Genomic DNA, 54,834 nt, shown 5'->3' with positions numbered 1-54,834 from the left:
CCCACCAACCCCCCCCCCCGCCAACCGCCGGCAGCGCCAGAGGGGTATAAGAGACAGGGACGGCAGCGGCTGGCCGAGCGCCTCGGTCATGACATCCAAGCGGGCGACGGCGGCGTCGTAGGCCTCGTCGACCCTCTGGTCGGTGACGTTCCAGTTCACGGCGTTGGCAATCAGGGTGATGGTGCCCTCGTGGTGGTCGACGGCCGCCACGTCGGTGGCCAGTAACATCAGCATGTCCGGCAGCCCCAGATCGTCGACGGCCAGCTCTGGCAGACGTTCCATGCGGCGCACCATGTCGTAGGCGAAGAACCCGACCAGGCCACCCGACAGCGGCGGCAGGCCCGGGACTGCCGCTGTGGCCAGCAGCTCCAGGGTGGACCGCAGCGCGTCCAGCGGGTCACCTCCGGTGGGCGTGTCTTGCGGCACCACCCCCAGCCACACCGCCTGCCCGTCGCGCACGGTCAGCGCTGAGGGCGCCCCCGCCCCGATGAACGACCAACGCGACCACGACCTGCCGTTTTCCGCAGACTCCAGCAGGAAGGTGCCGGGGCGATTGGCGGCGAGCTTGCGATACGCCGACAGGGGTGTCTCGCTGTCGGCCAGGACCTTCCGGGTCACCGGAACGACCCGGTGTCCGGCCGCGAGCTGGCGAAACTCCTTCCGAGAGGTCGTATGGGCGAGGTCGGGGTGCACCGAACCATCCTCGCAGATGGGTTCGGTGCCGCGGCAACCGGGCCTAGCCCGACGACGAAGCGCACCGCGAAGCGGAGTGCAAGGAGCCGGGCGATCCGGGCCTCACCCAGCGTAGCGTGACGGTCATGAAAACTGGTGACACAGTACCCGACTTCGAACTTCCCGATCAGACCGGGACACCACGCAAACTCAGCGCGCTGCTGGCCGACGGACCCATCGTCCTGTATCTTCCACCCTGCGGCAATGACGCCCTGCTGCACCAAGGAGGCCTGCCACTTCCGCGACCTCGCCGCCGTCGGGGCCAACCGGGTCGGCATTAGCACGGATGCCGTACAGAAGCAGGACCAGTTCGCCGACGCCGACAAAGAAAAGTTCGACTACCCGCTGCTGTCCAACACCGACGGCGCAATCGCCACACAATCCGACGTCAAGCGCGGCCTGCTCGGCAAGCTGCTGCCCGTCAAGCGTACCACCTTCGTTATCGACACCGATCGCAAGATCCTCAACGTGATCTCCAGCGAATTCAGCATGGACGCGCACGCCGACCAGGCGCTGGAAACGCTGCGGGCTCGTTCGTCGGCCTAGACCGCCGGCAGGTCAGGTCTCGGGTGCAGCAGCACGTCGCCGTCGAAGCAGCTGTGGGCGCCGGTGTGACAGGCACCGCCGACTTGATCGACAGTCAGCAGCACGGCATCACCGTCGCAATCCAGGCGCACCGAGTACACGTGCTGGGTGTGCCCGGACGTCGCGCCCTTGATCCACTGCTCGCCGCGGGAACGCGAAAAGTAGGTGGCCTCACGGGTTTCCAACGTACGGGCCAGCGCATCATCGTCCATCCAGGCGACCATCAGCACGTCGCCGCTGCCTCGCTCCTGCACGATCGCGGTGAACAAGCCGTCGTCGTTGCGCTTGAGGCGGGTGGCGATGGTGGGGTCGAGCCGCGTCATCGCACCGTGATTCCTTCGGCAGCCATCGCGGCCTTCACCTGCTTGATGGTCAGCTCGCGGAAGTGAAACACGCTGGCCGCCAACACCGCGTCGGCGCCGGCAGCAACGGCGGGCGCGAAGTGATCCACCGCCCCGGCGCCGCCGCTGGCGATCACCGGAACGGTGACGGCGGCGCGGACCGCGCGCAGCATGTCCAGATCGAAACCCGCCTTGGTGCCGTCGGCGTCCATAGAGTTGAGCAGGATCTCCCCCACGCCCAGCTCGACGCCGCGGGCCGCCCATTCGACGGCGTCGATGCCGGTACCGCGGCGGCCCCCGTGCGTGGTCACCTCCCAGCCCGACGGTGTCGGCGCCGACCCGGGCGACACGGTACGGGCATCGACAGACAACACGATGCACTGAGAGCCGAATTGCCTTGAAAGTTCGGCCAATAACTCGGGACGGGCGATCGCGGCGGTGTTGACCGACACCTTGTCTGCTCCCGCCCGCAGCAGCACGTCGACATCGGCGACGGTGCACACCCCGCCGCCGACCGTCAGCGGAATGAACACCTGCTCGGCGGTGTGGCGCACCACGTCCAGCATCGTCGCGCGGCCAGACGAGGACGCCGTCACATCCAGAAAGGTCAGTTCGTCGGCGCCTTCGGCGTTGTACGCCGCGGCTAGCTCGACGGGATCACCCGCATCGCGCAGGTTTTCGAAGTTGACCCCCTTGACGACGCGCCTGTCGTCGACGTCCAGGCACGGGACCACCCGCACGGCAAGGTCTGTGTCGGTGTGCATGTCAGTAATCCTCCGGCCGGCCAGCGTCGCGGACGATGTCGAGAATCTGGCCGTAGGCGCCCGGGGCCGCGGCCAGCACCGAGCACGACTCAGGCGTCCACGGCTGTCCGGCCAGGTCGGTGACGGTGCCGCCCGCAGCCCGCACCTGTGCGACCCCGGCCGCGTGATCCCACACGTGTCCGCCGAAAGCGACTGCACCGGAGAGTATTCCGTCGGCCACGTAGACGAGGTCGATGCCTGTGGACCCGTGCATGCGCAACCGCGAACATACCGTGCTCAGCTTTTCCAGCAACGCAATCCGATACCGCCCAGGGAACCGGCCCCGCGATTCGGGATTGAACGTCCCAACGCCGATCAGGGTGTCGGCCAGATCCGTGTGCGTCAGCGCCGGCTGAGCGACGCCGTTCCTGATCAGCGGGCCATCGGCGACGGCGGTGTAGTAATCCTCGGTGAACGGCATACAGGTCAGGCCGGCCATCGGTTCACCGTCGTGCAGCAGGGCCAGCAGGATCGCCGCCATGGGTGACCCCGCGGCGTAGTTGAAGGTGCCGTCGATCGGGTCCAGCACCCACACCCACGGCGAATCGACCGGTGCGCCGCCGAATTCCTCGCCGTGCACCCCGATTCCGGTGGCCGCCTGCAGCGCGGCCACCACCTGCCGCTCGATCTCGAAATCGACCTGGGTGGCGAAATCGTTGCCCTTCTTGCGGACTGCCGAATCGGTGCGATGGCCGGCCACCAACGGCTCTGCGGCCGCGTTGAGGATCATCGACGCTTCGGCCAACAGTCCGTTGAGATCCATCGGTCAGTCCCGTACCGCGTCCAGTGCCTGCGGCAGTGTGAACCGCCCCGCATACAGCGCCTTGCCCACGATCGCGCCCTCGACCCCACGCTCGGTGAGCGTGGCGATCGCGCGCAGATCGTCGAGGCTGGACACACCGCCCGAGGCGATCACAGGCGCGTCGGTGCGCTCGGCGACGCGGGACAGCAGCTCGAGATTGGGTCCGCCCAGGGTGCCGTCCTTGGTGACGTCGGTAATGACGAACCGCGAACAGGCTTCACTGTCAAGGCATTCCAGCACGTCCCACAAATCGCCGCCGTCGGTTTCCCAGCCCCGACCGCGCAGTCGGTACGCACCGTCTGGATGGGTTTTGTCGATCTGCACGTCCAAGCCCACCGCGACCTTCTCGCCGTGCTCGGCGATCGCCCGCGCGCACCATTGCGGATCCTCCAGCGCCGCGGTGCCCAGGTTGACCCGGGCACAGCCGGTGGCCAGCGCGGCGGTCAGCGAATCCTCGTCGCGGATCCCGCCGGACAACTCCACCTGCACGTCCAGCTTGCCCACCACCTCGGCGAGCAGTTCGCGGTTGGAGCCACGGCCGAACGCAGCGTCCAGGTCCACCAGGTGGATCCACTCGGCGCCGTCGCGTTGCCAGGTCAACGCCGCGTCCAGCGCGGACCCGTACTCGGTTTCGCTGCCGGCCTTGCCCTGCACCAGGCGCACGGCACGGCTTTCGACGACGTCGACGGCGGGTAGCAAAATCAGCGGCATCTACAGTCCTTCAACCCAGTTGCTCAATACGGCCGCCCCCGCATCCCCGCTCTTCTCCGGGTGAAATTGCGTGGCGGAAAGCGGCCCGTCCTCGACGGCAGCCAAAAACGGCACATTGTGCGTGGCCCACGTCAGCACGGCCTGCTGCTCTCCCTCCCAAAGTTGCGCCGCGTGGGAGTGCACGAAGTAGAACCGGGCCGACGGGTCCAGGCCCTTGAAAAGCCGGCTTCTGGAACAGGATTGGACGACATTCCAGCCCATGTGCGGAATCACCGGGGCGTCCAGCCGGGTTACGGCGCCGGGCCACTGGGCGCAGCCCGTCGTCTCGACCCCGAACTCGACGCCGCGCGCGAACAGGATCTGCATGCCGACACAGACCCCGAGCACCGCACGGCCGGCGCCCACCCGCTCGGCGATGATCCGCTCCCCAGCGATCTTGCGCAGTCCGGTCATGCACGCTTCGAACGCGCCGACGCCGGGCACCACCAGCCCGTCCGCTGCGGTTGCCGACCGGGGGTCGGCGGTGACTTCCACGGTGGCCCCGACCCGCTCCAGCGCACGCTGCGCCGAGCGGAGGTTGCCCGAACCATAGTCCAGGACGACGACGGATTTAGCTGTCATAAAACACCTTTAGTGGACGGCACACCCGAAACGCGGGGGTCGGGTTCGACCGCCTGGCGCAGCGCGCGTGCCACGGCCTTGTATTCGGCTTCGGTGATGTGGTGCGGGTCTCGCCCGTACAACACCCGCACGTGCAGGTCGATGCGGGCGTTGTACGCTAGCGATTCGAACACGTGCCGGTTGATCACCGTGTGGTAGGGAACCGAGTTTCCGGCGATCGTCGTGTGCTGCAGGTGATCCGGTTCACCCGTGTGCACAAAGTACGGTCGGCCCGAGACGTCGACGGAGGCGTGGACCAGCGTCTCGTCCATAGGGATGAACGCGTCCCCGAACCGGCGTATGCCCCTCTTGTCGCCCAGGGCCTGACCGAGCGCCTGGCCCAGCGCGATCGCGGTGTCCTCGATGGTGTGGTGCCCTTCGATCTCGACATCGCCCTTGGTACGCACGGTCAGGTCGAAGCTGGCGTGGCTGCCCAGCGCGGTGAGCATGTGGTCGTAGAACGGCACCCCGGTATCGACGTCGACCTGCCCGGTGCCGTCGAGGTCTAGCTCGATGATGATGTCGGATTCCTTGGTGCGGCGCTCAATTCGCGCGCGGTGCGCCGCGCTGTTGGTCTGGGAGGTGGTCACTGCACTCCTACTGCGTGTTCGGCGAGCTCTGTCGTGGTGATCTGGGCGCTCGCCTTCAAAAACGCGTCATTCTCGTCTGCCAGCCCGATGGTGGTGCGCAGGTAACCCGGGATCCCGACGTCGCGGATCAGCACACCGTCGTCGAGGTAACGTTGCCACGCCGCCGGCGCATCGGCGAACCGGCCGAACAGCACGAAGTTCGCGTCGCTGGGGATGACCCGAAAACCCATGTCGGCCAAGGCAGTCACGACCCGCTCCCGTTCGGCGATCAGCGTGGCCACGCTGCCTAGGGTGTCGTCGGCGTGCCGCAGCGCGGCGCGGGCCGCGGCCTGCGTCACCGAGGACAGGTGATACGGCAACCGCACCAACAGCATCGCGTCGATCAGCGCTGGGGTGGCTGCCAGGTAGCCGAGCCGGCCGCCGGCGAAGGCGAACGCCTTGCTCATGGTGCGGCTGACCACCAGCCGGGTCGGATACTCCTCGATCAGGGCGACCGCGCTGGGCTGCGACGAGAATTCACCGTAGGCCTCGTCGACAATCAGGATACCCGGTGTCACCTCGAGCAGCCGGCGCAGTTCCGGCAGCGGAATGCTTTGCCCGGAAGGGTTATTCGGGCCGGAGACGAAGACAACGTCCGGCTGTCGTTCGGAGATCGCGGCGACGGCGGCATCGACGTCGAGGCTGAAGTCGTCGGCGCGGGCGGCCTGCAGCCATTCGGTGCGGGTGCTGTCGGCGATCAGCGGGTGCATCGAGTAGGACGGGACGAACCCGAGGGCGCTGCGGCCCGGCCCGCCGAACGCCTGCAGCAGCTGCTGCAGGATCTCGTTGGAACCGTTGGCCGCCCAGAGGTTGTCGACGCTGAGTGGAGTACCGGTCCGCGCTGTCAGATAACTCGCCAGATCGGTGCGCAGCGCCACCGCGTCGCGGTCGGGGTACCGGTGCAGACTAACAGCGGCTTCCTGCACCGACCGGACCACATCATCGACCAGCGCCTGGCTGGGCGGGTGCGGGTTCTCGTTGGTGTTCAGCCGCACCGGGACCGCCAATTTCGGTGCGCCGTAAGGAGATTTGCCGCGCAAGTCATCGCGCAGCGGCAGGTCGTCGAGGGTGACCCGCCGATCGTCGGCCGTCATCGTTCGAACCTCCGCCGTACCGCCTCGCCATGCGCCGGCAGGTCCTCGGCCTTGGCGAGGGTCACCACGTGACTGGAGACATCTTTGAGGGCCGCCTCGGTGTAATCCACGACGTGAATGCCGCACAGGAAGGTCTGCACCGACAGCCCGCTGGAGTGCCGGGCACTACCGGCGGTCGGCAACACGTGGTTGGACCCGGCGCAGTAGTCGCCGAGGCTGACCGGCGACCACGGTCCGACGAAAATAGCTCCGGCCGAACGTATTCGGCGGGCCACCTGCGGCGCGTCGGCGGTCTGGATCTCGAGGTGTTCGGCGGCGTAGGCGTTGACCACCTTGACCCCGGCGTCCAGATCGTCGACCAGAATAATTGCCGACTGCGGTCCGCCCAGCGCCGTCGTCACCCGCTCGCGGTGCACGGTGGTCTGCAATTGGGCCGCCACTTCGGTGTCGGTCGCCGCGGCCAGTTGCTCGCTGGCGGTCACCAGCACGCTGCCGGCCATTTCGTCGTGCTCGGCCTGGCTGATCAAGTCGGCAGCCATGTGTGCGGGGTCGGCGGTGTGGTCTGCCAGGATCGCGATCTCGGTCGGTCCGGCTTCGGCGTCGATGCCCACCAGCGATCGGCACAGGCGCTTGGCAGCCGTGACGTAGACGTTGCCCGGGCCCGTGATCATGTCGACCGGCGCGAGTGGGGTGCCGTCGGTGTCCACCCCGCCGTGGGCCAGCAGCGCCACCGCCTGAGCCCCGCCGACCGCCCACACCTCGTTGACACCCAGCAGCCGGGCCGCGGCCAGGATCGTCGGGTGCGGCAAGCCGCCGAACTGGGCCTGCGGCGGGCTGGTCACCACCAGCGAGTCGACGCCCGCGACCTGTGCCGGCACCACGTTCATCACCACGCTCGACGGGTACACGGCATTGCCGCCGGGCACATACAGGCCGACCCGCTCGACGGGAACCCAACGTTCGGTGACCGTCGCGCCGGGCCCCAGCACGGTGGTGACATCGGTACGGCGCTGATCCGCGTGCACCGCGCGGGTCCGTTCGATCATCACCTGCAGCGCGTCGCGGATGTCGGCCGGCAAGCTGTCCTGTGCGGCCTGCAACGCCGCCGCGGGCACCCGGACCGACGCCGGGCGCACCCCGTCGAACGACTCCCCGAACTCCAGCGCTGCCTCGGTGCCCCGCTCGGCCACGGCCGCCACGATCGGGCGCACCTTCGGCAACACCGTCTCCACGTCAGCACCGCCGCGCGGCAGGGCGCTCCGCAGCCGCGCAGCGGTCAGCTCCGCACCCCGCAGGTCGATGCGGGTCAGCACAGCGGGCGGTGAGGCAGTCGTCACAGCGTCCATTGTCCCAGAGGAGCTCAAATCAATAACCAGCCGGTACGGTGCCGGTAGTCCGGTACAGTGCCGGTAATCCGGTACAGTGCCGGTAATCCGGTACAGTGCCGGTAGTCAGGCCTCCAACGTTCCGCGAAGGAGCAGGCATGTCCACGAAGGATCACCCGAACAACGCGCCGGGCATCCCCATGGTGTACCCGACGTGGTTTGAGAACTTCCAGGTCAAATACCTCAACCCGGCGCTGAAACCGATCGCCCGTTTCCTGCCCGGGACGGCGACCATCGAACACCGCGGACGTACCTCGGGCAAACCGTACGAAACCATCGTGACCGTCTACCGCAGCGGCGATGTGCTCTGCATCGCACTGGGCCACGGCAAGACCGACTGGGTCAAGAACGTGCTTGCCGCGGGCCAGGCCGACCTGCACTTTGCCCGCACGACCGTGCACATCACCAATCCCCGGATTCTGCCCGCTGGCTCCGACGGCACGGGCCTCCCCTGGCTGGTGCGACTGCAGCTGCGACGGATGGCGGTGCTGGTCAGCGATATCGCGTGACGGGCGGCTCGGGACTTCGGGAAGCCTCGGGACGCCGCTACATGTCCAGGCCGACGTCGAGCACACGCACCGAGTGCGTCAGCGCTCCGACGGCCAGATAATCCACCCCGGTCCTCGCGTAGTCCGCCGCCGTCGCCAGGCTCAGCCCGCCCGAGGACTCCAGCAGGACGGTGGGCGCACACAAGTCGCGACGTTGCACCGCGATCTGCGTCTGCCACACCGGGAAGTTGTCCAGCAGGATCAGCTCCGGCTTTTCCGGCAGCACCTCGTCGAGCTGCTCGAGGGAGTCCACCTCGACCTCACACGGCAGCTCGGGCGCGGCCGCTTGCACCGCCCGCAGCGCGGCGACCACCGAGCCCGCGGCGGCGACATGGTTGTCCTTGATCAACGCGGCGTCGCCGAGGCCGAGGCGGTGGTTGGTCCCGCCGCCGACCCGCACAGCGTACTTCTGCAGCGCGCGCAGACCGGGCAGGGTTTTGCGGGTGTCGCGCACCTGCGCCTTGGTGCCGCTGACGGCGTCCACCCAGGCCGCGGTCGCGGTCGCGATGCCCGACAGGTGGCACACCAGGTTCAGCATCGTTCGCTCCGCGGTCAGCAGGTTGCGGGTCGGCGCCCGCACGGTCAGCACCGCCTGCCCCGGCTGCACCCGGGCACCATCGTCCACACGGTCGAGCACCTCGTAGGCCCCCGTGCCCAGCACCTCGTCGAGCACCAGCAGCCCGACGTCCAGTCCGGCGATCACGCCCGGCTCCCGCGGCACCATCGATGCCGTCGCCGTACCGTCGGAAACCGTTGCGAGCGTGGTGATGTCGGGACCGTATCGCAGATCTTCGTCGAGACCGCGCCGAACGAGGTCGTAGGCCGCGGCCAGCTCGCCGTCCGACAGCGCCATCCGGGACATCAGGAAACCACCGCCAGCGCTTCCGCGCACACCGTGTCGGCCAGCCGGACCACAATGCTGCGGTCCTGACCGGCCACAGCCTCCGGGAACTCGGCCCGGTGGTGACACCCCCGGCTTTCGGTGCGGGCCAATGCCGCGGCAGTCACCGCTTGCGCGGTCAACGTCAACGCCACATCCTCGAAATCGCGGCGGCCCTGGACGACGCACATCCGGGCCCGCGACAGCGTGTCGGACAATCGCTCCAGTCCCACCGCGTCGCGCACCACCGAGGCGTCCCGGGTCATCGCGGTCTGCAGGTCGCGGCGCTTGAGCGCGGTGTGGACCAGCGGCTCCGGCACGGTGACTGGCATCGGCCCGGCGGCCTCGGCATGCGCGGCCGCCGCCTTGCCGGCCCGACCGCCCACGACCAAACCCTCCAGCAAGCTGTTGGAGGCCAACCGATTAGCTCCGTGCATGCCGGTGCGGGCCACCTCGCCCGCCACGAACAGGCCGGGCAGTTCGGTTTGACCGTGCACGTCGGTGATCACGCCGCCGCAGCTGTAGTGCGCGCCCGGCACGACCGGAATGGGCTGGGTGACGGGGTCGACGCCGTCGGCCCGGCAGGAGGCGGTGACGCTGGGGAATCGCGCCGCGAAGTCCTTGATACTGCGCGCGTCGAGATAGACGCAGTCGTCGCCGGTGGCCCGCAGCCGCGCGTCGATGGCACCCGCGACGACGTCGCGCGGCGCCAGGTCGCCCATCGGGTGAACGCCGTCGGTGACCGAATTGCCTTGCCGGTCAACCAGTATCGCGCCCTCGCCACGAATAGCCTCGGTGATCAACGGCCGGCGCCCGCCTTGCCCGCCGAACAACATAGTGGGGTGGAACTGGATAAACTCGAGATCGCCAACCCCGACGCCGGCCCACAACGCCAGCGCGATGCCGTCACCGGTGGATCCGCCGGGATTCGTGGTCGCACGGTAAAGATGCCCGAGCCCGCCGGAGGCAAGAATCACCGACGGCGCACTGATCACCCCGACGCCGTCCGGATTGCCCACGGCCACCCCGGTCACCGCGGTGCCGTCGTGCAGCACCTGCAGCGCCACGTGGCTGTTACGAATGTGGAGCCGGCGGGCCGCGTGGTCGAGAGCCCGCTGGACCTCGGCGCCGGTGGCATCGCCACCGGCATGCACGATGCGCCGTCGCGAATGCCCGCCTTCGCGGTTCAGCGCCCACCGGCCCGGTGTCGATTCGTCGAATCGCGCACCGTCGCCGACCAATTCGCGGACCGCCCGGTAGCCGTCGGCGACGATCGAATACACCGCGTCGGCATCACACATGCCGGCACCCGCGGCCAGCGTGTCCGCGACGTGCGCGTCGACGGAATCGTCGTTGTCCGGCAACACGACCGCGATGCCGCCCTGCGCGTAGTGCGTGGCGGTGACGGCGTGGGTCTGGTCGGCCTTGTTCAGCACGACCACGCTGCGGCCGACCCGATACGCAGCCAGCGCGGCGGCCAATCCCCCGACGCCCGTGCCGATCACGACCACGTCCGCGGCGTCTGTCCAGGCGGGACGGGTCATCATTCGCCGCCGCCTGGCTGGCCGATCGCGATCATACGTTGCACACTGCGTCGGCCGGCCGTCGCGACGTCCGGGTCGACGTGCACCTCGTCCGCGCCTTCGACCAGGCAGCGCAGCAACGCCGCGGGCGTGATCATCTTCATGTATTTGCAGGAGGCCCGATCGTTGACCGCGTGAAAGTCGACTTCCGGTGCGGCGCGGCGCAGTTGGTGCAACATGCCGACCTCGGTGGCCACCAGGACCTTGCGCGCCCGCGTCTCGTAGGCGGCGTCGAGCATGCCTCCCGTGGATAGGATCTTGACCCGATCCTGCGGGAAGGCACCCTCGCCCGCGAGGTACAACGCCGAAGTCGCGCAACCGCATTCGGGGTGTACGTACAGCTCGGCGTCGGGGTTGGCGCGGGCCTGCTCGGCAAGCTCGTCGCCGTTGATCCCGGCGTGCACGTGGCATTCCCCGGCCCACACGTGCACGTTCGTGCGGCCCGTCACCCGCCGCACGTGGGCGCCGAGGAACTGGTCCGGGCAGAACAGCACCTCACGATCGGGATCGTTCGACTCGACGACGTCGACGGCGTTGGACGAGGTGCAGCAGATGTCGGTGAGCGCCTTGACAGCCGCCGTGGTGTTGACGTAGGACACGACGACGGCACCCGGGTGCTCGTCCTTCCAGGCGCGAAGTTCGTCGGGCGTGATCGAGTCCGCCAGCGAGCACCCGGCCCGCTGATCGGGAATCAGCACGCTCTTGTCCGGGCTCAGGATCTTGGCCGTCTCGGCCATGAAGTGCACGCCACAAAACACGATGGTGTCCTCGGGCACCTCCGCCGCGATCCGCGACAGCGCCAGCGAGTCACCGACGTGATCCGCGACGTCCTGGATAGCCGGCAGCTGGTAGTTGTGCGCGAGCACGGTGGCGCCGCGCAGCCTCGCCAAGCGGCGAATCTCATCGGCCCACTGCGCATCCGCCTCAACACCGGCGTAACCGGTGTCGGTGTTGGTGACGTTGGCGATCATGCCTTCGGCGAGCGTGTCCGTGCGACTCAGAATCGTCACGGCGGCTCCTTTCGACTCTGTCTGTGCCCGAGTAGTTTTCGACTTATAATCGAAAACATGGCCCATAGTAGCACCGAGCACGAAGTGCTCGGTGCCGTGTTCCAGGTTCGCCTGGGTACCGAGCCGGTTACTGGAACCTCCCCGGCCGGGAAACCGCAGCTTAACGTGCTGTTATGGCAACGTGCTCGCGACCCGCAACGGGGCGCGTGGTCACTACCCGGCGGGGAGCTGCGAACCGACGAGGACATGACCACCTCGGTGCGCCGCCAGCTCGCCGAAAAAGTGGATTTACGGGAGCTGGCGCATCTGGAGCAGCTGGCCGTGTTCTCCGACCCACATCGCGTGCCGGGCGCGCGAGTGATCGCATCAACCTTCCTGGGGTTGGTACCCTCCCCCGCCACCCCGGAGCTCCCATCGGACACCCGCTGGCATCCGGTGAACACGCTGCCGCCGATGGCCTTTGACCACGGCCCGATGGTGGAGCACGCGCGCACCCGGCTGGTCGCGAAAATGTCTTACACCAACATCGGATTCGCTTTGGCGCCAAAAGAATTCGCTCTCTCGACGTTGCGGGATATCTACGGCGCCGCGTTGGGTTACCAGGTCGACGCGACGAATCTGCAGCGTGTGCTGGCGCGACGCGGCGTCATCACGAAGTCCGGCACCGTCGCAGCATCGGGCCGCAGCGGCGGCCGGCCGGCGGCGTTGTACCACTTCACCGACTCCCGCCTGCGGGTCACCGACGAGTTCGCCGCGCTTCGGCCGCCCGGCCAGCCCTGATCGGCGGCGTCTCTGGTAATCGACCGGACCTGACTCAGAGCTTCGGCCATTAACGTTTTGGTTACCGGTAGTTCGTACGCGAAAATGCCGGGTGGCCTAGAAGGGACCCTGAATGGTTGAACCCGGCAATTTGGCAGGCGCCGATGGTGCGGAGTGGATCGGTCGGCCGCTTCACGAGGAATTGCAGCACAAAGTGCGACCGCTGCTGCCCTCGGACGACCCCGTTCTACTTGTCACCTTCCGGCTTCCAGCACGCCGAACCCGCCGACCGTTGAAGGACCACCTGATCCGGACGACGTGGCCGACGGCGTTCAACCCTATCACCTACGCCGGCATGCTCAGGCTGGGCGTGATCGCGGCCCAAGGTGCTCACCGGCCGCAGGATCCGCTGCCGGCCGCTATAAGGCTGGCGCCGCCGGCTCCGAGCGCGACGGCTGATCGGCGGACTCCGAGGTGCCCAGATCGTCGCGCGGACTGGCCGCCGCGAGCACCGCATAGACCAGCGTCGCGATACCGGCGGGCCACAACAGCGTGGTAGCCATCTGCAGCACCCCGGATCCGAAGAACACTGGCGGCGCCTGCACGAGGTACACCACCGACGGGCTTCCCACCAACGGCAACCGGTCGATGTCCAGCGCGCCGTACCGGGCCAGCACCAACACAGCCCCAACCCCCGTGGCCAGGGCGGCGGCCAGCACCATGCCGATCACCAGCCCGAGGACCATGCCCGGGCCGCGCAGCCGGCGCCACTGCCAGGCCAGCACCGGGGCCACCACGGCCAGCACGCTGAGCAGACCCAGCATCAGACACGGCACGTCGAAGAAGTGCTCCGATTCGGTGCCCAGGTAGTCGTGCACCCGTTCGCCCGCGCGCGTCATCGCCACTACCAGATGGATCGGCGGGGCCATCCACGTCCACAGCGCGCCGATCACAATCCCGGTGGCGGCGAACCCGAGCGTCGCAAGAGCGATTGCGCGCCTGCCCGCCAGGGCGGCAACACCGTCGGCCTCTGGAGTGGCGGCCAGCCGTTCGGGGGCGGTCACCGCTGCGTCTCCAAGTCTGTCGAGTCCACCTCGCCGTGCCGCGAGCATCGCGCCCGCCAGCCGTCGGGGCGGACCTGAACGATCATCCGGCGCCCGCACTGGGCGCAGTACCGCGGTGGTTCCAGGCCCAGTTGCGCCGCCGTGGGCACGACCGTGCCCCCCAACTCTCCGGTGTAGACGTTGTACACGCCGGCGCTGACCGGAGCGCCCAGATCGCGAACCACGCTTCCAGTGTCTTACAGCGTGGCGTTCAGCGCCTTGATCGGCATCTGCAGATCCTCGAGCAGCTCCAGGTCGGATTCGGCGGGACGGCCGAGGGTGGTCAGATAGTTCCCGACGATCACGGCGTTGATGCCGCCCAGGATGCCCTGCTTGGCGCCGAGATCACCCAGCGTGACCTCGCGGCCGCCCGCGAAGCGCAGCATGGTGCGGGGCAACGCCAGCCGGAACGCGGCCACCGACTTCAGCGCCTCGCTGACCGGCATCACCTCGAGGTCGCCGAAGGGCGTCCCGGGCCGCGGGTTGAGGAAGTTGAGCGGCACCTCGTCGGGGCCCAGCTCGGCGAGGTCGGCGGCGAACTCCGCGCGCTGTTCCAGGGTTTCCCCCATGCCCAGGATCCCGCCGCAGCAGACCTCCATGCCGGCGTCGCGCACCATCGTCAGTGTCTGCCAGCGCTCTTCCCAGGTGTGGGTGGTGACAACGTTGGTGAAGAACGAGCGGGCGGTCTCCAGATTGTGGTTGTAGCGGTGCACGCCCATCGCGGCCAGCTCATCGACCTGCTCGGCGGTCAGCATACCCAACGAGCACGCGACGTTGATCTCCACCTCGTTGCGGATCGCCTCGATACCCGCGGCGACCTGCGCCATCAGCCGCTTGTCCGGGACACGGACGGCGGCCACGATGCAAAATTCGGTGGCACCCGACTTCGCGGTTTGTTTCGCGGCCTCGACGAGGCTGGGAATGTCGAGCCAGGCGCTGCGCACGGGCGAGGCGAACAGCCCCGACTGTGAGCAGAAGTGGCAGTCCTCGGGGCAGCCGCCGGTCTTGAGGCTGATGATGCCTTCCACCTCGACCTCGGGGCCGCACCAGCGCATCCGCACCTCGTGGGCCAGCGCCAACAACTCCTCGAGTCGCTTGTCAGGTAGTTGCAGCACCTGCAGAACCTGGTCGGGGGTCAGGCCTTCGCCACTGTCCAGCACCTGCCGCCGGGCGACGGCCAGAATGTCCCGAATGTCTTCGCCTTGGCCGGCCTCGGCCGTGGGTCGAGCTGCCGCTTGAGTCACCAAGTACTCCCCTTGCATCTGTCGCGTCCGCGCGTGCGGTCACATCCGCCACGGCGTCGTGGCAGCCTGAACAAAAAGGTGTTCAAAAGAAGGGTAACGGCCGAAGTACGCGGAGCTTGTCTGGGTATACCGGCAGCATGCCCGTTTCGCACGTCGAGTACCTGGCGCGCCACATGTTGCTGCTGGCGGCGCCCGCGTTCCTGCCGGCCGTTGTCGTCGTCGCCGTCATCCTCTCGTTGCGCTGCGCGACCGGCGCGCCGGGCAACCGACGACTCCCGGGAATCGGACGAGATTTCGGCCGAAAAGCGTGATTAACCGCCTTGCGATCCGGGCATTACCTCTTGAACCAGTGAACTTACCTGCCAGTAATAACTGATCTCCCGGGACGTCCCGACGCAGAGGGAGGACATGACGATGATGTCGGAAGTGTCTAGGACGCTACCGCTTCTGGCCGAACCGGCGGCTCGCGGTGCTGGACTAAACCAGGTGATCGGACTGTCGGTCGCCGCCATGGTGATCACGCCGACATGCTGTGGATCGGTTACGCCCATCGAAGTCATCGGATCACCTGGTTGACCCGCATCACCGATAAGCTCGGGGAGATATTCCACCGGCCGAACTGGGTGGCGCGGCCGGTGCTGATCTTCACCACCTCGATCATCTGCGCCCTGTTCGGATTCATCTGGGACGTCAGCTGGCACATCGGCAATGGCCGCGACCCGGGACCGCTGGCCAACCCGGCGCACTACTTCATCATCATCGGCTTGTTCGACGTGTTCTTGGCCGGTGTGGTCTCGATGGTGATCCCGTTCGAAAAGCCCGGCCCGGCGGTGCGCATCACCGGCAACTGACACGCGGTGTGCTGATGGCCGCGTGCGGGCTGTACGCGATGATCGGATTCCCTGTCGTCGATCGACCGGCCGTTCGTCCCGGAGATCACCATCCTGCAGCGCGAGCGCGACTAGAACGCCCCGGCCTGGTTGTTCACCGCTGGGAGCATCGTGGTGCTGATCCTGTCGCTGCTGGTGATCGGCGGGCTGATCTGGGGTGCGGGCCGCATCAACAATGCGTTGTCCGAGCCGGAACCGGTCGGCGCAAGCAACCGCGTGAGGCACATGGCATATGCGGGCAGTGCGCGGCACGCTGATCGCGGTGTGGGTGACGATGTTGACGTCCGCGTTGGTGTGCTGCGGCGGCAAAGCCGACCAGGGCACCGCCCCGGGCGCGTTGGACGTCGACGTGACCAACTCCCACGGACAGGTCACCCCGACGAACGCGACGTTGCAGGCCAAAGTCAAGCAACCGATCAGGTGGAGCGCGGGCAGCAGGCCGTCATCGCCCTGGTCGACCCGTTCGCACACGGCTGGAATCTGCTGAGGCTGGCAGATCTACAGGTGGCGTACGTGCCTGTCCCAGCATCCGCCGGTGCTGGCCGCGATCAAGGTGATCAGCGTGGTGACCGGGCACATCGTCGCGGTCATCGCGGCCCACGACAGGGCGCTGCGGTTGTTGCCGACCGGTCATCAACTCACCGGTCAGCTGACCATGATGCTGGTGATGGTCGGCTACACCTTCACCGGGTTGTACCTGCTGTTCGGCGGCTAGAGCAGATGCTCGACGCGCTTATTGCCGTCCCAGCGGCGCAGGCCGGCGAAACTGCCCTGCAGTTGCGCCGGCCTGCCGGCGATGCGCAGCGCCCGTGCCAGCTGAGCGCCACCCACGCGGCGCACCAGCGTGACGTGGCCGGTCCACTGCCCCGGCAGGCTGTTGGGCATCGGGGCGGGCAGCAGATACGGACCGCACCGCCGGTGCACCTCGGCGTGCAGTGCCAACAGCTCGGTGCTGGGTACCACCAGCCGGGCAAACACGGCACTGGAGCGGCCGAACAGTAGCGGCGCCCCGATCAGCGCGCCGAGCGGCATTCGAGCGCTCAGCGGGCACAGCAGCTCGTCGACGTCGGCGGCGATGCTCTCGGCGACAGCCAGCGTGACGTGCGGGCGACTGGCCGGGGCCTGGCTGGGAATCCCGGCGCTGGCAAGCTCCTCCCCGATCCGCCGGACCGCGGCCTCGGTGTCGCGGTCGAAGACCAGCTCGATCGAGTGCACCATCAGCCGGCCAGCGCGGTCACCCAGTCGCGGTCGAACGCCGCGGTGCTCATTGCCGCGAACTCGTCGGCGGTCATCGAGCCGGCCCCGGCGGGCAGCGCGGCCCGCACCGGCGCTAGCCGGTCCAGCGCCGACCGGTTCGACACCGCCGCCGCGCTGGGCTGCCGCGGCCAACTGCCGATCACCAACCCTGCGCACGGGATATGTTGTCCGGCAATCGATTCCAGGGTAAGCGCGGTGTGGTTGAGGGTGCCCAGCTCGGCGGTGACGGTGACCAGCACGGCGGCCCCGAGGTCGACGGCAAGATCGCGCAGGGTGACTCCGGCCGCGCCGAGTTCGACCAACAGCCCGCCGGCGCCCTCGACCACGATCAGCCGGCCGGGCAGGTCCAGGTCGCGGATGAGGCGCACCACATCGTCGCGGGTGGGCAGCGCCGCACCGGCCTGTTCTGCCGCGGCGACGGGCGCCAGCGGCTGCGGGTAGCGGGCCAGGCCGGCCGTCCGCGTCACGCCGGACAGCCGGGTGACCTCGGCGAGGTCGTCGTCACCGCAGTCGGTGCCGGTCTGCACGGGCTTGCACACCACCACGTCGATCCCGGCTAGCCGGGCAAGACAGGCAAGCGCGGCCACGGCGACCGTCTTCCCCACTCCCGTGCCGGTTCCGGTGACCGCCAACACGGTCAACGGCGAGCCACGCCCAGCACGTCGGTCAGCACCCGGCGCGCCACCTCCAGCTCGGCGGCATCCAGCGAGGCGCGGGCGGACAGCCGCAGCCGTGAGGTGCCGGCAGGCACGGTCGGTGGCCGGAAGCAGCCCACCCGCACCCCCGTGTCCAGGCAGGCCGTCGCGGCGGCCACCGCCACCTCGGGGTCGCCGAGAATCACCGAAACCACCGCGGACTGCGGGATCTCCGGCACCTCGCAGATGCGGGCCAGTTCCGCTGCGTGCCGTAGCACCGCCTGGGGGCGCCACGGCTCGGCCCCCAGCACGTGAAGCGCGGCCAGCGCGGAACCGACCGCGGCCGGGGCCAGGCCGGTGTCGAAAATGAACGGGCGGGCCGCGTCGATCAGGTGGGCGCGCACCTCGGCGGGGCCTAAAACCACGCCGCCCTGGCTGCCGAGCGCCTTAGAAAGCGTCGTCGTCACCACCACGTCGGGGACACCGGCGAGTCCGAGTTCGTGCAGCAGGCCGCGGCCGCCACCGCGCACACCCAGGCCGTGGGCCTCGTCGACGATCAGCAGCGCCCGGTGACGGCGGCAGACGTCGTGCAGCGCGTGCAGCGGGGCCAGGGCCCCGTCGGCGCTGAACACCGAATCGGTGATGACGACCGCCCGTTCCTCGTCGCGCGCGACCAGCGCCGCGGCAACGGCGTCCACGTCGCGGTGCGGTGTCACCACCACCCGCGCCCGCGACAGCCGGCACGCGTCGACCAGCGATGCGTGCGAATGTGCGTCGGAAACCAGCAGCGAGCCCTGGCCCGACAGGCCGACGACGGCGCCGAGGTTGGCGGTGTAGCCCGATGAGAACAGCAGACCGGCCGCGGCGCCGACGTACTCGGCGAGCTCGGTCTCGAACTGCTGGTGCAGCTCGGTGTCGCCGGTGACCAGCCGCGAGCCGGTGGCCCCGGCGCCCCAGATCCGCAGGGCCACCACACCGCCGTCGATCACATCGGGGTGCTGGGACAGACCGAGGTAGTCGTTGGAGGCCAGGTCCAGCTTGGTGGCCACCGCCGGGCGTGGCCGCAACGAGCGGCGCAGTCCGGCCTGCCGGCGCTGCTGTTCCACCTCGTCCAGCCAGGCGAGCGGGGAAACCCCGATCGGTGCCTTCATCGGCGTTCAGCCTAGTGGGTGATCGCCAGCGCGGCGACGCCGGGCGCAGCAGGTCACCACCATCAACCCACGAGGCGGGCGACCTCGACCATTGCCGAGGTGATCTGCGCAATCTCGTCGGGCCCACAAATGTAGGGCGGCATCGCGTAGACCAGGTTGCGGAACGGGCGCAGCCAGATGCCGTGGTCGAGCGCCGCCGGGGTGGCCACGGTCAGGTCGACGGGTTGGGCGCATTCGATGACGCCGATGGCGCCGCACACCCGCACGTCGGCGACACCGGGCAGGGCGCGCGCGGGCTCCAGTCCGGACGCGAGCCCGGCGGAGATGTCGGCGATCCGCGATCGCCAGTCCTGAGCCAGCAACAGCTCGACGCTGGCCACCGACACCGCACAGGCCAGCGGATTGGCCATGAAGGTGGGGCCGTGTATCAGCGCGGCGGCCTCCCCGGTGCTGATGGTGTGCGCAATCTCGGTCGTGCACAACGTCCCGGCCAGGCTGAGGTAACCGCCGGTCAGCGCCTTGCCGACGCACATGATATCGGGGCTGACGCCGACGTGGTCGGCGGCGAACAGCTGCCCGGTGCGGCCGAACCCGGTGGCGATCTCGTCAAAGATCAACAGCACCTCGTGCCGATCGCAGATGTCGCGCAGGTCGGCCAGGTAGCGCAGATCATGAAATCGCATTCCGCCGGCTCCCTGCACGACGGGTTCGACGATCACGGCCGCCAGCTCGCCCGCGTGCCGGGCGAGCTGCTCCTCGAACGCCGCGCTATAGGCCGCGTCGTAGGCGCAGGGCACCTGCGGCGCGAACACCTGCCGCGCCAGGACGTCGGTCCACAGCGAGTGCATGCCGCCGTCGGGGTCGCAGACGCTCATCGGGGTGAAGGTGTCGCCGTGGTAGCCGCCCCGCCAGGTCATCAGCCGGTGCTTACCCGGCCGCTGCCGGCTGCGCCAGTACTGCAGCGCCATCTTGACCGCGACCTCGACGGACACCGAGCCCGAGTCGCTGAAAAACACCGTCTGCAGGCCGGCCGGGGTGATGTCCACCAGCAGTTGCGCCAGCCGGGCCGCCGGCTCGTGGGTCAGGCCGCCGAACATGACGTGGTTCATGGTGTTCAGCTGGCCGGTTAGCGCCGCGTCCAGCACCGGATGCCCGTGCCCGTGGATCGCGGTCCACCATGAGCTCATCGCGTCCAGCACCTCGATCCGGGCGCCGTCCCTAACCAGCGTCAACCACGGACCGCGGGCGCCGACGGCGACCACTGGGGCGACGGTTTCACCGCCGATGGTGCTGTAAGGATGCCACACATGTGCGGCGTCGATCGCACTGATTTGCTCCGGTGTCAACCCCGATCTTGCCGCAGGCATAGAGACCGAGCGTAAAGCAGCCGGCTCGCACAAAACCCGGCCATCGGGGAGCATCTATCGGCATGGCATTGCCCTACCCGTTCGAAGACCCGCACGGCGGTGACCGGCCCGGCCCCCGGCCCGCACCCGAACAGCCGGACGGCGCGGTCGATTTTCAGCCAATGCCGTACGGCCGCAACGACTCTGACGCCGAGAAGACGCACGTCGTGATTGTTCGCGTCGCGCCCTGGGACCTGATCGGGACGGTCACCCTGGTGGTGTTGCTGATTGTCCTGGCCACGGCGACGACGTGGCCGCATCGGCTGTACGGCTTCCTCAGCGAAGTGTGCTCGGACGATACCTGCGGGATGGTGCCCTTCCAGATCGACGTGTACATCTACCCGGTGGTGTGGGGTGGCATCGGCGCGGCGATCGCCGCTGCCGGCATCGGGCCGTTCGTTTCGCTGTTGAAGGGCTGGTACATGTCCTTCTGGCCGGTGTTGTCGCTGGCGATCATCATGGTGAGTTCCGCGATCGGCGACTCGCTCACGATCTTCAGTTCGCGTTACTGGCACTGATCACAACCGGTCGTCCGGCCGTCGCCATCGAGTCTCGGTGTAAAATTAAAATCATAACTACGGATAAAGATTTGGGCTCGGCGGTCACCGTCCGATCACAGTCCGACAAATAATCTTTCGCAGAGCTCAGCAGCCATTTTTGGGCCCACCCTATCTGTTGTAAAAGTGTCTGTAGTGATCTGGTGTGATTCACCGGGTTAACCGACTGATTCACGTCTTCGCAAGGAGGCGGCGTTCGACCTCCAGGTCGTCGCGAGTCATCGCACGGCGGCCAACGCGACCTCATGTGCCGAGGCCTTAACCCGACAGAGTTCAGGAAGGGTGGGAACTATCCATGAAGCGCATCTATTCGTTTGCAGTCGGCCTCGCTATTTTGGCGGCGCCGATGGCCTTCGCCCAGGTGGTCGCCGCCGCCGACCCGGGAATCCGGGCGACGGACTACCAGCAGATCACCGACGTGGTGATCGCGCGCGGCATGTCGCAGCGCGGCGTGCCGTTCTCGTGGGCGGGCGGCGGGATCAACGGCCCCACCCGCGGCACCGGCACCGGCATCAACACTGTCGGCTTCGACGCCTCGGGTCTGATGCAGTACGCCTACGCCGGCGCCGGCATCAAGCTGCCCCGGTCGTCCGGCGCGATCTACCGCGTCGGGCAGAAGGTCCTGCCGCAGCAGGCCCAGAAGGGCGACATGATCTTCTACGGTCCCGAAGGCACCCAGAGCGTCGCGATGTACCTGGGCAACAACCAGATGCTCGAGGTGGGTGACGTGGTGCAGGTGTCGCCGGTGCGGACCAACGGGATGACGCCGTACCTGGTCCGGGTTCTCGGGGTGCCGCTGCAGCAAGCTCCGGTCCAGCAGACACCCGGCCAGCAGGCTCCGCTACAGTCGGCGCCCCTACAGCAGCCGGCGCAGCTGCCGCAGCTACCGAACCTACAGGCGCTGCTCCAGCCGACGCCAACGGGCACCACGCCATAGCTTCGTAGCCCTCCGCAAACCGCCACTTGCTCCGCTGGACCGCCTCGCCGACAGGCGCGGGGTCAGGCGCAGGTGGCGGTTTTCGGTAAATTAACGGTGACCATGCAGATCTCGTCACCGTTCCCGGTATCCGCCGCAGCCGCGAAGTCGGCTGCCGGCGGCGCGCCGGCCAACGAATCTCAGCGGTTCTACCGCTACGACCTGGACGGCCTGCGCGGCATCGCGATCGCTCTGGTCGCGACGTTCCACATCTGGTTCGGCCGGGTCTCCGGCGGCGTGGACGTGTTCCTGGCTTTGTCTGGTTTCTTCTTCGGCGGCAAGATCCTGCGCGCCGCGCCCAACCCGGCGGTGTCGTTGTCCCCCGTCGCGGAGATCACCCGGCTGATCCGCCGACTGGTTCCGGCTCTTGTCGTCGTGCTGGCGGGCTGCGCGGTGCTCACCATCCTGGTGCAACCGCAGACACGCTGGGAGACGTTCGCCGACCAGAGCCTAGCCAGTCTCGGCTACTACCAGAACTGGGAGCTGGCCAACATCGCATCGGACTACCTGCGTGCGGGCGAGGCCGTCAGCCCGTTGCAGCACATCTGGTCGATGTCGGTGCAGGGGCAGTTCTACGTAGCCTTCTTGCTGCTCGTCTTCGGCTGCACCGTGGCGTTCCGGCGGCTGCTCAAAACCCACCTACGCACGCTGTTCCTGGTGCTGCTGAGCGTGCTGACGGTGGCGTCATTCGGCTACGCGATCTTCGCGCACGCCGACGACCAGTCGACCGCCTACTACAACAGTTTCGCGCGCGGCTGGGAGTTGCTGCTGGGCGCGCTGATCGGCGCGGTCGTCACCTACATCCGGTGGCCGTTGTGGCTGCGCACCGCCGCCGCCACTATCGCGCTAGCTGCGATCGTGTCCTGCGGGGCGTTGATCGACGGCGTCGACGAATTCCCCGGACCGTGGACCCTGGTACCGGTCGGGGCCACGATGCTGATGATCCTGGCCGGGGCGAACCTGCAGGACGGTCGCAGCGGCAGCCGGATGCCGCTGCCGAATCGGTTACTGGCCACCCGACCGCTGGTCGAGCTGGGCGCGATCGCCTACTCGCTGTACCTGTGGCATTGGCCGCTGCTGATTTTCTGGCTCTCCTACAGCGGCCACAAGCACGCCAACTTCGTCGAAGGCGCGGCGGTGCTGCTGATCTCCGGGGTGCTGGCCTACCTGACCACCCGCCTGGTCGAGGATCCGCTGCGTTACCGCTCACCGCAGGGATCCAGACGTGCAACGGCAGCGGCGTCGAGACCGTGGTGGGCGGGATGGCGCCGGCCGACGATGGCACTGGGCTCGTTGGTCGTGCTGCTGGGCATCACGCTGACCGCCACCTCGTTCACCTGGCGCCAGCACGTCACCGTGTTGCGGTCGGCGGGCAAGGAACTCAACGTGCTCAACCCGCAGGACTACCCCGGCGCCCGCGCCCTCACCGAACACGTGCGGGTGCCCAAACTGCCGATGCGACCCAGCGTGCTGGAGGTCAAGGACGATCTGCCGGCCTCCACGCCGAACGGCTGCATCAGTGATTTCGTCAACCCCGCGGTGGTCAACTGCGTTTACGGCGACCCGGCCGCGTCCCGGACCGTCGCGCTGGCCGGCGGCTCACACGCCGAGCACTGGCTGCCGGCGCTGGATCTGCTCGGACACGCCCATCACTTCAAAGTTGTGACATATCTCAAAATGGGCTGCCCGCTGTCCACCGAGCAGGTGCCGCTGATCATGGGCAACAACGCCCCGTACCCGCAATGCCGCGAGTGGGTGCAACACGCGATGGACAAGCTGGTCGCCGACCGCCCCGACTACGTCTTCACGACCACCACTCGCCCCTGGAACATCAAGAGCGGTGACGTGATGCCGGCGACGTACATCGGCATCTGGCAAACGTTGTCCGACAACAACATTCCGATTCTCGGCATGCGCGATACACCGTGGCTGGTCAAGAACGGCCAACCGTTCGATCCTGCCGACTGCCTGGCCAAAAAAGGCAGCACCCCTAACTCGTGCTCAATCAAACGGTCCGAGTTGCTATCCGACCGCAACCAAACCCTGGATTTCGTCGAGCAATTCCCGCTTCTGAAGGTGCTCGACATGTCAAATGCCATCTGCCGCACCGACATTTGTCGACCGGTCGAAGGAAATGTGCTGATCTACCACGGTGCTCATCACCTGACTCCCACCTACATGCGGACGATGGCGCACGAGCTCGGTCGTCAGATCGCGGCCGCCACCGGCTGGTGGTAGCTCAGACAGGAACAGTCCGCGGCTAAGGTCGAATTGTGCCGTCAACCCACCCCGGTGCCGATCCGGTCGCAGCTTCCGGTGCTGCACCGGCCCAGCCCAAACCCACGTTGCCCACCGTCTGGCCAGGGGACGCCTATCCCCTCGGCGCCACCTATGACGGTGCGGGCACGAACTTTTCGCTGTTCTCCGAGATCGCCGAAAAGGTCGATCTGTGCCTAATCGACGAGCACGGAAACGAATTGCGGATACCGCTGGACGAGGTGGACGGCTACGTCTGGCACGCATACCTGCCCAACATCACGCCGGGACAGCGCTACGGATTTCGGGTGCACGGTCCATTCGATCCGGCGGCCGGTCACCGATGCGACCCGAGCAAGCTCCTGCTTGATCCGTACGGAAAGTCCTTCGACGGCGATTTCACCTTCGGCCAGGCACTATTCTCTTACGACCTCAGCGCGATCGACCCCAACGGCGACACCGCGATCACCGGCACTCCCCCGATGATCGACTCGCTGGGCCACACGATGACCAGCGTCGTGATCAACCCGTTCTTCGACTGGGCGTTCGACCGCGCGCCCCTGACGCCGTATCACGAGACGGTGATCTACGAGGCTCACGTGAAAGGCCTGACCCAGACCCATCCCGGCATCCCCGAGGAGCTACGCGGTACTTACGCCGCACTGGCCCACCCCGCGATCATCGACCACCTCAAGTCCCTCAACGTCACGGCGCTGGAACTGATGCCCGTGCACCAGTTCTTGCACGACCAGCGGCTGCTCGACCTCGGATTGCGAAATTACTGGGGCTACAACACATTCGGATTCTTCGCCCCGCACTACCAATACGCATCCAACCGGCAGGCCAGCGGCGCGGTCGCCGAATTCAAGATGATGGTGCGCAGCCTACACGAAGCCGGCATCGAGGTCATCCTCGACGTGGTCTACAACCACACCGCCGAAGGCAACCACCTGGGCCCGACCATCAACTTCCGCGGTATCGACAACAGCGCCTATTACCGGCTCGTCGACGAGGACCTGCGGCTGTACAAGGACTACACCGGCACCGGCAACAGCCTCAACCCCCGCCATCCGCACGTGCTGCAGCTGATCATGGACTCGCTGCGCTACTGGGTGACCGAGATGCACGTCGACGGATTCCGCTTCGACCTGGCCGCCACCCTGGCCCGGGAGCTGCACGACGTGGACCGGTTGAGCGCCTTCTTCGATCTGGTGCAACAGGATCCTATCGTCAGCCAGGTCAAATTGATCGCCGAACCGTGGGACATCGGCGAGGGCGGCTACCAGGTGGGAAATTTCCCGGGTTTGTGGACCGAGTGGAACGGGAAGTACCGCGATACTGTGCGTGACTACTGGCGGGGCGAGCCCGCAACCCTGGGCGAGTTCGCGTCCCGGCTGACCGGGTCGTCGGACCTCTATGAGGCGACCAGCCGACGGCCGAGCGCCAGCATCAATTTCGTCACCGCGCACGACGGGTTCACGCTCAACGACCTGGTTTCCTACAACGAGAAGCACAACGAGGCCAACGGCGAGGACAACCGCGACGGCGAAAGCCACAACAGGTCGTGGAACTGCGGAGTTGAAGGCCCCACCGACGACCCCGAGATCGTCGCCCTGCGCTGCCGGCAGATGCGCAATTTCTGGGCCACCTTGATGGTCAGCCAGGGCACGCCGATGATCGCCCACGGCGACGAGCTCGGACGCACCCAGCAGGGCAACAACAATGCCTACTGCCAGGACTCCGAATTGGCTTGGATGGATTGGTCTTTGGTGGACAAGAACGCCGATCTGCTGACGTTCGCCCGCCGGGCGACCAAGCTGCGCAGGAAGCACCCGATGTTTCGGCGACGCAGGTTCTTCGACGGAGAACCGATCCGCAGCGGCGACGAAGTCCGCGACATCGCCTGGCTGACGCCGTCGGGCCGGGAGATGACCCACGACGACTGGAACCAGGCCTTCGACAAATGCGTCGCCGTGTTCCTCAACGGCGAGGCCATCACCGCACCCAACGCCAGAGGAGAGCGCGTGATCGACGATTCGTTTCTGTTGTGCTTCAACGCGCACAACCGCGACGTCGATTTCGTCACACCCCGCGAGGACTATGCACAGGAGTGGACCGTCGAACTGGACACGAATTGCCCTGCCGGGGACGCCGGCCAGGTCGTGACCGCGGAGCAGACGTTGACCGTCCCGGGGCGCTCGATGCTAATCCTGCGGAAGACCGCCTGACGTATGGCCTTTCCGGTGCTGTCCACATATCGGTGCAGCTACGCGGTCCGGCCAGCGGCAATGCGTTCAACTTCGCCGACGCCGAGCAGCTGGTGGACTACCTCGACGAGCTCAGCGTGTCGCATCTGTACCTGTCGCCCATCCTGACCGCCGTCACCGGGTCGACGCACGGATACGACGTCACCGACCCGACCACGATCTCACCGGAGCTGGGCGGCGCCGACGGGTTGGCGCGACTATCGGCCGCGGCCGCCCAACGCGATCTGGGGTTGATCGTCGATATCGTGCCCAACCATGTCGGGGTCGACCAGCCCACCCAGAAGCCGTGGCGGTGGGACGTGTTGCGGCACGGCCGATCGGCGTATGCAACGTTTTTCGACATCGACTGGGACCTCGACCGAGCAGGGCCGGATCGTGCTGCTGGTGTTGGGGTCCGATGACGACGTGCGCGACTTGCTCGGCCACGAGGCGCTGATCGTGATCGAGAAGATCCTGGCCGTCGACGAGGCACTGGAACCCACGCTGCCGACCAAGGCACGACCGGCTACGACGTGCTGCGCGAGGTGAACGGGGTGTTCGTCGACCCTGCCGGGGCGTCGGCGCTGACCGAACTCGTCGAGTCCGCGGGCGTCACCACCACAGCCTGCCGCGGCTGCTTGGCCGACCTCAAGGTGGAGGTGGCCACCGGCCACGCTAGGCAGCGAGCTGGCCAGGCTGCGGCGCGCCGTCGCGGCCGCCGCCGGCACCGATCACCGCGAGCTGCCCGAGGCGATCGCCGCACTGCTAAGCCATATCGACGTCTATCGCAGCGACTATCTCCGCCTGAGCGCCGTCCTGCCCACCGCGCTGGCCGATGCCCCGTCGGCGCGCCCTGAATTGGGCCCCGCGTTACAGGTGCTCGCCGCGGCGGTGGCCAACGGTGGTGAGCCCGCCGCCCGCCTGCAGCAGCTGTGTGGTGCGGTGACGGCCAAGGCGGTGGAGGACTGCCTGTTCTATCGTGACGCCCGGCTGGTGTTGCTCAACGAGGTCGGCGGCGAACCGCACCGGTTCGGCGTTGGCGCCGCGGAGTTCCATACATCGTGGTCGCGGTCACCCGCTGGACGGTGCGGCTCACCGAAACCGGCTGGGGCAACACCGTGTTGGCGCTGCCCGAGGGCACCTGGAAAGACAGCCTCACCGGAGCCATCGCCGACGGGCCAACATCCGCGGCGCAATTGTTCGCAGACCTGCCCGTCGTCGTGCTGGAGCGCCACCATGGCTGAATTCCGCATCTGGGCGCCCAAACCAGCCCGGGTCCGCCTCGACGTCGAGGGCACCGTGCATACGATGAGCCGCACCGAAGACGGCTCGTGGCACGCCAACGTCGACGCCGGCGGCGACGCCCGCTACGGATACCTGCTCGACGACGATCCCACCGTGCTGCCCGACCCGCGCTCGGCCCGCCAGCCCGACGGGGTCCACGCTCGTTCGCAGCTGTGGGACCCGGCGAGCGTCACCTGGACCGACGGCGATTGGCCCGGCCGGACGCTGGCCGGCGCGGTGATCTACGAGCTGCATGTCGGCACCTTCACCGCGGCCGGCACCTTCGACGCCGCAATCGAAAAGCTGGACCACCTGATCGATCTCGGCGTCGACTTTGTCGAGCTGATGCCGGTCAACTCGTTCGCCGGAACGCATGGCTGGGGATACGACGGGGTGCTGTGGTACAGCGTCCACGAACCCTACGGCGGGCCGGACGGTTTGGTCCGGCTCGTCGATGCCTGCCACGCGCGGGCGTGTTGATCGACGCGGTGTTCAACCACCTGGGCCCGTCCGGCAATTACCTGCCACGGTTCGGCCCCTACCTGTCCTCGGGCAGTAACCCCTGGGGCGAAGGCATCAACATCGCCGACGCCGATTCTGACGAGGTGCGCCGCTACATCATCGGCTGTGCACTGCGCTGGATGCGCGATTTTCACGCCGACGGTCTACGGCTGGACGCCGTGCATGCCCTGGTCGACACCACGGCCGTGCACATCCTCGAGGAGATGGCCACCGAAACCGATTGGCTCGCCCAATAAGTGGGCCGGCCGCTGTCGCTGGTCGCCGAAAGCGATCTCAACGATCCGCGCTTGATCATCCCGCGAGACCAGTACGGGTACGGCATCACGGCGCAATGGGACGACGATATCCACCACGCCATCCACGCCGCGGTCTCCGGCGAACGTCAGGGCTATTACGCCGACTTCGGTACGCTGGCCACGCTCGCGGACACGTTACGTCGCGGGTTTTTCCACGCCGGCACCTATTCGTCGTTCCGCCGGCGGCGACATGGGCGCCCGCTGGACACCACGGCGATCCCCGCCAGCCTCCTGCTCGCCTACACCTGCACGCACGACCAGGTGGGCAACCGCGCGCTCGGCGACCGCCCGCCGCAATACCTCGACGCGGGCCAGCTGGCGGGCAAGGCGGCCCTGGTGCTCGCATCCACTTACACCGCAATGCTTTTCATGGGCGAGGAGTGGGCAGCGTCCACGCCGTTGCAATTCTTCTGCTCGCACACCGAACCGGAACTGGCCCGCGCCACCGCGGAGGGGCGCAAAGCCGAGTTCGCCGAGCACGGCTGGGATGCCGACCAGATTCCCGACCCGCAGGACCCGGAAACGTTCGAGCGCTCCAAATTGAATTGGGCCGAGACCGGCTCCGCCGCGCATGCCCGGCTGCGACCTTCTACCGGGATCTGATCGCCCTGCGTCACAAAGAACCCGACCTGGCCGATCCCTGGCTGCGTGCTGTCCCGCGGCCAGTTACGCATCGCCTGCAACCTGAGTACCGAGCCGGTGACGGTGCCGGTCGCCGGCGACATCCTCCTTGCCTGGGACGAGCCGACCGTGACTGACGAAAGCGCAGTGCTGCCCCCGGAGATCATCGGCGGCGGCGTCGACGAGGGATACGGCAAGGTCGCAGACGCGTTCCGCCGCAACTTCAGCCAGGGTCGGGAGGTCGGCGCCGCACTCGCGGTCTACCGGGATGGCCGCAAGGTCGTCTACCTGTGGGGCGGCTACCGCGATGGGATCGTCAGGGCGCCGTGGCATTCCGACACTCGTCAACGCCTTCTCCACCACCAAAGGCATTGCTTCCCTTGCGATTGCAGTGGACACCTCGCGCGGCCATCTCTCCTATGACGCTCGCGTCGCCGACTACTGGCGGGAGTTCGCGCAGGCCGGTAAGGAAACGATCACCGTGCGGCAGCTGCTGGCGCATCAGGCCGGATTGCCCGTCGTCAAGCCGGCACTGACGCTGCGGGCGCTGGCCGATCCGACCCGGCTGGCGGCGAAGCTCGCGGCGCAGGTACCGGCGTGGACGCCGAGCACCCGGCACGGCTACCACGGCATCACGCTGGGCTGGCACGAGGGTGAGCTGCTGCGCCGCACCGATCCCACCCAAGCGTTCTCTGGGCCGGTTCTTCGCCGAGAAGATCGCCCGCCCGCTGGGGCTCGACTTCTACATCGAGCTGCCGGGCTCGGTGGACCGCGACCGAGTCACACTGATGGACGTCTGGGCCCTGCGAGAACTGTTGCTGCATCTCAATACGATACCGGCGCGCTTCGTGCTGGTCTTGTTCAACCCGTTCGGATTGACGGCGCCGTCGTTGACGGTCGCCGAGGGGATCGACATCGCTGGACGCGCTTAACCGGGACGAGCTGCGCGTGATCGAGATGCCCGCCGTCAACGGCACCGCCCGGTCGATCGCCAAGCTGTACGGCAGCGCCGCCACCGGCGGGGTCGAGCTCGGTTTGACCGCCACCACCCTCGACGCTCTGCACAATCCGGCGCTGCCGCCGTCCAATGGGCTGCGAGACAAGGTGCTGCACGTCGATACGACATTCTCGCTCGGCTTCAACAAGCCGGTGCCGCTGTGCATTTTCGGTTCGACCGACAATGCCTTCGGCACGCCGGGAGCCGGGGGAGTTGTTCGGCTTCGCCGTACCCGACACCGGCATCGGGTACGGCTATGTGATGAACCGTCTGGGCTTCCATTTGGTCAGTGACCCAAGGGAACTCGCGTTGCGTAACGCGCTGTTTCGCGAAACCCTGGGCGCCCGTCCGCAACTCTGAACCTGTCCAGGCCGGTACCTGGCCCTGGTAACTAGCGGCAAGGATCGCCCGGATCGCGGCGCGCACCCGGTCGGACACCACCGCTGGGTCGGTGGCGTCGAACTTGCCGTCGAGGTGCAGGAACGCCAGGCCGTGCATCAGGCTCCAGACCGCGTTGGACATCGCATCGACGTCGCACTCCGGATACGTTCTGCCGCACCCCGCCGCTGACCAGATCGCAGATGGCCATGGTCGCCGCGACTCGTTCGGCATTCTCCCGGTCGCAGGGCGCGCCGAACATCAGGTGAAACAGGGCAGGGCGGCGCACCGCGAACTCGACGTATGCGGTGCCGATCGCCACGAGGTCCCAAGGGGTGCCGACCACCCATCCGGCCTTTGTCGCCAACTGCGAGAACGCTACCCGTGCTGTCGGCCCGGAGCCGGCGAACAGCTGCGCACTCTGATCTCGGTGCCGCTGTTTCACGTCACAGGGTGCAGCGTCCAGCATGTGGCGATGGTTTACGAAGGTGGCGCATCGGTGATCATGTCCACGTTGAACATCGACGCGATGCTGGATGCGCTGGCCGCCGAACGGATCTCGTTCCTGGTGACGGTTCCCGCCATCTATTCGCTGCTGTTGCGGCACAAAGACTTTGCCGCAACCGAGGTATCCGGGTGCGCTGGGTCGGCTATGGTGGCGCGCCGATCGCCCCGTCGCTGGTCAGCAGCTTGAAGGACGCCTTCCCACAGGCCCGGGCATTCAACGGGTACGGCATGGCCGAGTCTGCCGGGCTGATGACCATAATGCCCGACTCGGACGCCGTCGAGCATGCGGATTCGGTGGGGTATGCCGTGCCGTCGGTCGATCTGGGGGTCATCCCCCTCGGTGACGATCCGAATGTGGGCGAACTGACCGTGCGGGGGCCAATGTCACTGCAGGCTACTGGAATCGGCCCGAAGCCTCTGCCGAGTCGACGATGCCACGCAATGCCAGCGGGAAACTACTCAAAACAACGCTGCGCCAACAGGCGTTCTGGGGCCCCCGATGCGGTGAGTCGCCGTGGCCCGGCACGTTCGCCATTGAACTCCAACCCGAAAAGAGACCTCAGATGCTCGAAGTGATCGACAAAAGGGAAGCGACCCCGTAACATCCGACGCCGCTGCTGTTCGTGCACGGTGCGTGGCAGGCCGGCTGGTACTGGGAGATGAACTTTCTCGATTTCTTTGCCGAACAAGGCTTTCGCGCGGTGGCGCTGAGCATGCGCGGTCACGGCGGCAGCGCCCCGGCCAAACCGTCACGGTTGTCCTCGGTTTCGCACTACCTCAGCGACGTGGCGTCCGTGGTGGACAAGCTGCCCACGGCGCCGGTGCGGGTCGGGCATTCGATGGGCGGATACGGTGCCGAACCCGGGTGCCGCGTCGCCTGGAAGTCTCGACCGCTCCGCGATCGCGCTATAGGCGATATGCCGCGGCGTGCCGCACTGGGCGGGGGTGGTTCCGTTGACCCTGACCGCCGGTACGCCGGTTCCCGCCGACGACCTCGACCCCGCGACCGTGGCGCCGGACTACCTGACGCACTACGCGCGGTGACGGGTCAGAGCAGCAGGTACCGGTAGGCCGGCGAGCCCGGGTGCAGCTTCTCGAAGTGAATCTCGGTCTCCCGCATCCGCGTCAGCAGATCGTCCAGCTCGGCCGACGAGCCCAGCTGGATCCCGACCAACGCCTCACCGGTTTCGCGGTTGTTGCGCTTGACGTACTCGAACAGGGTGATGTCGTCGTTAGGCCCGAGCACCTCGTCGAGGAATCGACGCAGCGCGCCGGGCTCCTGCGGGAAGTCGACCAGGAAATAGTGCTTGAGACCGAGGTGGACCAGCGACCGCTCCAGCACCTCGCCGTAGCGGGAGACGTCGTTGTTGCCGCCCGAGATCAGGCAGACGACCGTGGAGCCGGGCTCGACCTCGGCCTCCAGCAGGCCGGTGACCGACAACGCGCCCGCCGGCTCGGCGATGATGCCCTCGTTCTGGTAGAGATCCAGCATAGCGGTGCACACCGCGCCCTCGTCGACCGTCGTGATCGACACCATGTCGCCCGCGGCGGCCAGCACGGCATGCGGCAGCGTTCCCGCCCGCTTCACCGCAGCGCCGTCGACGAACTGGTCGACATGATCCAAGGTGACCGGTTCACCGGCTGCCAGCGCGGCCATCATGGCGGCGGCCCCGGCCGGTTCGATGCCCAGCACCGCGGTGCTCGACGTGCGTTCGGCCAAATAGGCCGTGATGCCCGCGATGCATCCACCGCCGCCGACCGGGACCACGACGAGATCGGGCTCCCCCACCCCGAGTTTGTCGAGCTGGTCGAGCATCTCGACGGCGATGGTGCCCTGACCGGCCATGGTGCGCAGGTCGTCGAACGGCGGCACCAGCGTCGCGCCAGTGCGCCGGACGTCCTCGAGGGCCGTCTCGGCGGCCAGATCGTAGGTCGAACCGCCCACGATGAGCTCGATGCAGCCATCGCCGTGATAGCGGATCCGGTCCCGTTTCTGCTTAGGCATCTTCGCCGGCACATAGACGCGGCCGCGCACCCCGAGGGTACGGCACGCGTAGGCGAAACCCTGCGCGTGATTGCCCGCCGAGGAGCACACCACACCGGCGCCGATCTCCTCCGCGGACAGCTGGACCAGCAGGTTGTAGGCGCCGCGCAGCTTGTAGGACCGCACTACCTGCAGATCTTCCCGCTTCAGGTAGACCTGCGCGCCGGTGATCGCCGACAGCCGATCGCTATATTGCAGCGGGGTAGGCGTGATCACCGCAACAATTCGCTGGGCCGCCGCGTCAACGAAGGCCGCGGTCATGACAGGCGGCGGTGACATACTCGAACTCTGGCTCAGTGAGGCGGACACCGGTCAATGGTGCCACGCACCCCCCCGCCACCTGCCTAATCGGCTCAGTTCATCGGGGTCAGGACGAACACCGGGATCTGGCGTTCGGTTTTCTTCTGGTATTCGGCGTAGTCTGGCCAGGCCGCTGCGGCGCGCTCCCACCAGACGGCCTTTTAGTCACCGAACACCTCGCGCGCGTCGTAGTCGCGGGTGACCGACCAGTCCTGCAGCTCTTGCGGAGCTTGCCGGTCTTGGCCCCGACCGTGGTCAGCAAAATGATGGGCTCGCCCTTCATGTCGGCGGCCGCGGCCCCGCCGGATTCGGCGTATTTCTCGGCCTGTTCGCGCGACCAGTCCCAGGGCGACGGTTCGTACTCTCCGGTGAGTGGCATGTCCACCACTGTAAGCCCGATGCACCCGCTCAACGATGGGATCAGTCCAGCGGCGGAATCACCCGTATCCTGCCCAGCTCGGCTATCGCGTTGACCTGTCGCGTCGCGGTCGCGATCTCGTCGGCAAACTCCTGCCGGCGCTTGGCGATGTGCTCGCGATCGGCGCCACCGACCAACTCGCGGTGCCGGGCCAGCCGCAGCGCCGTCTTGAACAGCTCCATCGATCTCGACTCGGCGCTGGCGATGCGGCGCTGCAACTCCCACTGCTTGCCCAGTTCCAGGCAATCGGTCAGGAACTCGTCCTCGTCGGGCTCCTCGTCCTCCAGCGCGGCCAGCCGGTCGGCGACGATGTGGTAGGCGTCCAGGAACGGCCGCAGCACCAAATGCGCCAGCAGCAGGTCGGCCGATTCCAGCAGTCCGCGCACCGTGGCGGCCGCGGCGGGTTTGCTGGTGTCCTCGACCGGCCCGATCAGCCGAACCTCGTCGGCCAGCTCCTTTTCGAACTGGGCTCGCCCGGAGAACAGGAACTCGAACTTCAGCAGTTCCCGCAGGTTCAGCGCCTCATCGCGCACGGTCACCGGCGACACCATGCCGCCCGGCGAGTTCACGGCGTGTTCCGCCGCGGCCAGCAGAGCCGTTTCGGCGATCGCGCGGTCGACCAGGATGTGAATCGCGGTGTTACGGTAGAATGCCGCGACCAGATGCTGGTCCTCGCCGATCCCCCAGACCGCTTCGGTGCCGGCGTCGTACACGCTGACCACGCCGGAGGCGACCAACTGATGCAGCGTCCACCGGATCGTGGACCGGTTGGTCAGGTCCGCCGCCCCGGCGACGGCCCAGTTCCGTGCCGTGATGTAGCTGGCCAACGGTCGCACCGTGGCCAGCACCTCGCTGATCGACAACGACCGGTCCGCCCCGAGCAGCGCCAGGCTCACCACCGCCGTGGGCGTCACCGGCGTCGCACGGTTGATCCGGTGCTCGACGTCCAGGGCGATGCGCTCGATCTCGGTCCCGGTGCCCTGCTCGTCACCGCGCATCTCCTCGAGGCGCTTGCGCAGCGGCAGCGGTTCGCCGAAGTCCAGGTAGGCGCGACCGAGCCGTTTACCCTGCTGGCGGGCCAATCCGACCAAAAACCGCAGATCCTCCGGCCGCTTCACCGCGCCGTAGGCCTCGGTGATCATCGCCTCGACCTCGTGCAGCTGGTCGTACACGATCGATGTAGGCACCAAATACACTTCGGGACCGTCGATTTCGTCGACGGCATCGGTGATGTAGCGCAGAATGCCGAAGACTGGCGGCCGCAGTTTGCCGGTGCGGGTCCGGCCGCCCTCGATCGACCAGGCCAGATTCGCGTGGTCCTGCACCAACTGCGCAGCGTAGGCGCGTAGCGCGAAGCGGTACACGGGAATGTCTTTGGTCTGGCGACGGATGAAGATCGTGCCGGTGCGCTTGGCCCATCCGCCCATCGGGAAGAAGTTCAGGTTGGCCCCACCGAAGGTCAGCGCCGGCGAGAGCCGGTTGGCCAGCACCATTTCGGGCAGCAGCATGCCGTCCAGATACGAACGGTGCGAGAAGGCGAACGCCAGAGTGGCCTTGCTATCCAATTTGCGCAGCTGCGCGATTTGATCCTCGTCCACCAACACGTCGTAGGCCCGCATCAGCCAGCGGCTGAACCCGCGCCAGCCCTGCACCGCGCGCTTGTCCAGCGAGGCCGACATCTCACGCAGATACCCGACGGCCTCGGCGCGCACGTCGGTGATGTCGCAGCCGAGCTCGTCGGCCAGCCTTGTCAGCCGCTCGTCGTACCACGGCGCGCCCAGCAGCCGCGTCACCGCGGGCGGATCGGTGGGCAACGGCGTCACGGATTCCTCGATAACTCCGGTGCGTTGCAACACCTTTCGGACCCCTGCGCGACCGAGTTCGCGCGCCGTCGTGAGCCGCCCTCCGGTCACGCCGCGCACCCCGTTGCAGTCGTGGATCGGGTTGTCGTCATGTCCGTTCTCCTCAAATGTCACCCGGGTCGCGGGATCGGCCTCTGACCAGCGGCGCGTGTCCACCTCCCCGGGTTGAGCGTACATCCGCCGCCGGGGAGCTCGGAGCACAATTTGTGAATTCGCGGGGTATCGGCCCGCCGGTGCCGGGGGCACCGAGTACGTTCGGGTCATGCGGCCCCAACCCCGTATCGGCGTGCACAACCTGACGCCGCTCGAAGAGACCGCGTTGCTAACCCAACACGCCCGCGCACTGGACAGCCGCTGGCCCCGGCCGATTCTCGGCGATACCCTCGCCGCCGACATCGTCGACCAGATCGACTATGACTTCGCCGGGCTCGGCATCCCCGCGAGCGTGGTGTGTCAAATGGCGTTGCGCGCCAAGATGCTCGACGAACGGGTGCGGGCATTCACCGCCGAGCACCCGGACGCCGTCATCGTCGACCTCGGCGCGGGGCTGGATTCCGGCCCGTTCCGGGTCGGCCCACCTGACACCGTCGACTGGTACAGCATCGACCTGCCGGGGGTCAGCGCGCTGCGTGCGCAGCTGATGCCGGTCAGTGCGCGCGCCCACGTTGTGACCGCGTCCGTGGCCGACCAGAGCTGGCCCAACACCCTTCCCGCTGATCGGCCGACCATGGTGATCGCCGACGGGTTGTTCGCGTTTCTGTCCGAGCCCGTGCTGATCGCGCTGTTTCGACGCATCACCACGTATTTCAGCTCCGGACAGTTGGCGTTCAACGACTACGGCCGGATCGGCTGGATCAGCCGGCTGGCGGTCAAATTGGCGCCGCAGCGAATGTTCAGCAGTGTCGGCGCCCAATGGGGTTATCCGGGGTTCGGGGACCCGCACGTGCCGGAGAAATGGAATCCGGCGCTCACCCTGATCGAAGAGGCCAGCCTGGCCCACCAGCCCGAGGTCAAGCTGTTCCCGGGCTGGATTCGGTTCGCCACCAAGGTGTCCGGCATGCTCGAGGTTTCCGCCCGCAAGGCACGGATCTTGCGCTACCAGTTCTAGGCCGGATGGATGCCGCACGTGCAGGCGTCGATGGACGGGCAGGCGCACTGTTCCCCACTCGATCACGGCCCGGGCCCGGGTCAGCGCCGCCATCTGCGTGTCGATCTCGGCGAGTTTGGCTTGGGCCAGGGCCCCGGCACGCGGGACGGCCGGGTGCGTCGTCGGCGAACAGCACCTGGATCTCGTCCAGCGCGAAGCCCGCGGACTTGCACAACCCGATGACCTCGAGGCGGGCCAGCACCGCGTCGTCGTACCGGCGCTGTCCGCCCTGGCGCATCGGCGCGAGCAGCAGACCGATCTGTTCGTAGTAGCACAGCGTGGTCGACACGACGCCGGATTCGTGAGCGACTTGGCCGATGGTGAGCGACTTGGCCGATGGTGAGCGACTTGGCCGATGGTGAGCGACTTGGCCGATGGTGAGCGACTTGGCCGATGGTCAGCGACACTCGAACCTCCCCGGCACTCGATGCTTGAGTTAGAGTCAACTCTAAGTTCCGTACCGGCAGCATGCATACCCTTCACCAACTCAGCACCGCCCGATACGCGTTGTTGCGCACGTTTCGGCGCGACGGGACACCTGTCGACACCCCGATCTGGTTCGCGATGGACGGCAATGCGCTGATATTCGGGACCAAGGCGGGACCCAAGGCCAAGCGGTTGGCCGCTCACCCCGAGGTGGAACTGGTCGCCTACGATTACCGCGGCCGGGTGCACGAGGGGGCGCCGACGCTGACCGGACGCGCCACGCTGTTGTCAGGCGAGGAGGCCCGAGCGGGCGAATCGGTTGCTCCACCAGCGTTACGGCTGGCAGTGGAACATCGTGCCGCTGCTCAAGATTCCGGGCGTGACCAACGTGCACCGCGACCTGCCGCTGCGGGAGAAACTGCGGCGGGCACGCGCGTGGCCTGTGGGGACGACAGCCTCATCGTCCGGGTGGACCTGCCCCCCCCGCGCGCGGCGCCGGGTGTACAAGCGTGGCGGCGACACGCCGGGCACCACCGCCGCCGCAGACGCACAGTGGAAGCCGTCATCGCACACCGGAAATGAGTAAGTCGGAGACGCGTACACCGAAAACGGGCGCCGGTCGAGCGACGGCTCAGCTACCCAGACAGCCAGGGCCGAGCAGTTCCTTGAGGTCACCCATCAACGCGGGCGACGGCGTCACGCACAGCGACTGATCCAACTCCAGCGTCGTGATCCGGTCGCCGCTGATCAGCCGCAGATGGACATGCGCGGTACCGGGGTGCCGCGCCAGCACCTGTTTGAGTGCAGTGACCTTGTCGATCGTACACTGCCGGGTGGGCAGGCTGACCGCAAGCGGCCGATTCGGCTGCGCATTGGAAAAGTCGGGCACCACAAGCTCGTTGGCGATCAGCGAGATCCGGTCATCGCGGATCGCCACCTTCGCGTTGATCAGCACCACCGCGTCGTCGGCGATGTCGGCCCCGTACGCGGAGTACGCGTGCGGGAAGAATATCACCTCGATGCCACCGGTGAGATCTTCCAATTGGGCCGATGCCCAAGGCATTCCGTTCTTGTTGACCCGCCGGTTCACCGAGGCCAGGATGCCGCCCACCCGCACCTGGGCGTCGTTGGGCACATCCCCGTCGAGGATGGCCGGGATCTCGGTGTCGACCTGGGCTGCCAGCAGATGCGCGACCCCGTTGAGCGGATGCCCGGACACGTAGAGCCCCAACATTTCCCGCTCCAGGGCAAGCTTGTGTTTGTCTTCCCATTCGTCGCCGGGGACCTTGATGGTGAACACCGAATCGGTACCGTCGATCCCGTCGTTGCCGCCGACAAACAGATCGAACTGGCCGATCGCCTCGGCCTTCTTGGTGCCCAGCACGGAATCGACCGCGTCGGTGTGCACCAGGAACAGGCCCTTGCGGGCATGCCCCAGCGAATCGAAAGCGCCGGCTTTGATCAACGATTCGGTGACTTTCTTGTTGCAGGCCGAGATGTCGATCTTGTTCAGATAATCCGAGAAATCGGTGAATTTGCTTTTCTCGGTGCGGGTTTTGATCAGCGAGGACACCACGTTGGCACCGACGTTGCGGACCGCGGCCAGGCCGAAACGAATGTCTTTGCCGACCGAGGCGAAGTTTACCAGGGATTCGTTGACGTCCGGCGGCAGCACGGTAATGCCGAGCTTGCGGCAGTCGGCCAGATACACGGCGGCCTTGTCTTTGTCGTCGCCGACCGAGGTCAGCAGGCCCGCCATGTACTCGGCCGGGTAGTTCGCCTTCAGGTAGGCCGTCCAGTACGACACCAACCCGTACCCGGCGGCGTGCGACTTGTTGAACGCGTACCCGGCGAACGGAAGGATGGTATCCCACAACGCTTTCACCGCTTTTTCGGAGAACCCGTTGGCGGTCATGCCTTTGTAGAAACCCTTGTACTCGGCTTCGAGCACCTCGAGCTTCTTCTTCCCCATCGCCTTGCGCAGCGCGTCGGCCTTACCCATCGTGTAGGAGGCGACCTTCTGGGCGATGAACATGATCTGCTCTTGGTAGACGATCAATCCGTAGGTCTCGGAAAGGATTTCGCGAAGCGGTTCCTCAAGCTCTGGGTGGATCGGCTTGATCACCTGACGGCCGTTCTTGCGGTCGGCGTAGTCGTTGTGGGCGTTCATGCCCATCGGCCCCGGCCGGTACAGCGCCAGCACCGCCACGATGTCGTTGAACTCGGTGGGCTGCATCCGGCGCAGCAGGTCGCGCATCGGCCCGCCGTCGAGCTGGAACACCCCCAGGGTGTCGCCGCGGCCCAGCAGCTCGTAGGTGGCCTTGTCGTCCAGCGGCACCGACTCGAGGTCGAGGTCGATCCCCCGGTTGGCCTTGATGTTGTCCAGCGCGTCGCCGATGATCGTCAGGTTGCGCAGGCCCAGGAAGTCCATCTTCAGCAGGCCGATGGCCTCACACGACGGGTAGTCCCAGCCGGTGATGATGGCCCCGTCCTGGAGCCGCTTCCACAGCGGGATCGCCTCGGTGAGCGTCTCACTGCTCATGATCACCGCACACGCGTGCACACCGGCGTTGCGAATCAACCCCTCCAGGCCGCGCGCGGTCTGGTAGATGGTGCGTACGTCCGGGTCAGTTTCGATCAGACCGCGGACCTCGGCGGCTTCCTTGTACCGCTCGTGGCTGGGATCGGTGATCCCCGACAGCGGAATGTCCTTGGCCATGATCGGCGGCGGCAGCGCCTTGGTGATCCGGTCGGCGATCGCAAACCCGGGCTGTCCGTAGTGGATACGAGCCGAATCCTTCAGCGCCGCTTTGGTTTTAATCGTGCCGAAGGTAATCACCTGAGCGACGCGGTCCTGGCCCCACTTCTCCGCGGCGTAGCGCACCATCTCACCGCGCCGACGGTCGTCGAAGTCGATGTCGATGTCGGGTGCCGACGGGCGCTCAGGGTTGAGGAACCGCTCGAACAGCAGCCCGTGCGGAATCGGGTCGATGTTGGTGATGCCCAGCGCATAGGCCACCAGCGAACCCGCCGCCGACCCGCGGCCCGGCCCGACCCGGATATCGACCGAGCGGGCGTAGTTGATCAGGTCGGCGACGATCAGGAAGTAAGATGGGAAACCCTTGTCGCAGATGACGTTGATCTCGTATTCGGCGCGGTCGATGTAGTTCTGGCCGACCCCGGACGGGAAGCGTCGCCGCAGTCCGGCCATCACCTCGTGATGCAGCCAGCTGGCCTGGTCGTACCCCTCGGGTACCGGGAAGATGGGCATTCGGTCGCGGGGCGTCCACACCTCCTCGTAGGACTGCACCCTCTCGGCGATCAACAGGGTGGAGTCACACGCGCCGGGCACCTGGTCGTCCCAGATCTGCCGCATCTCGGCGGCCGACTTCAGGTAATAACCGTCACCGTCGAACTTGAACCGGTTCGGGTCCGAGAGCGTCTTGCCGGTCTGCACGCACAGCAGCGCCTCGTGGTTGTGCGCGGCGTCGCGGGTCACGTAGTGGCAGTCGTTGGTGGCCAGCGGCGGGATGTCGAGCTTGCGGCCGATCTCCAGCAGACCCTCGCGGACCCGCTGCTCGATGGACAGCCCGTGGTCCATCAGCTCGAGGAAGAAGTTGTTGGGTCCGAAGATTTCGCGCCACTTGGCCGCCGCCTCCAGCGCCTCGCGGTCGTGGCCCAGCCGCAGCCGGGTCTGCACCTCCCCGGACGGGCAGCCGGTGGTGGCGATGATGCCCTCGGCGTATTCGGCAACGAGCTCGGCGTCCATCCGCGACCACTTGCCGAGCTGACCCTCGAAGGAGGCCAGCGAGGACAGCTTGAACAGGTTGCGCAGCCCGGTGGCGTTCTCGGCCACCATCGTCAGGTGTGTGTAGGAGCCGCTACCCGAGACGTCGTCGGACTTCTGGCTCGGGTCACCCCACAGAACCCGGCGGGTGTCGAAGCGCGACGCGGGCGCGATGTACGCCTCGACACCGATGATGGGCTTGATTCCCGCCTTGGTCGCCGCGTTGTAGAACTCGCTGGCGCCGAACATGTTTCCGTGGTCGGTCATCCCGACCGCGGGCATCTGCAGCCGTTCCACCTCGGCGAGCATCGGCGCGATCTTCGTGGCCCCGTCCAGCATCGAGTACTCGGTGTGGTTGTGCAGGTGCACGAACGACGACTCGCGACGAACGCTTGCGTGAAGAGGAATCGGACCGGCCATAGAGAGGCCAGTTTATGACCGATGACCGACACGAGTTCGGCGTGTCGCAGAGCGTGTCTCGAACGGTTATCCGTACAACTGGACGTCGGTCGGCGATACCTGCGCCAGGAGCACGCTGAACCGCTTGGCGTTGACGATCTCGGTCCACTCGGTGGGTACCGGGCCCGGGAGCACAGCGTCGTCACCGAGACGCCCGTCCCGTGCAACTCCTCGTGGACGGCTTCGGAGGACCTCTGCACGAACCGAATACACCGCCATGTAGGGTAGCGGCTGGAACGCGGCGATCGAGGCGATGTTCATCACCGCTCCGGCGCCGCGCTTGACCATGCCGTCCAGCGCCGCGTAGGTCAGCTCCATCAACGCGAGCGCGTTGAGGGTGACCTCTTTGCTTTCGCGTTCCAGCGGCAGCTCGCGGAACACCCCACTGGTGCCGAACCCGGCGCTATTGCACAGGCCCGCAATAGGTTCCGTGCGCAGCCGGTCGCCCAGTTTCGCGCGGGCCTTGGCGTCGCTGAGGTCCAGCGGCATCACCTCGACGGCGACCGCGAATTCCTCACCCACCGCGTCGGCGAGCTCGTCGAGGCGCTCCCACGCGGCGCGCCACCAACAACAGCGGAAAGCCGCGCCGGGCCAGCTCGGCGCCGATGCCGGAGGAAGCCCCGGTAATCACGACGGTGGACTGGGTTTCCGGGTTTGGGGAGACTCATCGCGTCACCAATGGATTCCGCGGGCCGCTTGCACGAATGTCTCGCTCCGTCTGTCGAATGTGGCTTGTGTCATCGGGGTGTTCGCCTCCCTTGGCGGCGTGCGAATCATCGAACATGCTGAACGCCCGGTTGCGCACCCTGTCCATCACCGCGGGGTTGACGGTATCGGCGACGGCGGCGAATTAACCGAACGGTGAACTAGCCCGCCGCGGCCGGTGCACGATCGCGTCGGTGATCCTCCGGCCGCCTGGTCGTGCGTCAGCGCGGGGAACTTGTCGTACATCGTGGTCGTGCTGATCATCGGGGTCCGCACCAGCGCCATGTGCACCGTGGTGAATTTGACATTGTCGTTCACCACCTCGGCCTGCAGCGCGTCGCACAGGCTGTTTAGTGCGGCCTTGCTGGCGATGTACGCGCCGAACCGCAGTGCGCGGGTTTGCACGCCGACGGACGAGACGTTGATGATCTGGCCGAAGCCACGCTCGCGAATCACGAGGATGATATTTGAGGATGAGCTGGACGGGTGCTGCGTCCTGGCGGCAGCTACCTGGCCCAACACGTGGGGCCAGCCACGGTCAGCGAGCTGACCGAATACTTCATCGGCCCGCAACCGGAGGCGTGGGCCCGCCGGCACCCGGACAACGAACGCGCCGAAGTGCAGGACGCCGGCCTGCAGGTGCAGTAGATGCGGATGGAAAAACTGCGCGCGGAATTCTTCGAACATCGGCGCGGTCATCTACTTTCTGCGCAAGGTGATTTGGACGGTGCCGGACTTCTCGGTGCAGCGCTACCGCGGGCGGCTGCGCGAATTGCACGATCACATCGAGTCCGAGGGCCTTCGTCGCGCATGCCACCCGGGTCCTGGTCGAGGCGCAAGCCCGGCTGATCACCCCTCGTCGCGCAGCACGGCCAACGCGTGTTCCAGGTCGGCCGTGTAGGGGCTGACGAACTCCACCCACCGGCCGTCGGCGGGATGGGCGAACCCCAACGACCGGGCGTGCAACCATTGCCGTTGCAGCCCAATCTTTTTCGCTAGTTTAGGGTCGGCACCGTAAACCAGGTCGCCGCAGCAGGGGTGGTGCAGCGCGGCGAAATGCACCCGAATCTGGTGGGTGCGGCCGGTTTCCAAGTGCACATCGAGCAGGCTGGCCGCGACGTGCGCTTCGACGGTGTCGTAGTGGGTGATGCTGTGCCGGCCGTGCTGGGTGACGGCGAACTTCCACTCGCCGCCGCGGTGCCGGCCGATCGGCGCGTCGATCGTTCCGCTAGACGGGTCCGGATGTCCTTGCACCAGCGCGTGATAACGCTTGTCGACGGTGCGCTGTTTGAACGCCCGCTTGAGTAGCGTGTACGCTCGCTCGGACAGCGCGACCACCATCACCCCGGAAGTGCCCACGTCAAGGCGATGCACGATGCCCTGCCGTTCGTGCACACCCGAGGTGGTGATCCGGTAGCCCGCCGAGGCCAGGCCACTGAGCACCGTGGGCCCGCTCCAGCCGACGGATGCGTGCACGGCTACCGCGGCCGGCTTGTCGACCACTACGATGTCATCGTCGAAGTACAGAATCGTCATGCCCTCGATGTCGACCGGGGCGTTCTCCAGCGGCGGCGCCTCGGGCAGGCGCACCTCGAGCCAGGCGCCGGAGGTCAGGCGGTCAGACTTGCCCGCCGGCACTCCGTCGAGTTCGATGCCGCCGTCCTCGGCGATCGTCGCGACGGCGCTGCGGGACAGACCGAGCAGTCGCGACAGTCCAGCATCAACACGCATGCCCGCCAATCCCTCCGGAACGGACATCGAGCGGTTGGTCATCAGTCTTGGTCGGCCTTGTCCTGGTCGTCGGAGGTCAGGGCAGTCACGGCGGCCTTGCGCCGGCCCACCGAATCGAAGTCGAAGCCGAACACCGAGAGCACGACGAGCAGGATGGCGCCACCGACCACCGAGGGGTCGGCGACGTTGAACACCGGCCACCAGCCGATCGACAGAAAGTCCACGACGTGGCCGCGCAGCGGGCCCGGGGCGCGGAAGAACCGGTCGACCAGGTTGCCCATCGCGCCGCCGAGGATCATGCCAAGGCCCACCGCCCACAAGGGCGAGACCAGTCGTCGGCCCATCCAGAAGATGCCGATCACCACGCCGGTAGCAATCAGCGTCAACACCCAGGTGTATCCGGTGGCCATCGAGAACGCCGCCCCCGAATTGCGCACCAACGTCCAGGTCACCGTGTCGCCGATGATCGACACCGGCTGCCCCGGCGGCAGCAACCGGACGGCGATCACCTTGGTCACGGCGTCGAGGGCCAGCACCACCGCCGCCACCGACAACAGCAGGCGCAAGCGTCGCGGCGGCTGCGGCGCGGCGGAGTCGACCACCTCAGGCGTGGTCACGTCCGGGGACGGCGCGGCTTCCCCCACTGACGACACTGGCTCTGCCGATCGGGTTGGTTCTTCGGGCACCTCCCCATCATCCCCTAGCCGCCAGCCAGGTTGGGTGCCGCCTCACCGGGCCGGCAAATGGGGAATGATTTGGCCATGGGCCGGATCACCGTCATCACCACCGGTGGCACGATATCGACGAGCACCGGCGCCGACGGCGTGCTGCGTCCGAGCCGCAGTGGCGCCGACCTAACCGCCGGCCTCGACGTCGACATCGTCGACCTGATCGCGGTGGACAGCTCGGAGCTGACGGTGGCCGACTGGGATCGCATCGGCGCCGCCGTCGGGTCCGCGACCGCGAACGGCGCCGAGGGCGTGGTCGTCGCGCACGGCACCGACACCATGGAGGAAAGCGCGCTGTGGCTCGACCTCAGCTACGGCGGTGACGTCCCGGTCGTGCTGACCGGCGCCATGCGCAGCGCGGACGCCCCCGATGCGGACGGCCCGGGCAATCTACGCGACGCGGTGGCCGTCGCCGCCAGCCCGGCCGCCCGCGGCCTCGGCGTGCTGGTGGCGTTCGCCGGGCGGGTGCTGCAACCGCTGGGCATGCACAAGGTCGCGACGCAGGACCTAAGGGGTTTCGCGGGCGAGCTGGTCGGCACCGTCGCCGGCGAGGTGTCGTTGACCGGCGCCAAGGTGCGCCCACAACTCGGTGAGCTCTACGCCGTCGACGCGCCGCGGGTCGACATCGTCGCGGCCTACCTGGGCAGCGATTCGGTGGCGCTGGACGCGTGCGTGGCCGCCGGCGCGCGGGCCGTCGTCCTGGAAGCGCTGGGGTCGGGCAACGCCGGGGTCGCGGTCGTCGACGGCGTGCGCCGGCACTGCCGCGACGGGATCGTCGTCGCGGTGTCCACCCGAGTGCCCGGCGGCGGGGTCAGCGCGGGGTACGGGCCCGGCCACGATTTGGTCGAAGCGGGCGCGGTGCTGGTGCCGCGGTTGCGGCCATCGCAAGCGCGGGTGCTGCTGATGGCGGCGCTGGCCGCCGGGTCACCGGTCGCCGATGTGATCGGCCGCTGGGGCTGACGCCTCGTCGGTGTCCGCGGTGCGCAGGCCGGCCAACGTAGTCCGCCCAGTCCAGGGAGTCGACGGGGTTGGCACGCTGCAGGTCTACGGTGCCGGCGGGGAAGGTTCGCGCCTGCGCCGGGCCGGTGCCGCGGGTTTCGAACCGCACGGTGACCACGCCGTGGCCCGCGCCCTTTACCCAGCCGTGCCCCAGGTCGGGGTGCGTGACATCGTCGCCGATCCACCACGGCGCGGCCTGCGGTTCGGTCGCCGGCGCGAACATCGCCTCGGTCACCGTTGGGACTGCTGTCGGCGCCGTTTCGAAGGTGTGATGTGTCGCCGATTCCGGTGCCGACAGGTCCAGGTCGGGGAACAGCGACTCCTGTCGCACGTCGCTGAGCCCCGAAAACCCCACGCCGAGAAGGCGAATGGGGCCGATCTCGCGCGGGTCGAGCAGCAGTCGCCGGGCCACCGCGACCAGCGCGCCGGCCTCGGTGGTCGCGTAGGGCAACGTCGCGGAGCGGGTCAGGATGCTCATGTCGGATTTCTTCAGTTTCACCGTGACGGTCCGGGCGCCGCGGCCGTCGCGCAGCAGGCGCTGGTGGGCGTGCTCGGCGATGGCTTCGATCGCGTCGTGCTGCTGCTCGAGGCTGGTCAGGTCGGTGGCGAAGGTGGACTCGACGCTGATCTGCTTGGCCTCGGCGCGCTCCGCGACGGGACGGTCGTCGATGCCGCGGGCCAGCTGGTGCAGCGCCGGCCCGATCGTCGCACCCAGGATTGTTGGCTACCTCGGCGTCGGTCAACGCCGACAGCTGCCCGATCGTCTCGATGCCGAGCCAATGCAGCTTCTCCTCGGCCACCGGCCCAATCCCCCAGAGCCGGCGCATCGGCAGCGCGTCGAGCAGCAAACGTTCCTCGGCGCGAGACACCACCCGAATGCCGTCGGGTTTGGCCAGACCGGAGGCGATCTTGGCGATCTGCTTACCCGATCCGGCGCCGACCGAGGCGGTCAGCCCCGTCTCCTCGCGCATCTGTCGCCGCAGCGCCTCGCAGAACCGTTCGACGTCGCCCGGGTCGGCGCCGGCCAGTTGCGGGGGTTCGCCGAACGCCTCGTCGAAGGACAGCTGCTCAACGACGGGCAACAGGCCGCGCACCGCCTGGAACACCCGCCGGCTGGCTACCCCGTACACCACCACGCGCGGCGGTAACACCACCGCCGTCACGCCAACCATGCGGCGCGCCTGGTGCATCGGCATGGCCGACCGCGCCCCGAACACCCGCGCCTCATAGCTCGCGCCGGCCACCACTCCCCGGCCGCCCAATCCGCCGACAAGTACCGGCCGGCCGCGTAGGGTCGGGCGGGTCAGCTGCTCGACGAAGGCGAAAAACGCGTCCATATCCAGGTGCAGCACCCAACGGGACTCCACTCGCTAATGCTAGGGGGCTACCGTTTTGCCCATGGCCATGAACCTCGCGCATCGCCGGCTGTGCAGTTCGGACCGCTGTGCGAAGACCGTCGAACAGTATCTGCGGCCGTGGATCCTGGCGGATGTCAACCTGGGCGACAACACGCTCGAGATAGGGCCGGGCTACGGCGCGATCCTGACCTGCAACACGGTGTCTCCGGCCACGTTGCCGGATCGCTTGCGCGCGGCGGGATTTGGCGACGTCGATGTCCAGGCGCGCGGGCCGGCTGCGCTGGCGGGCGGTGAAGGATCAGTAGTTAGCGGCCAGATCGCTTGCCGACAGCGGTCTTTCGTGACGTCACCACGACCGTCGGCGATTGCTGAACCGGAGCCGACGGCCGCAGGGGGTAGAACGGAGGCATGACAAGCCTTTCCACTGAACCGTCGCTGTCCGAGCGGCAACCGCACCTGCTGCGCGAGGTGGCGGAGTCCTTCGGCGTGGACGCCGATCGTTACGACCGCTCGCGGCCCCGCTATCCCGAGGACATGATCCGCCGTGTCATCGACGCCAGCCCCGGCCCCGAATTCCTCGATGTCAGGTGCGGCACCGGCATCGGCGTACGACAGTACTGGGCGACCGGGGTCACGGTGCTCGGCGTCGACCCGGACCCGCGGATGGCCGAGGTCGCCCGGCGCAGTGGCATCGAGGTGGAAATCGGCAACTTCGAAACGTGGGACGCCCGAAGCGCCACTGCAGACACCCGGCGTCGAACTGCAAGAGGAAAACCGCAAACGGGCCATGGACGGTATCCGCACCGCGGGCGGCTTCACCGAGCCCGAGCGGTGGGAGTTTCAGTGGGAGCGTCGCTACACGCGCGACGAGTGGCTGGACCATCTGGCCACCACCGGCACGCTCACCGTGCTGGAGCCGGAGCAGGTCGCAACGGTGCGCGAGGCGGTGGGCGCCGCGGTGCGCCCTGATCAATGGGCACACGTCATCCGCGGTCATGCCGGTGGCCCGGGCCAGCGCGTCGATCCGCATCACCGCCGTTTCCAGCCGCCGCGGACAGGCCGGCCACCACCGCCTCTTTACCCGACCACAGCCCCGCCGCCATCGCGCAATCCCATGCGCCGAGCTCGCTGCCGCGCCGGTGGTACACGTTGCGGTAGATCCGTGTGCACGAGCGGCGCAGGTCGCGCTGCGTCCATACACTGGCGCGCAACGCGTCGGTGCCACAGAACGGTGGGGCGGTCACGCGGGCAGCATGCCACCGCACCCCGACATTGCCGCGAGACTGCAACCACCGACTGGGCTCCTCGCGAAATGCGTCGCGGAATACAGTTTCGCGGAAGGTACGGAGGAGCGGAAGGTACGGAGGAGCGGAAGGTACGGAGGAGCGGAAGGTACGGAGGAGCGGAAGGTACGGAGGAGCGGAAGGTACGGAGGAGCGGAAGGTACGGAGGAGCGGAAGGTCAGGCCTTGGCGATCGCGACCCGCACGCCGTCGCCGATCTGAGCGGCGTCCTCGGGCTCGCCGAATTGGAAACTGGTGGCGAGTATTTCGCCCGCGATGAGCTCGCGATGCCGCTCGGCCCAGTCGGCCCGCTCCGCGGGCACCGACATCACCACCCGGATGCGGTCGGAGACGTCAAGCCCGGTCGACTTGCGCAGCTCCTGCAGCTCGCGGATCCGGTCCTTGGCCCAGCCCTCGGCCTCCAGCTCCGGGGTCACCGTGCCGTCCAGCACCACCAGGCCGGCGCCGCCGGGCAGCGCCGCGGTGAACTCCGGGTCGGCGGCTACCAGTCGCGAGCTGTACTCCTCGGGTTGCAGCACCGCGGGTCCAGCGGTCAGGGTGCCGTCCGGGTTGACCACGCCCTCGCCGGCCTTGACCGCCTTGATCGCGGCCTGCACGTCTTTGCCCAGCCGCGGCCCGGCGACGCGGGCGTTCACGGTGAGCTCGAACCAGCCGTAGGTGTCAATCGCGTCGGTGAGTTCGACGCTCTTCACGTTGAGCTCGTCGGCGATCAGATTGGTTAACGGCGCCAGCTGCTGCGGATCCTCAACGGCCACAGTAAGTTTCGGCAGTGGCAGCCGCACGCGCAGCTTCTTGGCCTTGCGCAACGACGACGCCGACGAGCAGACGTCGCGGACCTGGTCCATCGCGGCGACCAGGCCGGCGTCGGCGGGCAATTCCCCGGCCTGCGGCCAGTCGGTGAGATGCACCGACCGTTCGCCGGTGAGGCCGCGCCAGATGATCTCGGTGATCAACGGCAGCAGCGGCGCGGCCAGTCGCGAGACGACCTCCAGCACGGTGTGCAGGGTGTCGATGGCGTCGTTGTCCTCTTCCCAGAACCGCGAACGTGACCGTCGCACATACCAATTCGTCAGCGCCTGGGTGAACTGGCGGAGCTGCTCGCAGGCCCCGGAAATGTCGCAGACGTCCAGTGACGCTGTGAGCTCGTCGCGCAGCACGGCGAGCTTGGCCAGGATGTAGCGGTCCAGCACGTGGGTCGAATCGGTGCGCCAGACACCGACTTTGGGGGCATAGAGGGCCAAGAAGGTGTACGCGTTCCAAAACGGCAGCAGAACCTGGCGCACACCGTCGCGTATGCCCTGCTCGGTTACGATCAGGTTGCCCCCGCGCAGGATGGGCGAGGCTATCAGGAACCAGCGCATCGCGTCGGAGCCGTCGCGATCGAACACCTCGGACACGTCCGGGTAGTTGCGCAGCGATTTGCTCATCTTTTGGCCGTCGGAGCCGAGCACGATTCCGTGCGACACACAGGTTTTGAACGCGGGCCGGTCGAACAGCGCGGTGGCCAGCACGTGCAGCGTGTAGAACCAGCCGCGGGTCTGCCCGATATACTCGACGCTGAAGTCGCTCGGGAAGTGCGTGTCGAACCAGCCTACGTTCTCGAACGGGTAGTGTACCTGCGCGTACGGCATGGAACCCGAGTCGAACCACACGTCGAGCACATCGGGAATGCGCCGCATCGTGCTGCGGCCGGTGGGGTCGTCGGGGTTGAGCCGGGTGAGCTCGTCGATGTAGGGCCGGTGCAGGTTGGTGGGCCGCACCCCGAAGTCGCGCTCCAGCTCGTCGAGGCTGCCGTAGACATCGATGCGCGGGTAGGCCGGGTCGTCGGACTTCCACACCGGAATCGGGGTGCCCCAGTAGCGATTTCGCGATATAGACCAGTCGCGCGCACCCTGCAGCCACTTCCTGAACTGGCCGTCCTTGACGTGTTCGGGGTACCAGGTGATCTGCTGGTTGAGCTCCACCATGCGGTCCCGGAACTGCGTGACGGTGACAAACCAGGACGACACCGCGCGGTAGATCAGCGGATTGCGGCAGCGCCAGCAGTGCGGGTAAGGGTGTTCGTAGGTCTCGTGCCGGATCAGCACCGGCTGGTTGACCGCCGCCGGCCCCGTCCCGTTCTTCAGGTCGCGGATGATGTGTGGGTTCGCGTCGAGGACATGCTGCCCCTGGTAATCTGGGACGGTGGCGTCGAAGCGGCCCTTGGCGTCGACGGGTGTGACCGGCACGATGCCGACCTTGTCGGTGGTGGCCATGTCGTCCTCACCGTAGGCCGGAGCCATGTGGACGATCCCGGTGCCGTCATCGATCGTGACGAAATCTCCGGGCAGCACCTGAAAGGCGTTGGGCGAGTCCATGAAATAGGGGAAGGGCGGCAGGTATCGGGTGCCAAGCAGGGCGGTGCCCCTGTAGGTGCCCAGCACCTCGGGCTCGTCCCCCAGCTCCTTGGCATACGCGCCCAGCCAGGCCTCGGCCAGCACCAGTCGCCGCTCCCCCGCCCGGATCTGGACGTAGCTGACGTCCGGGTTCACCGCGACGGCCAGGTTAGACGGCAGGGTCCACGGCGTTGTGGTCCACACCAACAGGTAGGCGCCGTCCAGCTCGCCGCCCGCGACCCGGAAGCCCACCGTGACGGCCGGGTCCTGCCGGCTTTGATAGACGTCGTCGTCCATCCGCAACTCATGGTTGGACAACGGTGTTTCATCACGCCAGCAGTACGGCAGCACCCGGTAGCCCTCGTAGGCCAGGCCTTTGTCCCACAACTGCTTGAACGCCCAGATCACCGACTCCACGTAGGGCAGGTCCAGCGTCTTGTAGTCGTTGTCGAAGTCGACCCAGCGTGCCTGGCGGGTGACATACGCCTGCCACTCGTCGGTGTAGCGCAACACCGATTCCCGGCAGGCCTCGTTGAACGCGGCGATTCCCATGTCGTCGATCTGCGACTTGTCGGTGATGCCCAGCTGGCGCTCGACCTCGAGTTCGGCGGGCAGCCCGTGGGTGTCCCAGCCGAAACGGCGGTCCACCTTGTACCCGCGCATGGTGCGATACCGCGGCACAATGTCTTTCACGTAGCCGGTGAGCAGGTGCCCGTAGTGCGGCAGTCCGTTGGCGAACGGCGGCCCGTCGTAGAACACATACTCCTGGGCGCCGTCGCGGCGGGCGATGCTGGCCCGGAACGTGTCGTCGCGAGTCCAGTAGTCGAGCACCTCGAGCTCTAGCCGGGGAAAGTCTGGGACTCCACCGGCCAGCTTGGGATACGTCCTGGCGTCAGCGTTTTTGGTCACGGTGCGTGTCGTCTCCTGCGTGCCTACGGTCCAGGCCGGGGACGACGACGCGCAACCTGCGCGAGCACCGCGGTACCACCCCGCTTGTCGCGCTGGCGCGCGACCGCTCGAACGGCTGTGACGGGCCTACCCGTTCGGGTCTACTGGGCTGCCCCGATACCGGAGCGGGCTGTTCTTCCGAAGACTCCCCGGTGATGGCCGGATCGTTGCCGTTGAGGAAGATTCTACTGACCAGTGCAAATCGCGTCCGCGGCATGTCCCTCGGATCGGGTGCGGACCTCGAGCACCCCGACGCGCAGCAGGGCCGCGTACACGTGGCGCACCGGAACGGTCAAAAGCAGCGCCAGGCCGTCCACCAGCGGGTCGGGGCCGATGCCGAACGGCAGGGCGTCGGCGCGGCGCGCCTTTGTGAGTGCGCACTCCTGCACCGCGACCGGGTCGGGCACCACCTGCAGGTTGCGCGTGGCGGGAACGGCAACCGCTTCGTCGAAGAGCACCGCGGTCATTGATCGTCTCCTATCGGATTTCGAAACGAGCTGGGACTGAGATGCCCCGCCTCGCACCGAATCCGAGCCGAAAATTCCTGGCGGAAAAGCTGATTCGCTTAGCGCAGGGTACCGGATGCGGAGGCGGGACTGGGACGGAACATGCCGGGATGTCCATCCGGACTGCCACTGGAACTCATGCGTCCCTCACCTCCTTCACGGTCATGACGCGTGCGGTGACCCGCGTCGATTACGCGCACCACAAGGAGTCCAGCACCCAGCGACCGCCGGGAATCCGCACCCCTCTCGTCAGAGCTTTGGCACCACACGACGTGTCCGAAACTCTGGGAGCCACTTCGGCTCAACCCTTAAGCCGAGAGAAGCTTCCTGACCCGGGGCGTCTTTCGACGTTGGGGGTCAGTGGCCTGTATTCGTGTAGCCGCCTCACCTAACGAGGTGCAGTCCCATAGTCCACGAGGGGCCCCAGCCGGTCAACACGATTGAGCCGATGTCAGGGAATCTTTACGCCCGCTCCCGGGCATTCACCCGACACTGGCGGGTTGACCAGCACAAACGATAACTGTTAGGCCGTTCACACGCCCTGATCAATCGCCCGCAGGTCCTCGAGGCGTCCGATGGTGTCGGCGAACTCCTCGACCATGTCCAGCACCACCGCGCGGGTGGGCCGGACCCGATCGAGCGAACCGACGACCTGGCCGACGAAGTAATTCGCGCTCGCAGGCCGCCCAGCTCTAGGTCGCACCGTGCCACAACATGGTGGCGAGCAGTTCGTTGAGCGCCCGCGCCAACGGCGGATGGTTGAGCAAAACCTGGAAAATGCTGAGTTCGGCCATGTAATCGGGGACGTCATGGTTCAGCACTCCGATGTACTTCGCGGAACGTCTTCACGTTCATTGCCGATCCTAATCAGGCGGGGCGCCGGCGTCCCGCACGCGCGAGGCGGATCACTGCGGCGGCGACGGGCGCGATGCGGTGGTCATCGACGCGCAGGAAAGCCGCACTCGCCACGTCGTCACCCGTTTCCATGGGCACGGACGCGGCCGCCGAGGTCGAACGCATAGAAGTGTTGCCGCGATCGCCACGCCGCACCGCGGTCACGTTCGAAGAAGTGTTCCTCGAACTGGCACACCAGTTCCCGCTCCAGGGCCGCGACGAGCGACTCCCCATCGTACACGCCTCCGCCCGGCAGGCCCCAAAGCCCTTCGCCTGCTGCCTCTTTCGTCAGCAACACGTCCTCGTCGCGAAACGCGGCACCAGATGCGCCGCTCCGGTCAGATCCGAGGCACAGGACGCGCTCCAGTCCGTGAGGGAAAGGCAGCTGCGTCATGGGCGCTGGGCTAGAGCAGTCCCACCAGTTGCAGATCGGTGACGTACTTGATGATGACCGGCGCCGTGATGTGCGGGATGTCGTTGTCGGGCCCAACCTTGGCTTCCTGCACCGCGGCCCGGAAGCGGTCGGTCGGCGCGAACGACCCCCTGGCCGGCTCCAGCGGCTGAATCTGGTCCGGGTTGTGCAGCAGCAGCAGCTGCAGCATCTGGAGCACCGAGTGCTGACGCTGCCGATCCGGCAGAGCCCGCAGCTTGGATTCGAACTCCCGCACCCACTCACCGAAGTCGTCGATGCGCTGGATAGGGTAGCCAGCCTCGATCAGCCAGTCGACATAGGTGTCGATGCCGATGCCGTCGTCGTGCGGGTTCATCACGTGGTAGGTCTCGAACCCGTCGACCACCTGCGCACCCAACGTGGCGATCGCCTCGGCGACGAATTCGACGGGCAGGCCGTCGAAGTGCGAGCGTTGCCGGTTGCCGTTGGCGTCACGCTGATAGAACGAGCCGGGCGCGACACCGGTGGCCACCAGGCTCAGGATCATCCGCGTGACCACGTCCGTCACGTTGAACTGGCCCGCATAGCTGGTGTCGGACAGGATCATATCACTGCGGAACACCGAAACCGGAAGCCCGAACTGCTCGTTGGCCTCCCGCAGCAGCACCTCGCCGGCCCACTTGCTGTTGCCGTAGCCGTTGGCGTAGCTGCCGTCCAGCACGCGGGTGGGACTGATGACCCGGATGTCGGCGTCCTCGGTGAACAGCGCCGAATCGATCTGGCGGCCGAGGTCCGACGTCGACACGTAGGCGTACGGCTTGATCCTGGTGGTCAGCGCGAACTTGATCAGCTCGGCCGTACCGACGACGTTGGGCCCGAACAACTCTCGGTAGGGCAGCACACCGTTGACGACCGCGGCGGAGTCGACGATCAGATCGACGGACTCGGCCAGCCGCTGCCAGGTCTGCTCGTTGAGACCCAGGTGGGCCTCGCCCTTGTCGCCGGCGACGACCTCGAGATGATCAGCGGCCAGCTGGTGGAAGTGGTTCACCAATTGCGGGTCGCCGGTGTCGAAGGTCTTCTCCAAACGGCGCCAGGCCTCTTCGTCGGAGCCGGCACGTACCAGGCAGATCAGCTTGCCGTCGACCCGCTTGAGCTGCTTGAGCCACTCGAGCGCCAGGTACCGGCCCAGGAAGCCGGTGGCCCCGGTCAGCAGCACGGTGCGTGCCTCGGCGCTCGGACCGGGCAGCGTCGGCGCGGTGTTCAGCGTCGTCGCGTCGATGAACTTGTCCAGCGTCAGGTCGCTGGCGCGCAGCCCGGTCGTGTCGCGGCCGTGCACGGCCGCGTAGCTAGGTCCGTGCGTCTCGGCGTCGTCCGCGGCGGTCTCGTTGTCCAGCCGATGGCTCACGCCGCGCACCGAGGGCGCCTCGAGCAGCGTGCGCACCGAGAGGTTGGAATCGAACGCGGTGTTGATCGCGGCGACCACCTGCATCGACAGAATGCTGTCGCCGCCGAGGTCGAAGAACGAGTCGTCGACACCGACCCGTTCGACCCCGAGCACCTGGGCGTAGATGTCGGCCAGGACCTCCTCGACCGCGTCCGACG

Annotated in this window: 41 protein-coding genes, 20 pseudogenes and 1 riboswitch; of the genes and pseudogenes, 25 read left to right on the top strand and 36 right to left on the bottom strand. The window is 67.3% G+C overall.

Annotation, left to right across the window (positions count from 1 at the left end; genetic code table 11):
- Positions 1-693 (bottom strand): annotated as a pseudogene (locus FQ389_RS09360) (anthranilate synthase component I); the annotation flags it as partial.
- 125 nt (positions 694-818) lie between these two features.
- Between FQ389_RS09360 and FQ389_RS09355 the strand changes: the two are divergent.
- A pseudogene (locus FQ389_RS09355) lies at positions 819-1,278 on the top strand (peroxiredoxin).
- On the opposite strand, the gene hisI reads toward FQ389_RS09355, so the two are convergent.
- From hisI to hisD, 8 genes are read right to left on the bottom strand one after another with little or no spacing between them, the layout of a single operon-like run.
- Positions 1,275-1,640: a phosphoribosyl-AMP cyclohydrolase gene (gene hisI / locus FQ389_RS09350; protein ID WP_144207011.1), complete on the bottom strand. Its 366-nt coding sequence runs from the start codon at positions 1,638-1,640 to the stop codon at positions 1,275-1,277. The pseudogene FQ389_RS09355 and the gene hisI overlap by 4 nt on opposite strands.
- Positions 1,637-2,422, bottom strand: coding sequence for an imidazole glycerol phosphate synthase subunit HisF (gene hisF / locus FQ389_RS09345; RefSeq protein WP_144207009.1), 786 nt, complete (start codon positions 2,420-2,422; stop codon positions 1,637-1,639). The genes hisI and hisF overlap by 4 nt, the downstream gene beginning before the upstream one ends.
- Position 2,423: 1 nt before the next feature.
- A complete protein-coding gene (locus FQ389_RS09340) occupies positions 2,424-3,224 on the bottom strand; it encodes an inositol monophosphatase family protein (RefSeq protein ID WP_144207007.1) in 801 nt (266 codons plus the stop codon).
- Between the two features lie 3 nt (positions 3,225-3,227).
- Complete coding sequence (gene priA, locus FQ389_RS09335; RefSeq protein ID WP_144207005.1) at positions 3,228-3,974, bottom strand: bifunctional 1-(5-phosphoribosyl)-5-((5-phosphoribosylamino)methylideneamino)imidazole-4-carboxamide isomerase/phosphoribosylanthranilate isomerase PriA; 747 nt, start codon at positions 3,972-3,974, stop codon at positions 3,228-3,230.
- Entirely contained in the window at positions 3,975-4,595 is a 621-nt protein-coding gene (gene hisH / locus FQ389_RS09330; RefSeq protein ID WP_144207003.1) for an imidazole glycerol phosphate synthase subunit HisH, read from the bottom strand.
- Positions 4,592-5,224: an imidazoleglycerol-phosphate dehydratase HisB gene (gene hisB / locus FQ389_RS09325; RefSeq protein WP_144207001.1), complete on the bottom strand. Its 633-nt coding sequence runs from the start codon at positions 5,222-5,224 to the stop codon at positions 4,592-4,594. Before hisB ends, hisH begins: the two co-directional genes overlap by 4 nt.
- The gene (locus tag FQ389_RS09320) at positions 5,221-6,357 is read right to left on the bottom strand and encodes a histidinol-phosphate transaminase (protein ID WP_144206999.1); all 1,137 of its coding nucleotides are present in this window, start codon (positions 6,355-6,357) and stop codon (positions 5,221-5,223) included. The genes hisB and FQ389_RS09320 overlap by 4 nt, the downstream gene beginning before the upstream one ends.
- Positions 6,354-7,670: a histidinol dehydrogenase gene (gene hisD / locus FQ389_RS09315; protein WP_144207023.1), complete on the bottom strand. Its 1,317-nt coding sequence runs from the start codon at positions 7,668-7,670 to the stop codon at positions 6,354-6,356. Before hisD ends, FQ389_RS09320 begins: the two co-directional genes overlap by 4 nt.
- 170 nt (positions 7,671-7,840) lie before the next feature.
- Between hisD and FQ389_RS09310 the strand changes: the two genes are divergently transcribed.
- Positions 7,841-8,251: a nitroreductase family deazaflavin-dependent oxidoreductase gene (locus tag FQ389_RS09310; RefSeq protein ID WP_144206997.1), complete on the top strand. Its 411-nt coding sequence runs from the start codon at positions 7,841-7,843 to the stop codon at positions 8,249-8,251.
- 37 nt (positions 8,252-8,288) lie between these two features.
- Here FQ389_RS09310 and nadC read toward each other — a convergent pair whose 3' ends face one another.
- Genes nadC through nadA form a run of 3 tightly spaced genes read right to left on the bottom strand, consistent with a single transcriptional unit; the run spans position 8,289 to position 11,724 of the window.
- The gene (nadC, locus tag FQ389_RS09305; protein ID WP_144206995.1) at positions 8,289-9,143 is read right to left on the bottom strand and encodes a carboxylating nicotinate-nucleotide diphosphorylase; all 855 of its coding nucleotides are present in this window, start codon (positions 9,141-9,143) and stop codon (positions 8,289-8,291) included.
- A gap of 8 nt (positions 9,144-9,151) precedes the next feature.
- Positions 9,152-10,714 carry an L-aspartate oxidase gene (locus tag FQ389_RS09300; RefSeq protein WP_144207021.1) on the bottom strand — a complete coding sequence of 521 codons (1,563 nt, stop codon included), beginning with the start codon at positions 10,712-10,714 and terminating at the stop codon, positions 9,152-9,154.
- Positions 10,714-11,724, bottom strand: a complete 1,011-nt coding sequence (gene nadA / locus FQ389_RS09295) for a quinolinate synthase NadA (RefSeq protein ID WP_407662828.1) — start codon at positions 11,722-11,724, stop codon at positions 10,714-10,716. Before nadA ends, FQ389_RS09300 begins: the two co-directional genes overlap by 1 nt.
- Positions 11,725-11,820: 96 nt before the next feature.
- Here nadA and FQ389_RS09290 point away from each other — a divergent pair, with 96 nt between their 5' ends.
- Positions 11,821-12,543 (top strand): NUDIX hydrolase, encoded by a 723-nt coding sequence (locus FQ389_RS09290; RefSeq protein WP_144206991.1) that lies wholly within the window; start codon positions 11,821-11,823, stop codon positions 12,541-12,543.
- A 112-nt stretch (positions 12,544-12,655) separates the two neighbouring features.
- Positions 12,656-12,806 (top strand): annotated as a pseudogene (locus FQ389_RS09285) (lipase family protein); the annotation flags it as partial.
- Positions 12,807-12,941: 135 nt separating this feature from the next.
- Here the strand turns inward: FQ389_RS09285 and FQ389_RS09280 are convergent.
- Genes FQ389_RS09280 through bioB form a run of 3 tightly spaced genes read right to left on the bottom strand, consistent with a single transcriptional unit; the run spans position 12,942 to position 14,869 of the window.
- Complete coding sequence (locus FQ389_RS09280) at positions 12,942-13,568, bottom strand: DUF2567 domain-containing protein (RefSeq protein ID WP_407662827.1); 627 nt, start codon at positions 13,566-13,568, stop codon at positions 12,942-12,944.
- Positions 13,569-13,582: 14 nt separating this feature from the next.
- A complete protein-coding gene (bsaP, locus tag FQ389_RS09275; RefSeq protein WP_144206987.1) occupies positions 13,583-13,810 on the bottom strand; it encodes a biotin synthase auxiliary protein BsaP in 228 nt (75 codons plus the stop codon).
- Positions 13,811-13,822: 12 nt separating this feature from the next.
- The gene (gene bioB, locus FQ389_RS09270; protein WP_144206985.1) at positions 13,823-14,869 is read right to left on the bottom strand and encodes a biotin synthase BioB; all 1,047 of its coding nucleotides are present in this window, start codon (positions 14,867-14,869) and stop codon (positions 13,823-13,825) included.
- 137 nt (positions 14,870-15,006) lie between these two features.
- Here bioB and FQ389_RS17900 point away from each other — a divergent pair.
- The 4 genes and pseudogenes from FQ389_RS17900 to FQ389_RS09260 all read left to right on the top strand — a co-directional run.
- Positions 15,007-15,245 (top strand): annotated as a pseudogene (locus FQ389_RS17900) (hypothetical protein).
- Between the two features lie 41 nt (positions 15,246-15,286).
- A pseudogene (locus FQ389_RS09265) lies at positions 15,287-15,782 on the top strand (hypothetical protein); the annotation flags it as partial.
- 218 nt (positions 15,783-16,000) lie between these two features.
- Positions 16,001-16,246 (top strand): hypothetical protein, encoded by a 246-nt coding sequence (locus FQ389_RS17895; RefSeq protein WP_186296334.1) that lies wholly within the window; start codon positions 16,001-16,003, stop codon positions 16,244-16,246.
- Positions 16,180-16,474: pseudogene (locus FQ389_RS09260) on the top strand (hypothetical protein); the annotation flags it as partial. The gene FQ389_RS17895 and the pseudogene FQ389_RS09260, both read left to right, overlap by 67 nt.
- Here the strand turns inward: FQ389_RS09260 and FQ389_RS09255 are convergent.
- The 4 genes from FQ389_RS09255 to FQ389_RS09240 form a co-directional block, all read right to left on the bottom strand.
- Complete coding sequence (locus FQ389_RS09255) at positions 16,471-16,977, bottom strand: 2'-5' RNA ligase family protein (protein ID WP_144206983.1); 507 nt, start codon at positions 16,975-16,977, stop codon at positions 16,471-16,473. The pseudogene FQ389_RS09260 and the gene FQ389_RS09255 sit on opposite strands and share 4 nt — an antisense overlap.
- Positions 16,977-17,657, bottom strand: coding sequence for a dethiobiotin synthase (bioD, locus tag FQ389_RS09250; RefSeq protein ID WP_144206981.1), 681 nt, complete (start codon positions 17,655-17,657; stop codon positions 16,977-16,979). The genes FQ389_RS09255 and bioD overlap by 1 nt, the downstream gene beginning before the upstream one ends.
- A complete protein-coding gene (locus tag FQ389_RS09245) occupies positions 17,654-18,802 on the bottom strand; it encodes an 8-amino-7-oxononanoate synthase (protein WP_144206979.1) in 1,149 nt (382 codons plus the stop codon). Before FQ389_RS09245 ends, bioD begins: the two co-directional genes overlap by 4 nt.
- 62 nt (positions 18,803-18,864) lie before the next feature.
- The gene (locus FQ389_RS09240) at positions 18,865-20,169 is read right to left on the bottom strand and encodes an adenosylmethionine--8-amino-7-oxononanoate transaminase (RefSeq protein WP_144206977.1); all 1,305 of its coding nucleotides are present in this window, start codon (positions 20,167-20,169) and stop codon (positions 18,865-18,867) included.
- 62 nt (positions 20,170-20,231) lie between these two features.
- Between FQ389_RS09240 and FQ389_RS09235 the strand changes: the two genes are divergently transcribed.
- The 11 genes and pseudogenes from FQ389_RS09235 to FQ389_RS19610 all read left to right on the top strand — a co-directional run.
- Entirely contained in the window at positions 20,232-20,726 is a 495-nt protein-coding gene (locus FQ389_RS09235; RefSeq protein WP_260860619.1) for a hypothetical protein, read from the top strand.
- Positions 20,727-21,060: 334 nt separating this feature from the next.
- Positions 21,061-21,702, top strand: coding sequence for an NlpC/P60 family peptidoglycan-binding protein RipD (ripD, locus tag FQ389_RS09230; protein ID WP_144206975.1), 642 nt, complete (start codon positions 21,061-21,063; stop codon positions 21,700-21,702).
- Positions 21,703-21,804: 102 nt separating this feature from the next.
- Entirely contained in the window at positions 21,805-23,979 is a 2,175-nt protein-coding gene (locus FQ389_RS09225; protein ID WP_144207017.1) for an acyltransferase family protein, read from the top strand.
- A 107-nt stretch (positions 23,980-24,086) separates the two neighbouring features.
- Positions 24,087-26,225, top strand: coding sequence for a glycogen debranching protein GlgX (gene glgX, locus FQ389_RS09220; protein ID WP_144207015.1), 2,139 nt, complete (start codon positions 24,087-24,089; stop codon positions 26,223-26,225).
- Positions 26,226-26,228: 3 nt separating this feature from the next.
- A pseudogene (locus FQ389_RS09215) lies at positions 26,229-27,299 on the top strand (alpha-amylase family glycosyl hydrolase); the annotation flags it as partial.
- Positions 27,300-27,304: 5 nt separating this feature from the next.
- Positions 27,305-27,487, top strand: a complete 183-nt coding sequence (locus FQ389_RS19630) for a hypothetical protein (protein ID WP_260860623.1) — start codon at positions 27,305-27,307, stop codon at positions 27,485-27,487.
- Positions 27,480-29,119 (top strand): annotated as a pseudogene (gene treZ / locus FQ389_RS09210) (malto-oligosyltrehalose trehalohydrolase); the annotation flags it as partial. The gene FQ389_RS19630 and the pseudogene treZ, both read left to right, overlap by 8 nt.
- Positions 29,117-30,323, top strand: a pseudogene (locus tag FQ389_RS09205) (serine hydrolase domain-containing protein). The pseudogenes treZ and FQ389_RS09205, both read left to right, overlap by 3 nt.
- Before the next feature lie 347 nt (positions 30,324-30,670).
- Positions 30,671-31,276, top strand: a pseudogene (locus tag FQ389_RS19620) (class I adenylate-forming enzyme family protein); the annotation flags it as partial.
- 195 nt (positions 31,277-31,471) lie between these two features.
- Positions 31,472-31,801, top strand: a pseudogene (locus FQ389_RS19615) (alpha/beta hydrolase); the annotation flags it as partial.
- A pseudogene (locus tag FQ389_RS19610) lies at positions 31,776-31,892 on the top strand (pyridoxamine 5'-phosphate oxidase family protein); the annotation flags it as partial. The pseudogenes FQ389_RS19615 and FQ389_RS19610, both read left to right, overlap by 26 nt.
- A 4-nt stretch (positions 31,893-31,896) precedes the next feature.
- Here FQ389_RS19610 and ilvA read toward each other — a convergent pair.
- The 3 genes and pseudogenes from ilvA to FQ389_RS09175 form a co-directional block, all read right to left on the bottom strand.
- The gene (ilvA, locus tag FQ389_RS09185; RefSeq protein WP_144206973.1) at positions 31,897-33,201 is read right to left on the bottom strand and encodes a threonine ammonia-lyase IlvA; all 1,305 of its coding nucleotides are present in this window, start codon (positions 33,199-33,201) and stop codon (positions 31,897-31,899) included.
- Positions 33,202-33,245: 44 nt separating this feature from the next.
- Positions 33,246-33,571: pseudogene (locus FQ389_RS09180) on the bottom strand (nitroreductase/quinone reductase family protein).
- A gap of 41 nt (positions 33,572-33,612) precedes the next feature.
- Entirely contained in the window at positions 33,613-35,523 is a 1,911-nt protein-coding gene (locus tag FQ389_RS09175) for a lysophospholipid acyltransferase (protein ID WP_260860620.1), read from the bottom strand.
- A gap of 211 nt (positions 35,524-35,734) precedes the next feature.
- Between FQ389_RS09175 and FQ389_RS09170 the strand changes: the two genes are divergently transcribed.
- Positions 35,735-36,580, top strand: a complete 846-nt coding sequence (locus FQ389_RS09170) for a class I SAM-dependent methyltransferase (protein WP_144206969.1) — start codon at positions 35,735-35,737, stop codon at positions 36,578-36,580.
- Here the strand turns inward: FQ389_RS09170 and FQ389_RS09165 are convergent.
- A pseudogene (locus FQ389_RS09165) lies at positions 36,577-36,995 on the bottom strand (MerR family transcriptional regulator). The gene FQ389_RS09170 and the pseudogene FQ389_RS09165 overlap by 4 nt on opposite strands.
- Positions 36,996-37,087: 92 nt before the next feature.
- Between FQ389_RS09165 and FQ389_RS09160 the strand changes: the two are divergent.
- A pseudogene (locus FQ389_RS09160) lies at positions 37,088-37,627 on the top strand (PPOX class F420-dependent oxidoreductase).
- A gap of 49 nt (positions 37,628-37,676) precedes the next feature.
- Here FQ389_RS09160 and dnaE read toward each other — a convergent pair.
- The 3 genes and pseudogenes from dnaE to FQ389_RS09145 all read right to left on the bottom strand — a co-directional run.
- Positions 37,677-41,252, bottom strand: coding sequence for a DNA polymerase III subunit alpha (gene dnaE, locus FQ389_RS09155; RefSeq protein ID WP_144206967.1), 3,576 nt, complete (start codon positions 41,250-41,252; stop codon positions 37,677-37,679).
- A gap of 66 nt (positions 41,253-41,318) precedes the next feature.
- Entirely contained in the window at positions 41,319-41,813 is a 495-nt protein-coding gene (locus FQ389_RS09150) for an SDR family NAD(P)-dependent oxidoreductase (protein WP_260860618.1), read from the bottom strand.
- 150 nt (positions 41,814-41,963) lie between these two features.
- Positions 41,964-42,480 (bottom strand): annotated as a pseudogene (locus FQ389_RS09145) (SDR family NAD(P)-dependent oxidoreductase); the annotation flags it as partial.
- Between FQ389_RS09145 and FQ389_RS09140 the strand changes: the two are divergent.
- Positions 42,480-42,904: pseudogene (locus FQ389_RS09140) on the top strand (hypothetical protein); the annotation flags it as partial. The pseudogenes FQ389_RS09145 and FQ389_RS09140 sit on opposite strands and share 1 nt — an antisense overlap.
- On the opposite strand, the gene FQ389_RS09135 reads toward FQ389_RS09140, so the two are convergent.
- On the bottom strand, positions 42,846-43,769 hold the full coding sequence (locus tag FQ389_RS09135; RefSeq protein ID WP_144206965.1) for an RluA family pseudouridine synthase: 924 nt from the start codon (positions 43,767-43,769) through the stop codon (positions 42,846-42,848). The pseudogene FQ389_RS09140 and the gene FQ389_RS09135 overlap by 59 nt on opposite strands.
- Positions 43,769-44,413: a signal peptidase II gene (lspA, locus tag FQ389_RS09130; protein ID WP_144206963.1), complete on the bottom strand. Its 645-nt coding sequence runs from the start codon at positions 44,411-44,413 to the stop codon at positions 43,769-43,771. Before lspA ends, FQ389_RS09135 begins: the two co-directional genes overlap by 1 nt.
- A 75-nt stretch (positions 44,414-44,488) precedes the next feature.
- On the opposite strand from lspA, the gene FQ389_RS09125 reads away from it, so the two are divergent.
- Positions 44,489-45,415, top strand: coding sequence for an asparaginase (locus tag FQ389_RS09125; protein ID WP_144206961.1), 927 nt, complete (start codon positions 44,489-44,491; stop codon positions 45,413-45,415).
- Here FQ389_RS09125 and FQ389_RS09120 read toward each other — a convergent pair.
- Positions 45,380-46,821: pseudogene (locus FQ389_RS09120) on the bottom strand (DNA polymerase IV). The gene FQ389_RS09125 and the pseudogene FQ389_RS09120 sit on opposite strands and share 36 nt — an antisense overlap.
- Before the next feature lie 31 nt (positions 46,822-46,852).
- Here FQ389_RS09120 and FQ389_RS19605 point away from each other — a divergent pair.
- Together FQ389_RS19605 and FQ389_RS19600 are read left to right on the top strand one after the other, a co-directional pair.
- Positions 46,853-47,224, top strand: a complete 372-nt coding sequence (locus FQ389_RS19605; protein WP_260860617.1) for a hypothetical protein — start codon at positions 46,853-46,855, stop codon at positions 47,222-47,224.
- Positions 47,221-47,781: a class I SAM-dependent methyltransferase gene (locus FQ389_RS19600; RefSeq protein WP_260860616.1), complete on the top strand. Its 561-nt coding sequence runs from the start codon at positions 47,221-47,223 to the stop codon at positions 47,779-47,781. The genes FQ389_RS19605 and FQ389_RS19600 overlap by 4 nt, the downstream gene beginning before the upstream one ends.
- A 14-nt stretch (positions 47,782-47,795) precedes the next feature.
- On the opposite strand, the gene FQ389_RS19595 is transcribed toward FQ389_RS19600, so the two are convergent.
- The 7 genes and pseudogenes from FQ389_RS19595 to FQ389_RS09090 form a co-directional block, all read right to left on the bottom strand.
- Positions 47,796-48,056: a hypothetical protein gene (locus FQ389_RS19595; protein WP_260860615.1), complete on the bottom strand. Its 261-nt coding sequence runs from the start codon at positions 48,054-48,056 to the stop codon at positions 47,796-47,798.
- A gap of 217 nt (positions 48,057-48,273) precedes the next feature.
- Positions 48,274-51,399 (bottom strand): isoleucine--tRNA ligase, encoded by a 3,126-nt coding sequence (gene ileS / locus FQ389_RS09105; protein WP_144206959.1) that lies wholly within the window; start codon positions 51,397-51,399, stop codon positions 48,274-48,276.
- A 224-nt stretch (positions 51,400-51,623) separates the two neighbouring features.
- Positions 51,624-51,905, bottom strand: a complete 282-nt coding sequence (locus FQ389_RS09100; RefSeq protein WP_144206957.1) for an Rv1535 family protein — start codon at positions 51,903-51,905, stop codon at positions 51,624-51,626.
- Positions 51,906-52,178: 273 nt separating this feature from the next.
- A riboswitch (M-box (ykoK) riboswitch) is annotated at positions 52,179-52,347 on the bottom strand.
- Between the two features lie 129 nt (positions 52,348-52,476).
- Positions 52,477-52,617: pseudogene (locus FQ389_RS17885) on the bottom strand (hypothetical protein); the annotation flags it as partial.
- Between the two features lie 28 nt (positions 52,618-52,645).
- Positions 52,646-52,771: pseudogene (locus tag FQ389_RS19590) on the bottom strand (hypothetical protein); the annotation flags it as partial.
- Between the two features lie 146 nt (positions 52,772-52,917).
- Positions 52,918-53,232, bottom strand: a complete 315-nt coding sequence (locus tag FQ389_RS09095) for an NUDIX domain-containing protein (RefSeq protein ID WP_144206955.1) — start codon at positions 53,230-53,232, stop codon at positions 52,918-52,920.
- A 10-nt stretch (positions 53,233-53,242) separates the two neighbouring features.
- A partial coding sequence (locus tag FQ389_RS09090) for a non-ribosomal peptide synthetase (protein WP_144206953.1) occupies positions 53,243-54,834 on the bottom strand: 1,592 nt, incomplete at its 5' end.

Origin of the sequence: Mycobacterium tilburgii (genome assembly GCF_902168065.1) — a bacterium.
In the GTDB taxonomy this organism is placed as follows: Bacteria; Actinomycetota; Actinomycetes; order Mycobacteriales; family Mycobacteriaceae; genus Mycobacterium; species Mycobacterium tilburgii.
This window is presented reverse-complemented; position numbering and strand designations above follow the sequence as displayed.

Coding starts and splice junctions, on each gene's coding strand:
- hisI (WP_144207011.1), bottom strand. CDS start 1,640: ATGACGCGGCTCGACCCCACCATCGCCACCCGCCTCAAGCGCAACGAC.
- hisF (WP_144207009.1), bottom strand. CDS start 2,422: ATGCACACCGACACAGACCTTGCCGTGCGGGTGGTCCCGTGCCTGGAC.
- FQ389_RS09340 (WP_144207007.1), bottom strand. CDS start 3,224: ATGGATCTCAACGGACTGTTGGCCGAAGCGTCGATGATCCTCAACGCG.
- priA (WP_144207005.1), bottom strand. CDS start 3,974: ATGCCGCTGATTTTGCTACCCGCCGTCGACGTCGTCGAAAGCCGTGCC.
- hisH (WP_144207003.1), bottom strand. CDS start 4,595: ATGACAGCTAAATCCGTCGTCGTCCTGGACTATGGTTCGGGCAACCTC.
- FQ389_RS09320 (WP_144206999.1), bottom strand. CDS start 6,357: ATGACGGCCGACGATCGGCGGGTCACCCTCGACGACCTGCCGCTGCGC.
- FQ389_RS09310 (WP_144206997.1), top strand. CDS start 7,841: ATGTCCACGAAGGATCACCCGAACAACGCGCCGGGCATCCCCATGGTG.
- nadC (WP_144206995.1), bottom strand. CDS start 9,143: ATGGCGCTGTCGGACGGCGAGCTGGCCGCGGCCTACGACCTCGTTCGG.
- FQ389_RS09300 (WP_144207021.1), bottom strand. CDS start 10,714: ATGACCCGTCCCGCCTGGACAGACGCCGCGGACGTGGTCGTGATCGGC.
- nadA (WP_407662828.1), bottom strand. CDS start 11,724: ATGATCGCCAACGTCACCAACACCGACACCGGTTACGCCGGTGTTGAG.
- FQ389_RS09290 (WP_144206991.1), top strand. CDS start 11,821: ATGGCCCATAGTAGCACCGAGCACGAAGTGCTCGGTGCCGTGTTCCAG.
- FQ389_RS09255 (WP_144206983.1), bottom strand. CDS start 16,977: ATGGTGCACTCGATCGAGCTGGTCTTCGACCGCGACACCGAGGCCGCG.
- FQ389_RS09245 (WP_144206979.1), bottom strand. CDS start 18,802: ATGAAGGCACCGATCGGGGTTTCCCCGCTCGCCTGGCTGGACGAGGTG.
- FQ389_RS09240 (WP_144206977.1), bottom strand. CDS start 20,169: ATGCCTGCGGCAAGATCGGGGTTGACACCGGAGCAAATCAGTGCGATC.
- FQ389_RS09235 (WP_260860619.1), top strand. CDS start 20,232: ATGGCATTGCCCTACCCGTTCGAAGACCCGCACGGCGGTGACCGGCCC.
- ripD (WP_144206975.1), top strand. CDS start 21,061: ATGAAGCGCATCTATTCGTTTGCAGTCGGCCTCGCTATTTTGGCGGCG.
- FQ389_RS09225 (WP_144207017.1), top strand. CDS start 21,805: ATGCAGATCTCGTCACCGTTCCCGGTATCCGCCGCAGCCGCGAAGTCG.
- FQ389_RS09170 (WP_144206969.1), top strand. CDS start 35,735: ATGCGGCCCCAACCCCGTATCGGCGTGCACAACCTGACGCCGCTCGAA.
- dnaE (WP_144206967.1), bottom strand. CDS start 41,252: ATGGCCGGTCCGATTCCTCTTCACGCAAGCGTTCGTCGCGAGTCGTCG.
- FQ389_RS09135 (WP_144206965.1), bottom strand. CDS start 43,769: ATGACCAACCGCTCGATGTCCGTTCCGGAGGGATTGGCGGGCATGCGT.
- FQ389_RS09125 (WP_144206961.1), top strand. CDS start 44,489: ATGGGCCGGATCACCGTCATCACCACCGGTGGCACGATATCGACGAGC.
- FQ389_RS19605 (WP_260860617.1), top strand. CDS start 46,853: ATGGCCATGAACCTCGCGCATCGCCGGCTGTGCAGTTCGGACCGCTGT.
- FQ389_RS19600 (WP_260860616.1), top strand. CDS start 47,221: ATGACAAGCCTTTCCACTGAACCGTCGCTGTCCGAGCGGCAACCGCAC.
- FQ389_RS09100 (WP_144206957.1), bottom strand. CDS start 51,905: ATGACCGCGGTGCTCTTCGACGAAGCGGTTGCCGTTCCCGCCACGCGC.
- FQ389_RS09095 (WP_144206955.1), bottom strand. CDS start 53,232: ATGACGCAGCTGCCTTTCCCTCACGGACTGGAGCGCGTCCTGTGCCTC.